The following is a 57,054-nucleotide window of genomic DNA, read 5'->3' as shown; positions in this document are numbered from 1 at the left end:
TAGTTATGAGTGATGCACCTGATCGACAATCAGGCTTCCACTATAAAATTCACTTCCTTTCATTTGCCTTTCAATCCCGACAGGCAGGGCCTCCCCTGTCTCCCATGCACCACAAAGCGGCGCCACGGCCACGCAAATGGCCCGCCGGCGCTATGATGCAGGTCTGACACTGAACTTTTTTGATGTGATTGGCAAGATTTATGCGCGTTTTGTTAGTTGAAGACCACACTGAGCTCTCCCGCTGGCTGTCCAAGGCCCTGCGCGACGCCCATTTGACGGTCGAATGCGCCGACAACGGCGCCGACGCCGACGCCCTGCTGCACACCCAGGACTACGCGCTGGTGATCCTGGACCTGACGTTGCCGCGCATGGACGGGCTGGAGGTGCTCAAGCGCCTGCGCGCCCGTCCCGCGCCGCGCGGCCAGACCCCGGTGCTGATCCTGACCGCCCGCGGCGGCCTCGATGAGCGGGTGCAGGGCCTGAACCTGGGCGCCGACGACTACCTGGCCAAGCCGTTCGAACTGGCCGAGCTGGAAGCGCGCGTGCGCGCCCTGTTGCGCCGCAGCGTGGGCAACGAGGCGCTGGTGCACCAGTGCGGCGCGCTCAGTTTCGACACCGTTACCCGCACCTTCAGCTACGGCGGCGCCGTGCTGGCCCTGACCCCGCGCGAACACGCCGTGCTCGAAGCGCTCATTTCCCGTTCCGGCCGCGCCGTCTCCAAGGAAAAGCTGTTCGACGAAGTGTTTGCCCTGGACGACGACGCCAACCTGGACGCGATCGAACTGTACATCCACCGCGTGCGCAAGAAGCTCGACAACGGCGCGCCCGACGCCGCCGTCATCACCACCCTGCGCGGCATCGGCTACCTGCTGCAACCGCGCAGCGCCATCGGCGGCTAAATGGCGGCGCTGGCCTCCCGCCTGGCCGCCCGGCTGCGCAAGCGGGGGCCGGGCGCGCCGCTGGGCAGCCTGCGCGGCCAGCTGCTGCGCTGGCTGCTGGTGCCGCTGATCGTGCTGGTGATGCTGAACGCCATCTCCGTCTACCGCAACGCGCTCGACGCGGCCGACATGGCCTACGACCGCTCGCTGCTGGCCTCCACCCGGGCGCTGGCCGAACGGGTCTCCGTCGTCGACGGCAAGGTGGTGGCCGACGTGCCCTATGTGGCGCTCGACAGCTTCGAGACCGACACTCTGGGCCGCATCTACTACAAGGTCACCGGCATCCACGGCGAGACCGTGTCCGGCTACGACGACCTGCCGCCGGTGCCGGCCAACGTGCCGCGCTCGCAGGCCTATCCGGCGCTGGTGCGCTTCTACCATGCCAACTACAACGGCCAGCCGCTGCGTATCGCCGCCCTGCTGCAACCGGTGTACGACGACTCCATGCGCGGCATCGCCCTGATCCAGGTGGGCGAAACGCTGGACGCGCGGCGCGGCCTGTCGAACCAGATCCTGTTCGACACCCTGCTGTGGCAGGCCGGCCTGCTGCTGGCGCTGGCCCTGCTGGTGTGGTTCGCCGTGCGGCTGGTGCTGCAGCCGCTGATGCGCCTGAAACTGGAAGTGGAAACGCGCAGCCTGAACGACCTGTCCGACGTCGATCCGGCGCTGGTGCACAAGGAGGTGCGGCCGCTGGTGGCGGCCATGAACACCTCGATGGCGCGGCTGCAAAGCCTGATCGCCAGCCAGCGCCGCTTCATCGCCGACGCCTCGCACCAGCTGCGCACCCCGCTCACGGTGCTCAAGACCCAGGCCGAACTGGCGCTGCGCGAATGCGACCGTCCGCAGGCCGACCCGCGGCAGATGCAGGCGGCCCTGCGCGACATCGTGCACAGCATCGCCGCCACCACCGACTCCACCGTCAACCTGGCCAACCGGCTGCTGACGCTGGCGCGCATCGAGCATGGCGGCCAGGGCGGCGACCATGCGGCGCTGGCCCCGGTGGCGCTGCGCGACGTGGCGCGCCAGGTGGGGCTGGAACTGGCGATGGCGGCCGTGGCCAAGCAGATCGACCTGTCGCTGGAGGGCGACGGCGCGGCCATGGTGCGGGGCCAGCCGCTGCTGCTGCATGAACTGGTGGCCAACCTGGTGGACAACGCGCTGCGCTACACGCCGGCCGGCGGTACGGTGCTGCTGCGGGTGCGCGACACGGCCCATGGCGCCACGCTGGAGGTGGAAGACAGCGGCCCCGGCATCGCCGCCGCCGAGCGCGAAAAAGTGTTCGCCCCGTTCTACCGCGCCGCCGCCACCATGGAGCGCAACCCGGGCGGCGCCGGCCTGGGCCTGGCCATCGTGCGCGACATCGCCGTGCTGCATGGCGCTACGCTGACGCTGGCCGATGCCGGCGGGCCGCAGGGCTTGCTGGTGCGGGTGGCGTTTCCGCTGCATTGATAGCCGGCCGTATCCGAGTCCGTCGGCGGCTGGCGCTTTGCCGGCGCCGGTTTGATGTAGGCGCGGATGGCCTCGACGATGATAGGTTCCAGCGCGCTGACACGCCGACGCCGCAGCCATACTATCCCGGCACGACCAACGCCAGCCCCACCCTGACCAAAGATGCGCCGGGCGCTGCGACGATGATGGCCGTTATCAGTTCCGGCCCCTAGCGATGGCGAAGGAACTCTTCCATAGTGAGTCCGATATCCTTGGCTATTTGCCGAAGCAGGACGGGCGAGACATCTTGGCCTTGGTGAAACGGCACAGTAGTGCATCGTCCATTGATGTCACGGAATTGCTTATGCGATCCGCGCTGACGTACCTCGGCAAAACCTAATTTGATGAGGATGGCAATAATCTCACTGGGCTTCAAAACGGGAATATTTCCCATTTTTTAAGCAACGTCGACCTGCTGGACGCCGACAAACTCGGACTCAAGAATCGGCTCGCCATCTTCCAGCAGCATGGAGATGACTTCCTTGAGGTTGCGATTGAGTTCGTCCAGCGTCATGCCCTGTGCGTGCGCCCCGGGGAAACCCGGCACAAACCCGACAAAAAGCTTGGTATCGGGACAACGCTCTATGACGGCGGAATAAGTTCTCATGATACGCTCCGGTTCGCGCCTGTTGCCATACTTCCCAGCATGCTGTGCTCAGCCTATTTTAGCAGCGTTCCAACCATCCTCCTGGCCTTCGCGCAAGGACCGCCCGCCCTGCCAACGCGGCCAGCGTCGCCGCCAACCGCCCGCCTCACCCCCGCTCGTCGAGCTTGAACACGCTGACCACGGCCGCCAGGTTGGCCGCCTGCTCCTGCAGCGAGGCGGCGGCCGCGGCCGCCTGCTCCACCAGCGCCGCGTTCTGCTGGGTGGTGCTGTCGATTGCCGTCACGGCCAGGTTGACCTGGGCGATGCCGTCGCGCTGCTCGTGGCTGGCCGCCACGATCTCGCTCATGATGCTCGTCACCTGCTCGACGGAGGCGACGATCTTGCTCATCGTGGCGCCCGCCTCGTCCACCAGCGTGCTGCCGGCGTCGACCTTGTTGACGGAGTCGCCGATCAGCTCCTTGATCTCCTTGGCCGCCGCCGCGCTGCGCTGGGCCAGGTTGCGCACTTCCGACGCCACCACGGCAAAGCCGCGGCCCTGCTCACCGGCCCGGGCCGCTTCCACGGCCGCGTTCAGGGCCAGGATGTTGGTCTGGAAGGCGATGCCGTCGATCACGCCAATGATGTCGACGATCTTGCGCGAACTGTCCTTGATCGAGGCCATCGTGTCGACCACCCGTCCCACCACCTCGCCGCCCTGGGTGGCGTAGCCGGAGGCCGACTGCACCAGTTCGTTGGCGTGGCGGGCGCTGTCGGCGTTCTGCGACACGGTGGCCGTCAGCTCTTCCATCGCCGACGCCGTCTGCTCCAGGCTGGACGCTTGCCCTTCCGTGCGGGCCGACAAGTCGAGGTTGCCGCTGGCGATTTCCGCCGAGGCGGTGGCGATGGTGTCGGTGCTGTTGCGCACTTCCCGTATGGTGCGGTTGAGGGAGGACACGAAACGGTTGAAGGCGTCGGCCAGCATGCCGATCTCGTCGCCCGTCTCCACCGTCATGCGGCGCGACAGGTCGCCGTTGCCGTCGGCGATCTGGCCCAGCATCTGCGCGGCCCGCGCCACGGGTGCGGCCATGGCGCGGCTTACCAGCCAGATCACGAACAGGCCGATGCCGCCGCCCACCAGGCCGCCCACCAGGGCCGCCAGCAGCACGGAACGGGTCACCTGGCCCAGCACTTCGCGCTCCGGCACTTCCGCGATCACGTACATATTCAGTTCCGGCACGAACGACGAGGCGACGATGCGCTTGCCTTCCGGCGCGCTGTAGTTGACGGTGGTGAAACGCTGGCCGCCCAGCAGCTTGCCGCTCAGCTCTTCGCTAAAGCCGGGCAAGTCCTTCAGGAAGTGCTTGCCGTCCACCAGCTTGGCGTCGCGGTGCACCAGCAGGCTGCCGTTGGCCCGCACCAGGAACACATAACCCGACTCGCCCACCTTGTAGCTGCGGATGGTGTCGGCCAGCTTGTCGATGGACAGGCCCAGGCCGGCCACGCCATCCTTGCCGCTGCCCCCGTCGAAACGGTAATTGATGAACAACATGTAGGTATTGGCGCTCACGTCCTTGTCGATGTCGAGCGTGTACGGCTTGCCGCCGGACAGGAAACTGTAGAACCACTGGTCGGAGGCCGCTTCCTTGTGCAGCGTGCGGTCCAGCCCGGTTGGTGTGTAATACTTGCCGGTGGCGCCGGACACCCAGAACACGGTGGCCGCCTTCATCTTGGCCTGGATGCGCTGGGCATAAGCCTTCCACGCATCGGCGCCCGTGTCCGGCAAGCCCTGGTTTTCCCAGTCCAGCAGGAAGCTGTTGTTGGCGACGGCCTGCGAAGCGGCCAGCGGTTCGGCGATCTGGCGCAGGATGTCGTTGCGGATCTCGCCCACCACGGCCGGCAGTTCCTGTCCCACCACGCGCTCGCGGATGGTGTTGCCCGTCATGACCACGCTCAGCGTGGCCGACAGCACCAGGAACAACAGCAGGCAAAGGGCCATGCTCGACATCAGCTTTTGCTGGATCGACAGGCGGCGTAAGAATTCAGACATACGATCTCCCCGGAATTATTTGATGGCCGCTTGACATCAGCCGCTAGCCTGCACGTTCCCGCCGGTCGCCGCGTGCACAAGCAACACGCGGGCCATTGTGAATTGAGCGTAATCGATTTTTAATCTTTGACGCAACAAGATATATGCACAAGAAACTACCGGTTGCCGCCCCGCCTGGCCGCCCATCCAGCCGGCGCTTGGCGCCCCGTGGCAAGCGTCGCTCAGGATAACGCGGAACCAATAGTCGCTATCACTGTAACGCTATGGGCGGCGTTGCGCCACCGCCGCATATATTGTTACGCGGCGCTGTGGTTTTCCCGGCAATCCGTGTCGCCCCCAAAAAATGGGGACGTACCCCATTTTCCGAGAAACCGTGTTACGTCCCCGGTTTCTCAAATAATGGGGTACGTCCCCATTTTTTCCGGCTTCCTGAAGATCCAAAAAAGAAAGGCCAGCGCCCGTTGCCGGGGGCTGGCCTCGTTGCCGCGCAAGCGGGCTGGGCGGTTAGCTCAGGTTTTCCAGGCGGATCTTGGTCACGCTGCCGAATACGCTGGCCAGCCCTTCCATCTTGGCGATGGCCGCTTCCACGTTCTTTTCCTGGGTCTGGTGGGTCAGGAAGATGATGTCGGTGCGGATCTCGCCTTCCGCCGGTTCCTTCTGCAGCATGGCGTCGATCGAGATGGTGGCGTCGGCCAGGATGCGCGTCAGGTCGGCCAGCACGCCGGGCTGGTCGGCCACGTTCATGCGCAGGTAGTAGCTGGTGGTGATCTCGGCCATCGGCAGGATCTCGATGTCCGTCATCTCGTTGGGCTGGAACGCCAGGTGCGGCACGCGGTGCTCCGGGTCCGCCGTGGCCAGGCGGGTGATGTCGACCAGGTCGGCGATGACGGCCGAAGCGGTCGGCTCGGCGCCGGCGCCCTTGCCGTAGTACAGCGTGGCACCGACGGCGTCGCCCTGCACCAGCACGGCGTTCATGGCCCCTTCCACGTTGGCGATCAGGCGCTTGGACGGGATCAGGGTCGGGTGCACGCGCAGTTCCACCCCTTCCGTGCCGTTGACCTTGGCGCGCTTGGCGATGCCCAGCAGCTTGATGCGGTAGCCCAGTTGTTCGGCGTAGCGGATGTCGATGGCGTTGAGCTTGGAAATGCCTTCCACGTAGGCCTTGTCGAACTGCACCGGGATGCCGAACGCGATCGCGGCCAGGATGGTAGCCTTGTGCGCCGCGTCCACCCCTTCGATGTCGAAAGTGGGGTCCGCTTCCGCATAACCGAGTTCCTGCGCCTGCTTGAGCACGGTGGCGAAGTCCAGGCCCTTGTCGCGCATCTCGGACAGGATGAAGTTGGTGGTGCCGTTGATGATGCCGGCCAGCCAGTCGATGCGGTTGGCCGTCAAGCCTTCGCGCAGCGCCTTGATGATGGGGATGCCGCCGGCCACGGCCGCCTCGAACGCCACCATCACGCCTTTTTCCTGGGCCGCGGCGAAGATTTCATTGCCGTGCACGGCCAGCAGGGCCTTGTTGGCCGTGACCACGTGCTTGCCGTTGGCGATCGCTTGCAGCACCAGCGTCTTGGCCAGGTCGTAGCCGCCGATCAGCTCGACGACGATTTCGATCTCGGGATCGTTGACGATGTCGAACGGGTCGGCCACGACCTTGACCTGGCCGCCCGTGCGCTCCTTGGCCCGTTCCAGGTTGCGGGCCGAGACGGCCACCACTTCGATGCCGCGGCCGGCGCGGCGGCGGATTTCTTCCTGGTTGCGGCGCAACACGTTGAACGTACCGGCGCCGACGTTGCCGATGCCTAACAGACCTACTTTGATGGGATTCATAACAACACTCGTTTCATTGCGGTGATGTCGGACACCGCACTGGCGGCGCCCGGTGGATAGGGGGCGAAAACGGCTCAATAGCCCAGGCTGTGGCGCTTGCGGTAACCTTCCATGAAGCGCGCGATGCGGCCGAACGCTTCCGTCATGTCGTCCGAATTGGGCAGGAACACGACGCGGAAGTGGTCATGGTTGATCCAGTTAAAACCGCTGCCCTGGACGATGAGCACCTTGGTTTCGGCCAGCAGCTCGTAGGCGAACTGCTGGTCGTCGACGATCGGGTAGACCTTGGGATCGAGCCGCGGGAACATGTAGAGCGCCGCCTTCGGCTTGACGCAGGTGATGCCGGGGATGTCCGTCAGCAACTGGTAAGCGAGGTCGCGTTGCTTGAGCAGGCGTCCGCCCGGCCCCACCAGGTCTTGTATGCTCTGGTAGCCGCCGAGCGCAGTCTGGATCGCAAACTGGCCCGGTGCGTTGGCGCACAAACGCATCGAGGCCAGCATGTTGAGGCCCTCGATGTAATCTTTGGCATGGGCCTTCTCGCCCGACACCACCATCCAGCCGGAACGGTAGCCGCAGGAGCGGTAGTTCTTCGACAGGCCGTTGAAGGTCACGCACAGCACGTCGTCGGCCAGCGAGGCGATCGATACGTGCTGGGCTTCGTCGTACAGCACCTTGTCGTAGATTTCGTCGGCGTAGATGATGAGCTGGTTCTGGCGCGCGATCTCGATGATCTCGCGCAGCAGTTCGACCGGGTACAGGGCCCCCGTCGGGTTATTCGGGTTGATGATGACGATGGCGCGCGTGTTGGACGTGATCTTGCTGCGGATGTCGGCCAGGTCCGGATACCAGTCCTGCTGTTCGTCGCAGATGTAATGCACGGGCGTGCCGCCGGACAGGCTGACGGCGGCCGTCCACAGCGGGTAGTCGGGCGCCGGCACCAGCACTTCGTCGCCCGTGTTGAGCAGGGCGTTCATGGCCATCACGATCAGTTCCGAGGCGCCGTTGCCCAGGTAGATGTCGTCGATGGTGACGCCACGGATGTTCTTGCCCTGGGTGTAGTGCATGATGGCCTTGCGCGGCGCGAACATGCCCTTGGAATCGGTGTAGCCGGCCGCGTTGGGCAGGTTGACCATCATGTCGTGGACGATCTCGTCGGGCGGATCGAAGCCGAACACGGCCAAGTTGCCAATATTCAACTTCGTGATCTTGTGTCCTTCTTCCTCCATTTGCCGGGCCTTTTCCGGCACCGGGCCGCGGATCTCATAGCAGACTTCCGCAAGTTTGTTCGATTTATGAATCGGTCGCAAAATAAAATCCTGTCTTGGTGGAGCAAAACGACGCGGCCTGCCAATTTCGGCCCTGGCCCATGCTGCAATGCGAAAAGACCCATTCTGCCGAAAGCCTCCCATTTAATCAACCTTTGCGGGGGGCAGGCCCGGGAAAAACGCTACAATGACGCTTCTTTTGCCGACCAACGACCGCAAGAACACGTCTTTTTCGCCTATGAAGCTCCATCCCAGCAGTACCCAGCAGTACCAGACCGTCACCGGCTACGACGACACCGGCGTCGAAATCAACGCCCGGCGCTACAACTTCAGCCTGATCGTGCTGCCCGAGACGGCGCCCCGCGCCTGGGGCGCGCCCGCCTTCGAGGAGTTGACGGAAGCCCATTTCAACGAGATCCTGGAACACGGCCCCGACGTCGTGATCCTGGGCACGGGCGCGCGCCAGCGCTTCATCCACCCCAAGCTGACGGCCGCGCTGACCATGCGCCGCATCGGCGTGGAGTGCATGGACAACCAGGCAGCTTGCCGCACTTACAACATTTTGATGGGCGAAGGCCGCAAGGTCACGCTGGCCCTGGTATTGGATGCGAATCCGGGCACGGGTGAGCCGGCCTGATGAACAACGACCTGTACAACTCCAAAAAACTGCTGTGGTCACTCGCCCTCGTCTTCACCCTGGTATGGCTGTATGTGCTGGGCTGGCGCACCCTGGTGCCGCCCGACGAGGGCCGCTACGCGGAAATGGCGCGCGAAATGCTCGCCTCCGGCGACTGGATCACCACCCGCCTGAACGGCATCAAGTACTTTGAAAAGCCGCCCCTGCAGACGTGGATGAACGCCCTGTCGTTCGCCGCCTTCGGCGTGGGCGAATGGCAGGCGCGCCTGTGGACGGGCCTGTGCGGCCTGCTGGGCGTGTTGCTGACGGGCTACACGGGCCACAAGGTGTTCGGCCCCCGGGTCGGCTTCTACGCCGCGCTGGCGCTCGGCTCCAGCCTGTTCTGGGTGGCGTCGGGCCAGATCGATTCGCTCGACATGGGCCTGTCGGGCATGATGACCATCGCCCTGTGCGCCCTGCTGCTGGCCCAGCGCGACGCCGCCACGCCGGCCGGGCAGCGCAACTGGATGCTGCTGTGCTGGGCCGGCATGGCGCTGGCCGTGCTGGCCAAGGGCTTGATCGGCCTGGTGCTGCCCGGCGCCGTGCTGGTGCTCTACACGCTGGCCGCGCGCGACTGGGCCATCTGGACCCGCCTGCACCTGGGCAAGGGCCTGCTGCTGTTCTTCGCCGTGGCCACGCCGTGGTTCGTGCTGGTGGCCCTGAAGAATCCGGAACAGCCCCACTTCTTCTTCATCCACGAGCATTTCGAGCGCTTCCTGCTCAAGACCCACCACCGCGAAGGGGCCTGGTATTACTTCTTCGTCATGCTCATCCCCGGCATCCTGCCGTGGCTGGGCGTGCTGCCGCAAAGCCTGCTGGGCGCGCTGCGCCGTGAACGGGGCGCCTTCCAGCCGCGCCTGATGCTGCTGGTGTGGGCCGTGTTCATCTTCTTCTTCTTCAGCTATTCGAGCTCCAAGCTGCCCGGCTACATCCTGCCCATCTTCCCCGCCCTGGCGCTGCTGATCGCCGCCTACCTGGAAAACGCGGCGCGCGCCAACCGCGTGTTCGCGGCCGTGCTGCTGTTGCTGGTGGGCGTGGCCGGCATCGCCGCCGTGCCCCAGATCGTCCACGTCGCCGTGCACAACCGGGCCGAAGTGAAGATGCTGGAAGCGTACCAGCCGTGGGTGCTGGCGGCGGCCATCATCGCCGCGGCCGGCGGCGCGCTGGCCCTGCTGCACGCCCGCCACCTGCGGCGCGACGCCAGCGTGCTGACGCTGGCCATCGCCGGCTTCCTGGCCACCCAGCTGGTGCTGGCCGGCTTTGAACCGTACGGCAAGCTGCGGGCCGGCAAGGCGCTGACCCACCGCATCGCGGCCGAACTGGGACCGGACACCAAGGTCTATTCCGTCTCCACCTATGAACAGTCGATGACTTTCTACCTGGGCCGCACCGTGACCCTGGTCGACTACTGGGACGAATTCACCTTCGGCCTGGAACAGCAGCCCGAGCTGTCCATCCCCAAGGTCGAGGACTGGATCGCCGTCTGGCGGCGCGATGCGGCGGCCGGCGTCAAGGCCATCGCCATCATCGACGTGAAAGACTACCAGCAACTGCAAGCGCGCGGCGTGCCCATGCGCGTCGTGGCCGAAGATACCCGACGCATGGCCGTCGCCAACCTGTAATCCGCCAACCTGTCCAATTTAATGAATATTGCAACCTTCAGTTTTATCGTCACCGGCGTGCTGCTCAACGCCCTGGCCCAGCTGCTGCTCAAAGCGGGCACCAAGTCCGTCGGCGCCATCCACCTCACCATGGACAACTGGTTTGCCATCGGCCTCAAGGTGGCCACCCAGCTGCCCATCATCGGCGGCCTGACCTGCTATGTGCTGTCGGTGGTGCTGTGGATTATCGCCCTGTCGCGGGTGGACGTGTCGATCGCCTACCCCATGCTCTCACTCGGTTATGTGGTGACGGCCGTGGGCGCCTGGTACTTCTTCGGCGAAGCCGTGTCGCTGCAGCGGATGGCGGCCATCGTCGTGATCCTGATCGGCGTGGCCCTGCTGGCGCGCAGCTAAACCTTATTTTTAAGTATCGATTTTGCCGTCGGGCCAACAAAATGGCCTGGCCATTCGAGAAAGATTTAAAATATGCGCTGCCCCGGGGACGGTGCGCCACGAGCGCCCGTCCAACCGCTAGAACAAGATGAAGAGAGTGACCACCGATATGAGCGCTGCCCTGCCCTTCCTGCCGTTTTCCAAACCCACCATCGATGAAGCCACCATCGCCGCCGTCGGCGAGGTGCTGCGCTCGGGCTGGATCACCAGCGGCCCCAAAGTCCAGGCCTTCGAGGCGAAGATGTCCGAATACTTCGGCGGCCGCCCCGTGCGCACCTTCAATTCCGGCACCTGCACCATGGAGATCGCGCTGCGCATCGCCGGCATCGGCCCCGGCGACGAAGTGATCACGACCCCGATTTCGTGGGTGGCCACGGCCAACGTCATCATCGAAGTGGGCGCCACGCCCGTGTTCGCCGACATCGATCCCGTCACCCGCAACATCGACCTCGACCAGCTGGAAGCGGCCATCACGCCCCGCACCCGCGCCATCATCCCGGTCTACCTGTCCGGCCTGCCCGTCGACATGGACCGCCTGTACGCCATCGCCGCCAAGCACAACTTGCGCGTGGTGGAGGACGCGGCGCAAGCGTTCGGCTCGGAGTGGAAGGGCAAGCGCATCGGCTCGTTCGGCGACTTCGTCTCGTTCAGCTTCCAGGCCAACAAGAACATCACCACCGGCGAAGGCGGCTGCCTGGTCCTCAACAACGAGGCAGAGGCCCGCCTGGCCGAGAAATACCGCCTGCAGGGCGTCACCCGCAGCGGCGTGGACGGCATCGACGTCGATGTGTTGGGCGGCAAATACAATATGAGCGACATCATGGCCGCCATCGGCCTGGGCCAGTTCGCCAACATCGACGCCATCACGGCCCACCGCCGCGCGCTGGCGCGCCACTATTTCGACTGCTTCGGCGCCGATTTCGAAGCGCAGTCCGGCGCCCAGCTGCCGCTGCAAGCCTTCGACAGCAGCAACTACCACCTGTTCCAGATCATCCTGCCCGACCAGGGCCCGGACACGCGCGCCAACTTCATGCGCCAGATGGCCGAGCACAACGTCGGCACCGGCTACCACTACGCGCCCATCCACCTGTTCACCCTGTACCGCGAACGGGGCTTCAAGGAAGGCATGTTCCCCGTGTCGGAAAAGATCGGCCGCCTGACGGTGACGCTGCCCATGTTCTACGCCATGACCAAGGCCGACGTCGAGCGCGCCGTGGCCGCCGTCAAAGCCATCCTGATCAAATAACCGCAATGACCGCAACGATTGCATCACCCATGAAACCAGAAATATCCGTCGTCATCCCGATCTACAACGAACAGGCCGGCCTGCAGGCCCTGTTCGACCGCCTTTATCCCGCGCTCGACGCGCTGCAAAGCAGCTATGAAATCGTGTTCGTCAACGACGGCAGCCGCGACAACTCGGTCTCCATCCTGGCCGAGCAGTTCCGCGCCCGCCCCGACGTCACGCGCGTGGTGCTGTTCAACGGTAACTACGGCCAGCACATGGCCATCCTGGCCGGCTTCGAGGCGGCCCGCGGCGAGATCATGATCACGCTCGACGCCGACCTGCAGAACCCGCCCGAGGAAATCAAGCACCTGGTGGCCAAGATGCGCGAAGGCTACGACTACGTGGGCTCGATCCGCCGCAAGCGCCAGGATTCGGCCTGGCGCACCTACGCCTCCAAGGCCATGAACCAGCTGCGCGAGCGCATCACCAACATCAAGATCACGGACCAGGGCAATATGCTGCGCGCCTACGGCCGCAACGTGATCGACCTGGTCAACCAGTGCGGCGAAGTGAATACCTTCGTGCCGGCCCTGGCCTACCGCTTCGCCCGCAAGCCGACGGAAATCCTGGTCGAGCACGAGGAACGGGCCGCCGGCGAATCGAAGTACTCGCTCTACAGCCTGATCCGCCTCAATTTCGACCTGGTGACGGGCTTCTCGCTGGTGCCGCTGCAAATGTTCTCCATGCTGGGCATGGCGCTGTCGATCGGCTCGGGCCTGCTGGTGTTCATCCTGCTGGTGCGCCGCCTGTTCCTGGGGGCCGAGGCCGAAGGTCTGTTCACCCTGTTCGCGATCGCCTTCTTCTTCATGGGCGTGATCCTGTTCGGCATCGGACTGCTGGGCGAATACGTGGGCCGCATCTTCCAGCAAGTGCGGGCCCGCCCGCGCTACGTGGTGCAAACCATCCTGCAGCAGACCCATGGCCATGAAGCGCTGGACACGGACGAGCTGGAAAAACGCTCGGTGGCGCGATGAGCGGCGCCCTGTCCGCGCGCCGTCCGCGCGCCGTCGTCTTCGCCTACCACAACGTGGGCGTGCGCTGCCTGAAAGTGCTGCTGGCCGGCGGCGTGGACGTGGCCCTGGTGGTCACCCATGAGGACAGCGAGCACGAGAACATCTGGTTCGACTCCGTCATCTCGGTCTGCCAGGCCGAAGGCATCCCCTACATCACGCCGGCCGACGCCAGATCGCCCGAGCTGCTGGCCCAGGTGCAGGCGGCCACACCGGACCTGATGTTCAGCTTCTACTACCGCCACATGCTGCCGGCCGAGCTGCTGGCCGTGGCGCCGGCCTACAATATGCACGGTTCGCTGCTGCCCCAGTTCCGCGGCCGCGCCCCCGTCAACTGGGCCGTGCTGCATGGCGCCGACGTGACCGGCGCCACCCTGCACGAAATGACGGTCAAGCCCGACGCGGGCGCCATCGTGGCCCAGATGGAGGTGCCCATCCTGCCCGACGACACGGCCTTCGAAGTGTTCGGCAAGGTCACCGTGGCGGCCGAACAGGCCCTGTGGCGCGTGCTGCCTGCGCTGCTGGCCGGCACGGCGCCGCGCCTGCCCAACGACCTGACCCAGGGCGGCTACTTCGGCGGGCGCAAGCCCGAGGACGGCCGCATCGACTGGCGCCAGCCGGCCCAGGTGGTCTACAACCTGCACCGGGCCGTGGCGCCGCCCTACCCCGGCGCCTTCACCGACCTCGGCGGGGTGCGCTATGTGGTGCAGCGGGCACGCCTGCATAAGCAAAACAGTAATCAGAACGACAACATTGCCGCAGCAAGTTTGCGTCCGGGCTTGGCAGTAGTGGATAATTGCATCTTTGGCGTGTGCGGCGATGGCCGTATGCTGACGATTTCCGCCTTGACGGCCGACGGTGCTCCCATCACGGCCGGGCAGTTGCACTCCCGCCTGGCCGCTTCCGCCAGCGGACAATGAACATTACCTAGAGAAGATCACATGAAAAAAGTCCTCATCCTCGGCGTCAACGGCTTCATCGGCCACCACCTGTCGAAGCGCATCCTGGAAACGACCGACTGGCACGTCTACGGCATGGACATGAGCACTGACCGCATCACCGACGTGCTCGAGAACGAAGCGTACAAATCGCGCATGCACTTCTTCGAAGGCGACATCACCATCAACAAGGAATGGGTCGAGTACCACGTCAAGAAGTGCGACGTGATCCTGCCGCTGGTGGCCATCGCCACCCCGTCGACCTACGTCAAGCAGCCGCTGCGCGTGTTCGAGCTGGACTTCGAGGCCAACCTGCCCATCGTCCGTTCGGCCGCCAAGTACGGCAAGCACCTGGTGTTCCCGTCGACCTCGGAAGTGTATGGCATGTGCCACGACGAGGAATTCGATCCCGAGAACTCGGAACTGATCTGCGGCCCGATCAACAAGCCGCGCTGGATCTACTCCAACGCCAAGCAGCTGATGGACCGCGTGATCTGGGGCTACGGCATGGAAGGCCTGAACTTCACCCTGTTCCGTCCGTTCAACTGGATCGGCGCCGGCCTGGACTCGATCCACACGCCAAAAGAAGGTTCGTCACGCGTGGTGACCCAGTTCTTCGGCCACATCGTCCGTGGCGAGAACATCTCGCTGGTGGACGGCGGCGCCCAGAAGCGCGCCTTCACCGACATCGACGACGGCATCGACGCCCTGATGAAGATCATCGCCAACAAGGACGGCGCCGCCTCCGGCAAGATCTACAACATCGGCAACCCGGTCAACAACTATTCGATCCGCGAGCTGGCCGGCATGATGCTGAAACTGGCCGAGGAATACCCGGAATACGCCACCGGCGCCAAGCAGGTCAAGATCGTGGAAACCACGTCCGGCGCCTACTACGGCGCGGGCTACCAGGACGTGCAGAACCGCGTGCCGAAAATCACCAACACCTGCGAAGAGCTGGGCTGGAAACCGACCACCACCATGGCCGACGCCCTGCGCAAGATCTTCGACGCCTACCGCAGCCAGGTAGCCGAAGCCCAGGCCCTGATGGATTGATGATTTGACCGACACCTTGCCCAACCAGCGACGGCCGCTGCTCACGCTCAAGATCGACGTCGACACCTATCGCGGCACCCGCGAGGGTGTGCCCAACCTGGCGCGCATGCTGCAGGCGCACCAGGCCCACGCCACCTTCCTGTTCTCGCTGGGGCCCGACCACACGGGCTGGGCCCTGCGGCGGGCGCTGCGGCCCGGCTTCTTCAGCAAGGTGTCGCGTACCTCCGTGGTCGAGCACTACGGCTTCAAGACCCTGATGTACGGCACCCTGCTGCCGGGACCGGACATCGGCAAGCAGTGCGCGGCCGAGCTGCGCGCCGTGCGCGACGCCGGCTTCGAATGCGGCATCCACACCTGGGACCACGTGCTGTGGCAGGACAACGTGGCCAAGCGCCACGCCGCCTGGACCGTGACCATGATGCGCAAGGCCGCCGCCCGCTATCACAGCGTGTTCGGCGCGCCGCCCCACACCCATGGCGCGGCCGGCTGGCAGATGAACGGCGCCGCCTTCATCGAGCATGACGCGGCCGGCTACCGCTACGCCTCGGACGGCCGCTGCGTGCTCAACGACAATGGCACGCTGGCCAATCCCGCCGACGGCCCGCACCGGCTGGCCGTGGACGGCAAGGTACTGGACTGCATCCAGCTGCCCACCACCCTGCCCACGCTGGACGAGCTGCTGGGGCGCGAGATCGATGGCACCGTCATCACCACGGCCAACATCGCCACCTTCCTGCTCAAGCTGACGGCGGGCGCCACGCGCGACCATGTCTACACGCTGCACGCCGAGCTTGAAGGACAAAAACTCGCCCCCATCTTCGAGCAGTTATTGGCCGGATGGCGCGCCCAGGGTTACCAGCTGGCGTCCATGGCCGACCACTACGGGCAGCTCAAGGATGACATGCTGGATGACGTGCTGCCCGTGTGCCCCATGACGTGGGGCGAATTACCGGGACGCTCGGGCCAGCTGATGGTGCAAGGTGCCGCCCGCTAGCTCGTGTCCCCCTTGCTGAAGTTCACCGTTCAGGAGAGAACCTGTGGCTGATCGCCAAACCGTAGCACCCGTAGCCGATTTTTCCGCCCCCATGACGGGCGGCCTGACGTTCCAGCTGGCCGGCCGTCCGGCCCGCTACACGGTGCTGTATTTCTACCCGAAGGACAATACGCCGGGCTGCACCACCGAGAGCATGGCCTTCCGCGACCTGTACGCCCAGTTCCAGGCGGCCGGCACCGAAATCTACGGCATCAGCCGCGATTCGCTGCGCTCGCACGAAGGCTTCAAGACCAAGCTGGGCCTGCCGTTCGAACTGATTTCCGACCCCGATGAGGCCGTGTGCCAGCAATTTGGCGTGATGAAACTGAAGCAGATGTACGGCAAGACCGTGCGCGGCATCGAACGCAGCACGTTTGTCATTGACGCTCAAGGGCAAATGGTGAAAGAATGGAGAGGCGTGAAGGTAGCAGGTCACGTCGATGAAGTGCTGGAATTTGTGGCGCGTCAGGCTTAATGCGCGTTGCAAACGCCCAGTTTGCTCAACCGTAGCAGAACCATGCGCATCTGGCCATTTTGAGTCATCACTGTACCAACTCTCACCCTACATGGTGGCCAGCCGGCCACCACGCGGTATCTTATCCGGGCCGTCTGTGTGCCCGTCGGCAGCCTTGTAACCCTGTATCCCCCGCATCCACCCCATTCGGCTCCCCTGCTCGCGCCGGGCTGGCCCATGGGCGGATTCCTCCAGAATTTATTTGATCGAGATCCTGATGCCTCTGCCAAAAATCCCCAGTAAGCCAGCGACTTTACTGCTGGCAAAAGATTATCCCAAGGCCAGCGGCCCTCGTCCTGTGCCGGCCGTCGTGGCCGAAGTAGCGCCGGCCGTTGCCGCGCCCAAGAAAGCGGCGCCGGCCAAGGCCAAGGTCGCCGCCAAGCCGGTGGCCAGCAAGCCGGTGACGGCAGCCAAGCCGGTGGCGGCCAAGCCCGTCGCGGCAGCCAAGCCGGTCGCCGCGGCCAAGCCGGTTGCCGGCAAAGCCAAGGCCGCCATCCTGCAGGCCGCGCCGCTGCACGTGCCGGCCGGCGAAGCGTCGCCCACGCCGTCCAAGGTCAAGGCCGCACCGGCGGCGCGCGCTAAGGTGGTGCCGCTGACGGCCGAAGCGCCCCATCCGGCCAAGCACAAGCCGGTGGAAGTACCGCTCAAGTCCTCCACCAGCCGCCATGCCGACCAGACCGGCCAGACCAAGCTGTTCGTGCTCGACACCAACGTGCTGATGCACGATCCGTCGTCGCTGTTCCGCTTCGAGGAGCACGACGTCTACCTGCCGATGATGACGCTGGAAGAACTGGACAACCACAAGAAGGGCATGACGGAAGTGGCGCGCAACGCCCGCCAGGTGTCGCGCACGCTGGACGCGCTGGTGTCGAACACGGACGACGACGCGATCGAAAAAGGCATTCCCCTGTCCAAGCTGGGCAACAAGGACGCCAAGGGCCGGCTGTACTTCCAGACCCGCCTGCAAAGCGCGGACCTGCCGGCCGGCCTGCCGGTGGGCAAGGCCGACAACCAGATCCTGGCCGTGGTCCGTTCGCTGGAAGCGGAACAGGAAGGCCGTCCCGTGGTGCTGGTGTCGAAAGACATCAACATGCGCATCAAGGCGCGCGCCCTGGGCTTGCCGGCCGAAGACTACTTCAACGACCACGTGCTGGAAGACACCGACCTGCTGTACTCGGGCATCGTCCAGCTGCCGGACGACTTCTGGAACAAGCATGGCAAGGACATGGAGTCCTGGCAGGAGAACAAGAACGGCCAGAGCGCCACGTTCTACCGCGTGACGGGGCCGTTCGTGCCGTCCATGCTGGTCAACCAGTTCATCTTCCTGGAACCCAAGAATGGCGAAGCGCCGTTCTACGGCCAGGTCAAGCAGATCAACGGCAAGACGGCCGTGCTGCAGACGCTGCGCGATTTCAGCCACAACAAGAACAATGTGTGGGGCGTGACGGCCCGCAACCGCGAGCAGAACTTCGCGCTGAACCTGCTGATGAACCCGGAGTGCGACTTCGTCACCCTGCTGGGCCAGGCCGGTACCGGCAAGACCCTGCTGGCGCTGGCGGCCGGCCTGGCGCAAGTGCTGGAGACGAAACTCTACAACGAGATCATCGTGACCCGCGTCACGGTGCCCGTGGGCGAGGACATCGGCTTCCTGCCCGGCACGGAAGAGGAAAAGATGTCGCCATGGATGGGCGCCTTCGACGACAACCTGGAAGTGCTCAACAAGTCCGATTCGGACGGCGGCGAGTGGGGCCGGGCCGCGACCCAGGACCTGATCCGTTCGCGCATCAAGATCAAGTCGCTCAACTTCATGCGGGGCCGCACCTTCGTCAACAAGTTCCTCATCATCGACGAAGCGCAGAACCTCACGCCCAAGCAGATCAAGACCCTGGTCACGCGCGCCGGTCCCGGCACCAAGATCCTGTGCCTGGGTAACATCGCCCAGATCGACACGCCATACCTGACGGAAGGCTCAAGCGGCCTCACCTACGTAGTGGACCGCTTCAAGGGCTGGGCCCACAGTGGCCACGTGACGCTGGCGCGCGGCGAACGTTCGCGCCTGGCCGACCACGCGAGCGAAGTGCTGTAAGCCTGACTTCCCTTCCCCAACGCCCCGCCCGCAGCAATGCCGGCGGGGCGTTTTTTTTGTAGCTCACGGATGAGCGGGAAACTGCCCCGAACGAGGCTTGAGGTAGCGGCTTTCGTTTTTGTCCCCGCTGTCTAATTCGGTCGAAACAATGCGAGTCCGCGCTAATGGCGTCCAGAATTTCCGGACCGCCAAATTCTGTAGACTGCAATCGACTCCGCAAAGCAACTCGGAGACCGAGTTAGACTTTTCTTCCTTTGGGCTTAGACCGGTGTGGTGAGGCCACGGCAACTTATAGCCTGCGTAGTCTTTCGTCAGACTGCGTCCTGCAATTTTTCCGCACCGAACGGAGTGCCAAGTTCAGGAATTCCGTTACGGGATGGTTGGCAGCTCGCATTGTTTGATACACCGATTTTCTCCATTTAAAAGAGTCTATAAATTGAATAGCCGAATCAAAAGCTGGATCGTTCTAGACTTTCAGGTCAAAAGCAGCGACCGGAATAGACTCCGGCCAAAATTTTATGGATAGTTTTAGACTGGCGCTTGGAAATTTGAGGCTGATTTAGCCGCAACCGGCGCGAACTCGACCGAATTAGACCACAGGGCAAATCCCGCACACCGACACCTGGCGTGCCCCCTCAGCCGTTTGCGGTAATCCGCGAAGTACCATTTCTATTTGAGTATGCAAGTATCTTCTCGCGCGGGGAGCGGCGCGGCGCGTCAGTCGAGCAGCCAGCGCCACAACAAATCAAGGGCCCTCGATCACCGTCGGGCGCACCGTGCTGAAATACTGTCCTTGATATTGCCAACCGCAAGCGGTCAAAAATTCCGGGACATGTATCGTTGAACTGAGGCTGAAGGTACGGTACAGCTTTTGGTTCAGTTCGTAGTGTTCATTGGCATCCAGAGCCGCATGCGCACGTCCCTTCTCCAGGTGGAAAACCGCCTCGCTGATCGTGGTGGGCAGGCAGATGGCTAGCCCCAGGCAAACGGCTAGCCAGTGCGCCATCGGACGGGGCTGGCCAAACAGCGTGTCCGCCGCCCGCCGCGCCAGCACGAACAAAGGCCCCATCGAAGCGCGCATCACCAGATCCGCCGAGTCGCCATGCAAAAAGGGCAAAACAACCAGGGTGGCGCAGGCAACTGCACAGTAGGCATCGCGACCAATCCGGCCGCGCAGCAAAAGCACGAAAGAACTCAGTTCCACCAGCAGGAAAATCGCATAAAACATGACATCGGCAGCCGACCGGGTCGCGATGCATTGCAGGCAGATTGCGGCCGGCGTAGCGTCGGTGGCAAGGTATGAGGCGATGAGAAGGGCAAATGCCGCGCCGCCGACGATTGCGACGACACTACGCCTATCCCGGAGTAAGCGCCATCGGGGCAGTACGCGCAACAATAAGGTGGGCAGTAGTCCCAGCATGCCAAACGGCGACCACAACGCCAACAGGCCATAGGACAGTATGCCGCGGCGCAGACTACCTTCGCTGCGGTCCAGCAACAGAGTGGCGGCCACGAGGTAGGTGGCGATGCTCTGGTGCGGTACCCACGCAAGATTGCCCAGGCCGGATGTGAATTGCAACGGCTGCCGGAAATCCAATGCCCAGTTTTCAAAATGGATGCCCAGCCAGGGCGCCTGCTGCAGATGCGCGCTTGCCCGTATTACAGATTCGGCCAGCGCATCGGCGCCGCCCAACAGGAGCAACAGCAGCATCATGCCGGCGGCAGCCGCCGATCGGCCCCGCCCATAGCCGACAACCACGCACTGAAAGACCAGAACATATCCCGCCCAAAACCAGATGCTCGTGGACACGGCAACCGGAAACCCGGCAATCAGCTTGGCCGGAAGCGCCGGCACCAGATAAGCGGCCAGGTAGAAACGCAGGTAGCCCGTTGTGCCATGGAGGTCGACCTGCACAGGCCAAGGCTGACTGGCAAGCTCATTAATGAGAGCCCAATGCTTGATCCAGTCCCATGCCGAGTGGCCGCTCGGTATGCCGATGACGAAAACCAGCAACAACGACATGGTGGCCGCGAGCGCTGCATGCGCGCCGCCCCATTGGCACGGATGACGACTGACCTCCGCATAGCATGCGCAAGCGATAACGCTTGCCAGCGGGATTCCTATCCAGGGCCGAACAAAGGTCAGCAGGAAGATAAGGCAGGGCAACGCCAGATAGGCGAGCGCGAGCGCGAACGTCCCCTGGAACTGATGCGCGACGGGGAAATCATGAGACGGTTCCAACGCCGGCAAACGGTGCGTACGCGAAAAGTTCCACTTCATCATCGTGCTTGAAGTTACTTGAGCACGGCATTGCCGGATGGCGCGGTGAACAACAACAACTTGCGCGCCCCGAAATTGGACAACAAAATCAGTATGGCGGCCAACAATTTGGACTGCAGATACGTGATCTGGAGACTGGTCGCAATAAAGTGGATCAGCAAGGCGTTCAAGCCCACGCCCACTACCCCGATCGCCGCGAAGATCAGAAACTCCTGGCCCCGATGGCTGAGCCGGCGGTACTCGAATACCCAGGCAATGGAGAGCAGATAATTGACCAACAGGCCGGCCAGATAGGCCAGCGTGGCGGCGACCAGATAGTGCAGCACCGCCATGCGGAGCAACAGGTAGAACAACCCGAAATCGACCATGAACGCGGTCCCTCCCACCAGCAGATAGCGCAGAAACTGCGCCACCAGCTGGCGGCCCCGGTCGCCGCTACAGTGTGTCCACATACCGTCCCCGCAGCAATGCACAGCGATACAGATAGAAGTCTTTCTGATTGCGCGCATCGGTGGCATGCTGTATCACACCATCGGAAAACCGTTCGCTCAGCACGACAAAGTCCAGCAGCGGATCGCCGCAAACATGGACCAGCCCGGCAAAACTGGCCTTGGGCAAGCGGCTGATCCTGTCGTGGCGCAGCTGCGGATCGAGGCCGGCAACCGAGTCGGGCGCACCCAGCGCCTGCAGCCGCTCCAGCCTGCGATAACCTTCGATCGCCGTGCCCCGGTTGAAGACCAGCCCGACCAGTTGCGTGTAGGCGGCATAGCTGGCACGTTCCAGCACGAACCAGGTGGTCTGTACGTCGTCCTCCCAGTACACGATGGCCGACGGCGCAATCAGCGGTAGAAACCGGGCGCGGATGTCAGCCACCGTGGCCTGATCGCGGTAATTGTTATCCCATGGCCTGTGATCCACGGCAAGCAGCGCGCACAGCATGGCGGCGACCAGCATCCCGAACGCGCTCAAGTGGACCAGCCTGCTACGCAGCCATCCATTGCCCGACAACACGCAAAACAACACCAGCGCCATCATCGCGCCGCCCCCCTTCTTCAGCATGGCCAAGCCCAGCAGATACGGGTACTGGTCCGGCAAGAACGGGGTGGGCGCGGACCACATCCAATTGCTCACCGTATGTTGCAACGTAGTCCACCAGGCGACGAGCGCGGCCAGGCACATGGTCGCCGCGATGACCGGCAGCAGGCGCGGGGGCAGTGCCACCGGCTTGGCTTGGCGCCGCAGATGCCACAGTGCCACGCCGGCCAGCACGGCGACGAGCGCACCTGCGCTATCGCGTATCAGGTAAGCCAGGAGCAAGGCCAGCAGGACCAGCCGGAACGGGCCGCCACGCGGCCAGCAATAGGCGCACAGTGAGGGCAGCACACAAAGGGCGGCAAGCTGGACCAGCCCCAGCGCGCGCCAGGGTTGCAACTGCATGACCAGCACATTGCGGTAGAGGCCACCGCCCAACCAGGTTGCCGTCAATCCCAGCACCCCTGTCGCGACGATGCAGTACAACATGCGGCGCCATCGGCGCTCGGCCACCAGCGTGCCGGTCAGTGCCACGCTGAAGGCCAGCACAGTCCTGCTGCCCCATTCCGCGCCACGCCAGGCGTCCCAGGCCACCAGGTAGGCGGCGTCCACGACCCGCGCGTACCACGCCGCATCCATTTGCCGCATGATGTTGTTGAACGGCGGCACGCTCAACCAGACCCCGGTAACGACAACGCCGATGCCGGCCGCCAGCAACAGCGCGCCGTGTTTAGGATGGGCGCATCCGGCATAGCACAACAAAGCGGCCGCGCACGCCAGGCCTATCAAGGGATGCAATGCACAGGCCGCCAAGACGGCCAGCGCGGCCACCAGCAATCGTCCGCGCAAGATGCTGGCCAGGGCCAGCATGGACAGCGCTTCCGCAAATGGCCGCGGCGTCAGGAATGGTTCGGCCAGCGAGAAGAGATCGGGTACAGGACCGTAGTCCGACGGCAGGGAAAACAGCACCACCATTCCCAACCAGAAACTGCGGCCCGAGAAAAGACAACGCAGCAGCAAAGCGGCCGCTGCGATCCATGCCACCTCCGCACAAAGCAGCAATGCCACGGTGCCGCCATACAGCCCCAAAGCCGTCACGGCCGCCGCATAGACGGGCGTAAACAGGGTGTACGAAGCCTGCGAGCCATACAAGAAAAACAGGTCGCGTCCAAACACCTCCGGGTGCAACCAGTGCAACGCTTGCGCCGCGTACAGCGTGTTGTCATGCCAGATGCCATCCCACGGGTGGCGCCACAACCATATTGTCAGCAGCAACGTCAGGACCAGGGGCGGGTAACGCTGCGGCCAGCTTGCCGGCTGCGGCACCGGACGCGACGGATCCGGCGCGGCGGCGACCGCGGCGCCACCTGCATGCGGCGACGGCATCGACGCTGGCATCAATGCTTCTCCTCCAGATAGTCATCGTCGATATTGACCGACCAGATATTGTCCTTGGAGGCGACGCCCTGCGCGATGTTGTCGACGGCCAGCTTTGCCGTCAACATGGAGTGGTCTTGATTGTTATACCGGTGCATGCCATTGCGGCCGACCAGGAACAGATTGCTGACCCCGTCGGTAAAGTTGCGGATGGTGTCGAACTCGCCATAGGTGCCGAAGTAGGCCGGATAAGCCTTGTGCACGCGCTCGACCACGCCGTCGAGCACGTCGTCGGCGTCGATCAGGCCGATCTTGGCCAGTTCGCCGGCGCCGAACCGTATCAGCTCGGCATCGGCCATTTGCCACAGGTCGTCGCCTTCGTTGCAGAAATACTCCAGCCCCAGCCAGACGGTGCCCGGGTCGCGCACCAGGTGCGGACTCCAGTTGTTAAAGATCTGCAGCCGGCCGATGCGCACGTCGCGCTCCTGTATGTAAATCCAGTTATCGGGCGGGGCGCCGTTGGCCTGTTCGCCGCTGCCTTGCGGCGTCATCTTGCGCACCAGCAGGCCGACGGTGAGAAAGTCGCGGTACATCAGCCCGTCGGCCACGCGCCGCACCTCCGGTGGCGCGGGCGGCTCCATGCCCGCGATCAGCTGGCGCACCGGCATGCTGGAGATGACGTAGTCGCAGGGGTAGCGAAAGGCCAGGCCGCTGCCATGGTCGACACCGCTCACGGCAACCACCCGGCCCTCATGCCACTCGATGCCGGTCACGGCATGGCCGAAGCGCAGCTCGCCGCCGCCCTGCGTGACACGGCGCGCCACTTCCTCCCACATCTGCCCCGGCCCCAGCGCCGGATAGAGGAATTGCTCGATCAGGCTGGTTTGCGTGCCGCGCTGCGCCACCGACGCGCCGGCCGGACGCAGCAGCTTTTTCACCGCATGCCACAGCGCCTTGCGCACCGACAGCCCCTTGATGCGCTGCGCCCCCCATTCCGGACTGATGGCTTCGCAAGGCACGCCCCACACCTTGGCCGTGTAATCCTTGAAGAACGTCTCATACAGCTCCACGCCGAAGCGGTTGACGATGAAGTCTTCCAGGTTGCGCTCTGGCTTGCGCGGAAACAGCGAGATGTGGGCATAGGTACAGGCGATCTTGCACAGCCGCAGCGGCCCCAGGTTGCGCACGGTGGCGAAGTTGAGCTTGATGGGATAGTCGAAATAGCGGCGCAGGAAGAAGATGCGCGACACCCGGCCCCGCACCAGCAGCCTTTGCTCCGGCGCCGCGGCCGCGGCCGGCGCCACCCGCACCGTGGTGCGGCGGTTCTGGTAGGCCAGGTCCAGCGCGGCCGCTGGCGCGGCGTCGATCGGCAGTATCTCCTGCCACCAGCGCATGACCCAGTCCGACTTGGAAAAGAAGCGGTGCCCGCCCAGATCCATGCGATTGCCATTATGGGTGACGGTACGCGAGATGCCGCCCACCGCGCCGCTGCCCTCCAGGATGATGGGCTGGATGCCGGTACGCTTTTGCAATTCCAACGCGGCGGTCAGTCCTGCGGGACCGGCGCCGATGATAACGGCATATCTTTGGACCAAGGTTTGCTCCTTCCATGTCAGGAAACGGTACAACCTGTCCAGCCGCCCCGGCCTTGCCTCGGAACGATGGATTTTCTTGCAACACTACAACAGCCCGATACAGAAAGCAATGCAGGCCAAGGCCGCCGCGCACGGCCAGCTGTCACGCGCGCGGCCTGCAGCGGCGCGCGCTGCGGCCTGCCGCCATGCCCGAACTAGCCTACCATGACGCCGCCGGCCATGGCCAATTTGTGCCGTTTCAACCACAACGGCAGTGCTTGCGGCGTCGCGTCATGAAATGACGAGCCCAAGTACGAAATAGCTTGAAGCCGGTCCATTAGCGTGTAAAACTTAATCTTGCAGCGCAACGTCAACACTGGCCGCCCACTTCCCACAGGACAAGCCGTTATGGACATCCCCATTCTGATACATATGGACAAGGAGAGTGTGTACGGCGTGACGGTGCCCGACCTGCCCGGCGTCCGTACGTCCGGGGCCACCATCGACAAGGCCATGAGCAACGCCACCAAGGCCATCTACGGTCACGTGGGCCAGCTGGTGGAACAGGGCAAGCCGTTCGAAATCAAACCGTCGCCGGTGGAAACGCTGTCGCGCGAGCCCGACTACGCCGGCGGCATCTGGGCCCTGGTCAGCTTCGACCTGGCCCGGCTCGACGATCCCCCCGACGACGATTGATCTCCCCCGGCTGGCGCGCGCGTCAGCGATCCAGTTCGGGATAGTGGCGGAAGATGCCATCCTCATTGAACGGCAGCCGGCGCGCCGAGCGCAGGTAGGCGGCGATGCGCGGCTGCGCCGCCACCGCCTCGCGCAGGGCCAGCAAACGCGGCCAGGCCGCCTGCTGGCGCGCCATCGCGTTGGGGAACGCATAGCGCAAGCCCTCCACCAGCTGGAACAGCGACAGATCCACATAGGACAGGCGCACGCCCACGGCATGGTTGCCGCGCCCCCGATTGCGTGCCAGCACCCCCTCAAAATAGTCCAGGTACTTGGGCAGGCGCTGCGCCGTGAAGTCGGCCGCGCGGCGGCGGGCGGCCGGTTTCTGCTGTTCGTAATACAGGTTGGTCGACAGCGGATGGTGGCAGTCGTGCACTTCGTTGACGATGTCGGCAATGGTCAGCTGCAGCTGGTTGGCCCACAGCCGCCCCTGCAGCGCGCGCGGCGCCAGGCCGTGGCTGGCCCCCAGGAACAGCAGGATGTTGGCGGTCTGCCCGATCAGCAGGGTGCCGGCCCGCAGCACGGGCGGCGCGAAGGCCGGATGGGTCTGGGCCGCCCCGTCCAGGCTGGACAGCATGGCCGGCATGCCCTGTGGCCGGCGCGCCACATCCACATAGGGTACGCCGGCCTGTTCCAGCGCCAGCCGCACGAATTCACCGCGGCCCTGGATGCCGGGCCAGTAATACAGCTGGTAGGGTGGGGGGAGCTGGTCCATCAGGCCATGTTAGCATTTTCCAATCTCGCACGGAGAGCGCCCGGCCCGGCCGGCGCGCTGCCGGCGCGGGTCGCCACGGGTATAATGCTCCGGCCCCATCGCCATCCGATTGCCACCTCGTCCGAGTCCCGCCATGCCGCCTGTGCCCCCGCTAGATATTTCCGTCGTCCTGATGATCGCCGCCGCCGGCTTCTTTGCCGGCGTGCAGAACGCGCTGGCCGGGGGCGGTTCCTTCATCACCTTCCCCGCCCTGCTGCTGGCCGGCCTGAACCCGCTGGCGGCCAACATGACGTCCACCATCGCCATGTTCCCCAGCCAGACCACATCGGCCGTAGCGGGCCGCAAGCTGGCCGGCGACGTGGGACCGCTCACCTTCGGCCAGATGTGCGCCATCAGCGTGGTGGGCGGGATCGGCGGCGCGCTGCTGCTGCTCAACACGCCCGTCTCGTTCTTCGCCCGCCTGGTGCCGTGGCTGGTGCTGTTTGCCACCACCATGTTCGCCTGGGGCAGCTTCCGGCGCCAGCCGCTGCACGCGGCCGGCGCCATGCCCAAGTGGACGCTGGTGCTGGTGCAAAGCGCCATCGCCGTCTACGGCGGCTATTTCGGCGGCGGCATCGGCTTCCTGATGCTGGCCGCGCTGACCATCGCCGGCCAGCAGGTGCGCACCGCCACCGCCACCAAGAATGTGCTGGCCATGGCCATGAACGCGGCCGCCACCGTGATCTTCGCCACCTCGCACCAGATCAGCTGGCCGGCCGCGTTCGCCCTGTGCGCGGGCGGCATCGCCGGCGGCCTGTGCGGCGCCTGGCTGATCCACCGCCTGCCCGAGCGCGTCATGCGCACCTTCGTGGTGCTGGTGGGCGCCACCTTGACGGTGTGGATGTTCGTCCGCTGAGCGCGTCCGCCCTTAGCGCGCCCCGCCCGCCGGCGTTGCCAGCCCCTGCAGGATGGAACAGTCGGGCCGCTGGTCGCCGTGGCAGGCCTGGGCCAGGCCCGCCAGCGTGGCGCGCATGGCGGCCAGCTCGGCGATACGCCGGTCCAGCTCGGCCACGTGGGCCAGCGCCACGGCCTTGACGTCGGCGCTGGCGCGCTCCTGATCGCGCCACAGCGACAGCAGCGAGCGGATTTGCTCCAGGGAGAATCCCAGCCCGCGCGCCTGGCGGATGAAACGCAGCGCGTGCAGATCGCGCCCATCGTAGCGCCGGTAACCGGCCTCGCTGCGCGTGGCTGGTGCCACCAAGTCTATGCTTTCGTAATACCGTATCATTTTGGCCGACACGCCCGTCTGCGCCGCCGCCTGCCCGATGTTCATGCTCACTGTCCTCCCCGCGTGGAACCACCATTGTAGTGCCGGCGCCGCTTTGGGGCACGGGCCTGCGCCCGGCGCAGCCGCCGCCGCCCGCCATTTCCGGCACGGTCGTGCTTTATGTGCCCCATGTGTGGCATGGGCGTTGGCATCAGCGTTATCGATACAACACATTTGATCCCGGCGTCTGGACGCTGCCCTCATCTGCCGGTAGACTGAACTTATTGTTACAAGACCAGCAATAAACACTGGGCTGGAGAGCTTGTGAGTGAACACATCCTGATTACCCCCCGGTTGCCGAAAGACCCGTCTGACGCCTCCATGGTGAACCGGATGCGACTGGTGCTGGCCATGACCTGCCTGCTCACCCTGCTCGTCGACCCGGCCGGCGTGGGGCGCATGAACGACTTCACCGTCTTCGTGTTCGCCGGCTATCTGCTGCACAGCCTGGTTCTCAACATCTTCGCCTCGCCCCGGCTGCGGGTGCAGGTGGCCTATTGGCTCGATGTGGGCTGGTTCTACCTGATGGTGCTCGTCACGGGCGGCAGCAACAGTTTCTTTTTCCTGTTCTTCTTCTTCGCCATCCTGACCGCCTCGTTCACCTTCGGCTTCGAGTCGGGCGCCCGCATCACGCTGGTCTCGACCGCCCTGTTCGCCACCACGGCCATCACGGCCCACTCCGACGCGGCCTTGGCGCGCGTGCTGCTGCGCGCCACCTTCCTGCTGGCGCTGGGCTACATGATCGCCCACTGGGGCGGCCTGGTGGTGTCGCAAAAGCGCCGGCTGGCCCTGCTGCATGAAGTGACCCAGCAGTCCAACCCCCGCTTCGGGGTCGACCAGACCATCGCCTCGGTGCTGGAAAAAGTGCGCCAGTTCTACGGCGCCAGCCGCTGCATCCTGTTGATGCGCGAAAACGGGGCCGAGCACTGGTCGCTGCGGGCGGCCAGCGGGGTCGAGGCGGGGCGGGCCATCCAGCCCACCCGCCTGAGCGCCGAAGCGGCGGCGCCGCTGCTGGCCTTCAGCACCGGGCGCATGGTGCTCCATACGCGCCCGCTGGACGCCCTGCTGCGCCGGCGCGAGCTGTCGCGCGAATACCTGGCCGTGCGCCAGCGCTGGGAACGCATCGCGCCCGACACGGGCAGCGAGCTGGCCGAACTGCTCGAGGCAGGTGCCCTGGTCACCGTGCCGGTGCCCCTGCGCACCGGCGAAGGGCGGCTGATCGTCGTCACCGGACGCCCCGAATTCAGCAAGCAGGATGCGCAATTTTTGCTGCACATCGTCAGCCAGGTGTTCCCCGTGATCGAAAACATCGAACTGCTCGACCGCATCGCCTCGGACGCCTCGCAGCGCGAGCGCGAGCGCATCGCGCGCGACCTGCACGACACGACGGTCCAGCCGTACATCGGCCTCAGCCACGGCATCAGCGCCATCCGCAAGCGGGCCGCGCCCGACAATCCCCTGCTGCCGGAACTGGACAACCTGCAAGCGATGACCACCCACGTGATCGGCGACCTGCGCCGCTACGCCAGCAGCTTCCGGGCCGGGCGCAAGGGCTTGAGCGAACCGGAGCTGCTGCTGGCCCTGCGGCGCCACGCCAGCCAGGTCAAGCAGTTCTACGGCATCGACATCGCCATCCACAGCGAGGGCCTGTTGCAGGGCAACGACCGGCTGGCGGCCGAAGTGTTCCAAATCGTCAGCGAAGGCATCAGCAACATCTGCAAGCACACCACCGCGCGCAGCGGAGTCGTCACGCTGGCCTGCGGCGCGCGCGAGATCTGCATCAGCATCGAAAACAGCAGCCCGGAACAGGCCGTCACGGCGTTCCGCCCGCACTCGATCACGGAACGGGCGCTGGCCCTGGGCGGCCAGGCCCAGGTGCTGACGGGGCCCGAGCACAGCACCGTGGTACAGATCGTCATCCCCATTTAAAATTCAGCGAAAGGCTTACCGTGTCAACAGATCCCCCCATCCGCGTCCTGCTCGTGGACGACCACCAGACCATGCTCTGGGGCTTGCGCAAGCTGATCGAAAGCGAGGGCAGCACCATGCAAGTGGTCGGCTGCGCGGCCGACTGCGACGGCGCCCTGGCCCAGGCCCGCGCCCTGACGCCGGACGTGATCGTGCTCGACCTGGACCTGGACGGCACCAGCTCGCTGGGCATCCTGGCCGACCTGGTCAAGGGCAGCGGCGCGCGCGTGCTGGTGCTGAGCGGCACGCGTGAAGCGTCCCAGCTGGACGCGGCCGTGCTGCACGGTGCGCGCGGCGTGGTCGGCAAGGACGCCGCGGCCGATATCGTGCTGCAGGCCATCCGCAAGCTGCACCAGGGCGAACTGTGGCTCGAGCAGAGCATGCTGGGCCGCATCTTCGATGACATGCGCAATCCGCCCAAGCGGCGCAAGACGGACCCCGGCGCCGACAAGATCGCCACGCTGACGGCCAAGGAACGCCAGATCTGTGACTTGATCGCGGCCGGCGGCGGCGGCAACAAGGCGCTGGCCCAGACCCTGTTCATTTCCGACCACACGCTGCGCAACCACCTGACGTCGATCTACCACAAGCTGGGCGTGACCAACCGCCTGGACCTGTATGTGTTCATGACCAGCCACCGCGCCGAACCGCAAGAACGCTAAGCGCCGTCCTACCGTCCGGGCCCAAAACCTGCCCGCGCCCTGCCTTGCCCTGTCTGCCCGGTTTGCCCTTGCCGGTCCCTGCCTGGTCCTGCTTGCCCCCTGCTTGCCCCTGCCGGCCTTGCCGCCATGCCCGGCGCCGCCACGCCCCCGTCCCGGCTCGCGCCACACCGCGCCATCCATCATTCCAATCCATCAAGTTCCGTTACCCATGACAAATGTCCTGTGCCTGCCCGCACAAAAAGGGCGCTTTGTCCCGCGAAAAAAAGGACAGTTGTCTGATGTAGCTCAACACGTGTTTCTTTATAGTGACCTCATCAGTACGGTTTCCATGCCGGCTGACACTAGCAAGGCTGAACCAACCTATCGACTTGGGAGCGCTGTATGCGTGAAACCGATCCTGCGCCCACCCCCTGGCAACGTTTTATCAGGGGAGAAAGCGGAGCGACGTTTTACGAGGCGGTGCTGGTGGCCTCGCTGATCGCCGTTGTGTGCGTCATCGTACTGTTGGCGCTAGGCAAAAATTTCTGAGGCGTCGCACCAACGCTTCGGAAGCCGGACTTTTTGGTGCAGCGGTCCTATCCATCTAAAGGGAGTATCCATCATGAACTCGATTCAAAAATTTCTGCGCGAAGAAGACGGTGTCACGGCCATTGAATACGGCCTGATCGCGGCCCTGATCGCGGTGGTCATCATCGCCGCCGTCACCGTCGTCGGCACCCAGTTGAAGGCCACCTTCACCACCATCGGCACCAAGCTGACCGCTGCCAACAGCTGATGTGCCCCTGCACCTGGCGCCGGCGGCCGCGTGCCGCCCGCGCCAGGCGCAGGCCAGGTGCCGGCCGCGCACCGCACCGCGCACCTGGCCCCCAGGCCATAGAACCGCGAGAGGAGGGTTGATCGTGAAAAACCGGCTGCTACGTTTTCTGCGGGACCGCCATGCCGTCACATCACTCGAGTATGCCTTGCTGGCCGCCCTGATCGCCGTCGTCATCGTCGGCACCGTGACGACGGCCGGCTCAGCGCTGGTACAACTGTATGACCACGTCAAGGACCAGGTGGTCCTCGCCATGCAATGAACACCTTGTCCCTGCCCCCCACCGCCACGCCGCGGGCCATGCTGCGCGCCGCGCTGTACGAGCACCGCTGGCTGCTGCGGATCGTGCTGCTGCACGCGCTGGTGGCCAGCGTACTGTATTTCCGCTTCCCGGCCGACAACGACATCCTGCTGCTGGCCGAAGGTTTCCTGTTTTCCCTGCTGATCGGCCCCCTGTTCGCCCTGTGCGCCTATGCGATGTACGTCATGGTATTTGTGCGCCCGCGCGAACTGGTGCGCTACCTGCGCCAACACGTGGGCGCCTACCTGACCCGGCGCCGCCTGCTGCAGGCGCTGCCGGCACTGCTGCTGATGCCCTTGTTCGCATCGAGCTTCACCATCGCCAAGGCCGCCGTGCCGCTGCTGCACCCCTATGACTGGGACCGCCGCCTGGCCGCCGCCGACCAACTGCTGCATGGCGGCGTGCAGCCCTGGATCTGGCTGCAGGCGCTGGTCGGCTATCCGCTGGTGACGGCCATCCTGAACCTGGCCTACCACCTGTGGTTCTTCATCATGTTCGCCACCATGTACTGGCTGATGCTGAGTATCGAGCGGGGCCGGCTGCGCATGCAGTTCATGCTCAGCTTCGTGCTGTCGTGGACCGTGTTGGGCAATGTGATGGCCGTGCTGCTGTCGTCAGCCGGTCCGTGCTTCTATCACCTGGTCACGCCCGGCCCCGACCCATATGGCCCGCTGATGCAGTACCTGCACCAGGCCGACCGCCACATTCCCGTGCTGGCCTTGCACGTACAGGATCTGCTGTGGCAAGGCTACCACCAGCATGCGGGCGTCTCCGGCCTGACCATCTCGGCCATGCCCAGCATGCACGTGGCCAGTTCCGTATTGCTGGCGCTGGCGGGCTGGCGCGTGCGCCCGGCGGCCGGCATCGCGTTCACCGTGTTTGCCGTGCTGATCCTGATCGGCTCGGTGCATCTGGGCTGGCACTACGCCATCGACGGTTACGCCGGCGCCGCCGGCGCCATCCTGATCTGGCTGGCCGTGGGCCGCCTGCTGGACGCGGACGCCGGCCAGACCGCGGCCGCGCTGCCGGCCATGGTACGGAGCGCGCCATGAACCTCGATCCGCGCATGGTGCCGCCGGCCGCCGCGCTGGCCGGACTGCTGACAGCGGCCGTCTGGCACGACGTGCGCACGCGCCGCATTCCCAACCGCCTGGTGCTAGGCGGGGCCGTGGCCGGGCTGGCGTTCCAGACCCTGCTGCCGGCCGGCGCCGGCCTGTTCGCCACCCCGTGCGGCGGGCTGGGCCTGCTCCAGGGCTTGGCCGGGCTGGGCCTGGGCCTGGCCCTGCTGCTGCCCATGTACATGCTGGGCGCCATGGGCGCCGGCGACGTCAAGCTGATGGCCATGAGCGGCGCCTTCCTCGGGCCGCGCGATGTGCTGGGCGCGGCCCTGCTGACCATGGTGGCCGGCGGCGTGCTGGCGCTGGCCGTGGCGCTGGGCAGCGGCCGGCTGGTCCAGGTGCTGTCCAACCTGCGCCTGTTGCTGCTGCACGCGCTGCTGCGCGCCGGCACGGGCGGCACGGCGCGACTGGACGCGCCGCCGGTGCCGACCGGCAAACTGGCCTATGCCATCGCCATCGCGGCCGGCACCGCGCTGCAACTGTTGCTGGTGCAACTGCCATCCTGGAGGAATCTGCTATGAATTCCCGTACCCTGAACACCGTGCTGCGTTCCGGCCCCGTCAACGTGGCGCTGGGCATGTTGCTGGCCTGGGCCTGGGCCGGTTTCTGCTACGCCCACCTGCAAGGCTTCCTGCGCAGCGGCGACTGGAGCTATCTGCTGTTTTGCGCCTCCGAATCGCTGGTGGCCGTGCTGTTCCTGATCCGCTCGGAACCGGTGCGCGTGTCGCACAGCGCGCTCGACTGGACGCTGGCCATCGCCGCCACCTTCGTGCCCTTCCTGTTCGCGCCCGGCGGCGAGGCCGTGCTGCCGGCGGCGCGCCTGATCATCGTGGCCGGCGTGCTGCTGCAGATCGGCGGCCTGCTGTCGCTCAACCGCAGCTTCGGGCTGGTGGCGGCCCACCGCACCATCAAGACCACCGGCCTGTACGGCGTGGTGCGCCATCCGCTGTATGCCAGCTACCTGCTGTGCTACGGCGGCTACATCCTCAACAATTCGAGCGCGTCCAACGTGGCCGTCAGCCTGCTGGCCGGCGCCCTGATGCTGGCGCGCCTGCTGCGCGAGGAGCGCTTCCTGGCGCGCGACCTGGGCTACCTGGCCTACATGCGGCAAGTGAAGTACCGCGTGATCCCGTTCCTGTTCTGATCTCCACCGAGGATGCATGATGTTGGCCACCGCCCTCCCCGCCGCCAGCGATACCGTCGCCGACCCCTTGCGCGCGCCCGCCCCGCGCACGGTGGAAGAAACCGGCCTGCCCCAGCTGTTCCTGGTCGACCTGCTGTGCAAGATCCTGGCCCAGCACGGCCAGATGCACTTGAGCGAACTGGCCGCCAGCACCAAGCTGGCCGTCAGCGTGCTCGACGCGCTGCTGGTGCCGATGCGGGCCGAGAAGCTGTGCGAAGTAGCGCGCCGCGGCGGCAGCGGCACGGACGCCGACCTGTGCTTCAACTTGACGGATGCCGGGCGCGCGCGGGCCCAGGAGGCATCCCAGCGCGACGCCTACGCCGGTCCGGCGCCGGTGACCTATGCCGACTACGTGGCCCAGGTGCGGCGCAACAGCGTGACCCACAAGCCGCTGGGCCGGGCCCACATGCAGCACGTGTATGACGGCGTGGTGGTGCGCCCGGCCCTGCTCGACCAGCTGGGGGCGGCCTTCAATTCCGGTCGCGCCATCTTCATGCACGGCCCGGCCGGCAGCGGCAAGAGCTATCTGGCCGAGCGCCTGCACGGCCTGCTCGAAGGCGAAGTGCCGATCCCGCACGCAATGCTGATCGACGGCGCCGTGGTGCCCATCTACGACCCCGTGGTGCATCCGGCCGTGGCCGACGACGCGCCGGCCGGCAGCCAGTTCGACCGCCGCTACACGCGCGACCAGCGCTGGGTGCGCTGCCAGCGCCCGGCCGTGCTGACGGGCGGCGAACTGACCATCGAAATGCTGGACCTGCGCTTCGACCATGGCGCCCGCCTGTACCAGGCGCCGCCGCACCTGAAGGCCAACGGCGGCATCCTCGTGATCGACGACCTGGGCCGCCAGCGCTGCTCGGCGGTGGAACTGATGAACCGCTGGATCGTGCCGCTGGACCGCCAGATCGACTTCCTGACGCTGCAGAACGGCTACAAGTTCGCCGTGCCGTTCGACATGATCGTCGTGTTCTCGTCCAACCTGCAGCCCGAGGAGCTGGCCGACGGCGCCTTCCTGCGCCGGCTCGGCTACAAGATCCACGTGGGACCGCTGCCGGTGCCGCTGTACCAGACCGTGTTCCGCCAGGTGTGCGAACGGCTGGGCATAGGCTACGACGAGGCCATGTTCGACTACCTGCTGCGCGCCCACCACGAGCGCGAGGCACGGCCGCTGATGGCCTGCTATCCGAACGACCTGCTGGGCCAGCTGTGCGACCTGGCCCACTATGAAGGCCGCGCACCACGGCTGGACCAGGCGGCGCTGGACTGGGCCTGGCAAAACTATTTCGGCACGCCCGGCGACGCCGGCGACAGCGCTAACCTAGGGGATCAAAAATGAGAAATACACGCGCCATTATCATGATGCTGGTCGCCATCGTCCTCGCCTTCGGCGCGGTGCTGGTGGCGGCCCAATGGATCAACAAGCAGTCCTCCACCAATACCCAGAAGGTGGCCGTGGCCCTGGTCGACATTCCGCTCGGCTCGCGCATCAACGCCGAGATGGTGCGGCTGGTGGACTGGCCGGCCAATGCCATGCCGCCGGGCGCCTTCAACGACCCCAAGCTGCTCGACTTGCGCGTCACCCGCACCAGCATCCAGCGCGGCGAACCGCTGATGGAGGCCAAGCTGGCCCCGCCCGGCACCCAGGGCGGACTGTCGGCCGTGGTGGCCGAGGGCAAGCGGGCCATGACGGTGCGCGTGAACGACGTGGTGGGCGTGGCCGGCTTCGCCCTGCCCGGCAACTTCGTCGACATCCTCGTCAACACCCAGGAAGAGGGGATGCGCAACAACACGGTCAAGGATCCCAGTATTTCCAAGATCGTGCTCGAACGCATCCTGGTGCTGGCCATCGCCCAGGAAGCAGGGCGCGACGACACCAAGCCCAAGGTGGTCAACGCCGTCACGCTGGAAGTGACGCCGGAGCAGGCCGAGAAGCTGGACCTGGCGCGCAGCGTCGGTTCGCTGTCGCTGGTGCTGCGTAACCAGATCGACCCCAAGCCGGTGCAGACGGCCGGCGCCACCAAGACTTCCCTGCTGGGCAAGCCGGCGCCGGCGCCGGAACCCAAGCCGGTGGCCGTGGCCCCGCCACGCGAGCCGGCGCCCAAGCGCGTGGCCGCCGTGCGCCCGCCATCGGGCAACCAGGTGGAAATCATCAAGGGGCTGGACCGCAGCACCCAGCAATTTTAAGGCTAGCCTAGGAGCTTCAGCATGAATACTATCCGCTGCAACAAGACCCGCGCCGCCCTGCAACTGAGCCTGGCCCTGGCCGGCCTGCTGACCACCTGGTCCTATGCCGCCGCAGAGGGGGACAAGCCGGCCAAGGTGGCCAAGGGCGCCAAGAGCGCCAAGGCCGACGCCGTCGTGCCGCCGGCCCACGTGGGCACAGTCGAAATGGCGCCCCAGGTGCACCTGGCGGCCGGCAAGTCGACGCTGATGCGCCTGCCCTACCCGGCCAGCCGGCTGGCCGTGGGCGACGCCCGCATCGCCGACGTGATCCTGCTCAAGCCCGATGAAGTCTATATGCTGGGCAAGAGCGCCGGCTCGACCAACCTGATCCTGTGGAGCAAGCAGGGCGACGCCACCGTGGTCGACCTGTCCGTGGGTGTGGACACGACGGCCCTGCAGGCGCGCTACAGCCAGCTGCTGGCCGGCGAGAAGGACTTGCATATCACGGCCGCGGCCGACACCCTGATCCTGTCGGGCACGGTGTCGGACGTGGTCAAGGCCGACCAGGCCATGGCGCTGGCCACGGCCTACGTGCAGGGCGGCGCGCGGGCGGGCGCGGGCGCGCAGGGTGCCGGCGGCGCCGGCGGCGGTGGCGGCGGTGGCGAGGGCGCCTCGCCCAAGGTGGTCAACCTGCTCAAGATCGCCGCGCCCCAGCAGGTGATGCTGGAAGTGAAGGTGGCCGAAATATCCAAGACCCTGGTCGACCAGCTCGGCGCCAGCCTGGGCATCAGCCGCACTGTGGGCGGTTGGACCTATACCATGCTGTCGAACCTGCTCAGCAGCAATCCCGGCAAGCTGGACGCCTTCAACAACCGCAACGGCAACTTCGCCAGCCTGGACGCGCAAAAGCGCGACGGCCTGATCAAGGTACTGGCCGAACCGACCATCATGGCCATCAGCGGCCAGGAGGCCAGCTTTCTGGCCGGCGGCAAGATCTTCATCCCTGTGGCGCAAAGCAACAATGGCGGCACCCAGACCATTTCGCTGGAAGAGAAGGAATTCGGGGTGGCCGTCAAGTTCACCCCCACCGTGCTCGACGGCGGACGCATCAACCTCAAGGTGGCGCCCGAAGTGTCGGACTTGAACAAGGAAGGGGTGGGCATCACGGCCACCGGCGTCAACACGACCGCCATCCTGCCCTCGTTTACCACGCGCCGCGCCACCACCACGGTGCAGCTGTTCGACGGCCAGAGCTTCGCCATCGGCGGCCTGATCAAGAACAACGTCACCACCAGCATCAAGGCCTTCCCCGGCCTCGGTGAAATTCCCGTGCTCGGCGCCCTGTTCCGCAGCAGCGACTTCCAGACCGACCGCACGGAACTGGTGTTCATTGTCACGCCCCACCTGGTGCAACCGCTGCCGGCCGACTACAAGCTGCCCACGGACGGCTACATCCAGCCTTCGCGCGGCGAATTCTTCCTGCAGGGCAAACTCGAAGGCAAGCCGCCGTCCCAGTCCGGCCCGGCGCCCCAGCCAGCGGCGCCGACGGCCGGCGGCTTTGACGTCAAATAGGAGAACCACCATGAAAAACACCTTCTGCGCCGCAAGCGCCGCCCTGCTGCTGGGCGCCTGCGCCACCACGCCCTACCTGGACAGCCAGTTCGGCCAGGCCAACCGCATGATGCAGGCCCAGCAGACCATCAATCCGCAAGGCTTGCCCGGCAACCCCAGCGCCGGCGTGGACGGCAAGGTGGTCAAGAGCGCCTACGACCAGTACCAGAAGAGCTACCGGGCGCCGGAACCGCAGCCGGCGGCCTTCTCCATCGGCCTCAGTTCGGGCGGCAAGTAGGCGCACCAGGAGCAGGCATCATGCGCATCCCCTACCTGAACAGCCAGCGCGGCACGGTGGCCATCATCGCCGCCATCGCGCTGCCGATCCTGATCGGCTTCGCCGGCCTGGCGCTGGACGGCGGCCGCCTGTACCTGCACAAGACGGAATTGCAGAACGCGGCCGACGCCTGCGCGCTGGCCGCCTCGCGCGAACTGACCTGCGACCCGGCCGCCGGTCCCTGCAACGCCAGCTATCTGCTCAACGCGGAGAATGCCGGCTTGACCGTGGGCAGGCTGAACCGCATCGATTTCCAGGCCAATACCGTCGGCGCCGGCCAGCTGAGCGCAGCCGACATCACGTTCAGCACCAGCTTCGCGCCCAATTCCAGCTATCTGTCGCGCGCCAACGGGGCCAATCCGGCGTCGAAATACGTGATGTGCTCGCCCCACCAGAGCGGCATCCTGCCATGGTTCATGCAAGTGCTGGGCATCGGCACGCAAAGCGTGGACGCCTACGCGGTGGCCACGCTGGCGTCGGCGCAGGCCAACTGCGCCATCCCGATCGGCATGTGCAAGCTGCCCAGCGCGCCGGCCAGCGATCCGTTCGCCGGCCTGGTCGTGGGCCAGTGGGTCAGCAGCCAGCTGAGCCAGGCGGCCACCGGCAGCTTCGACTGGATCGACTTCACGCCGCCGGGCGGCGGCGCCAGCGAACTGGCGGGCTTGATCAAGGGCACGGGCGCCTGCAGCGTGCCGCCGCCGCCCACCCAGGTGGGCGAGCAGGGCAACCTCACCAGCCTCGACCACGCGTGGAACACGCGCTTCGGCCTCTACCACGGCAGCGACAACAAGACCAACGCGGCGCCCGATTACACGGGGCTGGCCTACACGCCTTTGAGCTGGCCCAGCAAGTTCAACGCCTACGGCGGCAGCGGACCGATCGCCAATTTCCAGAGCGCGCGCAACCAGCACCTGCTCTGGCAGGGCAACGGCGCGAACAACAGCAACGGCACCAACGTCAGCATGGGCGGCCTGCAGCTGTCGAACCAGGCCGACCTGACCACCTACGGCGCCGACCGCCGCCTGGTGACGGCGCCGCTGGTCGATTGCACCTCCTGGGCCGCGTCCAGTCCGCAGACGGTGCCCATCCTGGGCTACGCCTGCGTGCTGATGCTGCACCCCATCCCCGGCAGCGACGGCAACACCTGGCTCGAATACCGCGGCAAGTCGACCGACCCGTCCAGCCCCTGCGCCACCTCCGGCGTCGTCGGCGGTCCGGGCGCCATTGGGCCGCTGGTACCGGCGCTGGTGCAATAGGAGATCAGGCATGCGAATCCTGCGCAAACAACGTGGCGTAGCCAGTGTGGAACTGGGCATTCTGCTGGTGCCGCTGGTACTGCTGACCTTTGGCACCAGCGAGTACGGCCGCGCCGTCTACCAGTACAACACGCTGGTCAAATCGAGCCGCGACGCGGCACGCTTCCTGTCCGGCCAGGGGCCGGGCGATCCCGCCGACCTGGCCACGGCCAAGTGCCTGGCCGTGTATGGCAACACGGACTGCAGCGGCGGCACCTTGCTGCCCGGCCTGACCACCGCCATGGTCACCGTGTGCGACAGCAGCTATTGCCCGTCCACGCACCAGAACCAGCCCACCGGCAGCGGCGTGCTCAACCTGGTCACGGTGACCATCAGCGGCTATCAGTTCACGTCGCTGGTGCCGTTCGTCGCGCCCAGCGTCACGTTCAACGACATCAGCACCACGATGCGGCAAATCCTATGAAAACGCCGCGCGTCCGCCCCGCCCACACGCCGCCCGCCATCGGCTATCGCGCCCGCCAGCGCGGCGCCACGGCCGTGGAATTCGCCATCGTGGCCACCGTGTTCCTGATGCTGATGATAGGCATGATGGAGATGGGCCGCATGCTGTTTTACTGGAACACGGCCGTCGAGGCGACCCGCCTGGGCGCGCGCGTGGCGGCCGTGTGCGACGTGGGCGACGCCGACGTCAAGACCAAGATGCACGCCATGCTCGACGTGCTGCCCACCAGCGCCATCGCCGTCACCTACACGCCCGGCGGCTGCACGGTCGACACTTGCCGCTACGTGACCGTCTCGATCAACAGCGGCGTGTCGATCGCCACCTATATTCCGGGCGTGCCGCTGGCGCTGACGCTGCCGGCCATGTCGACCACGCTGCCGCGCGAAAGCATGCTCAGCACCGTCGGCGGCAGCGCCAACCCCATGTGCCAGTAAACGCCCCACCGCTTATTCATTTACAGGAGTCATCGTGAAAATCACCGTCGTTTCCAGAACCGAGAAGCAACTGCTGGAACTGTCGCGCCTGCTCCGCGAGCGCAACGGGGCCGACGAAATCGACGCCATCCTGGGCAAGATGCAACGCCTGCAGGAACCGGTCGACAGCAACCTGCTGCTGCTGGACCAACCCACGCTGGACGAGGCCGACCTGGACCAGCTCGAACGCCTGAGCACCGGCTATCCCACGCTGGCCGTGATCGTCATCTGCCAGCAGCAGGACCCGGAATTTCTCATGCAAGCCATGCGCAGCGGCGTGCGCGAAGTGCTGGCCAGCCCGGCCGACCCGGAACAGCTGCTGCCGGCCGTGCGCCGCATCGAGGAAAAGCTGCAGAACCGGGTGCGCCCGCTGGGCAAGGTACTGGCCTTCATTTCCTGCAAGGGCGGCAGCGGCGCCACCTTCATCGCCACCAACCTCGGCTACGCGCTGGCCACCCAGGAAAACAAGAAGGTGGCCCTGTTCGACCTCAACCTGCAGTTCGGCGACGCCTCGCTGTTCGTGTCGGACCACAAGCCGCCGGCCACGCTGGCCCAGGTGGCGCAGCAGATCCACCGGCTCGACCCATCGTTCCTGGCCGCCAGCATGGTGCAGGTGTCACCCAACTATGGCGTGCTGGCCGCGCCGGAAGACCCGGCCCACGCCAACGACGTCAAGCCCGAGCACATCAGCCAGCTGCTGCAGCTGGCCCGCCAGCACTATGACTATGTGCTGCTCGACATCGGGCGCAGCCTGGACGCCGTGTCCGTGCGGGCGCTGGACCAGGCCGACATGATCTTCCCCATCCTGCAGCTGACCTTGCCCTACATCCGCGACGGCAAGCGCCTGCTGAGCGTGTTCCGCTCGCTCGACTACCGCAAGGACAAGATCCACCTGATCGTCAACCGCTACGCGCCGGGCGGCGAGATCCGCCTGAGCGACTGCGAGGACGCCTTCGGCACCCGCATGTTCAAGACCGTGCCCAACCACTATGAAGCGGCGGCCGCCTCCGTCAACCAGGGCGTGCCCATCTTGCAGCTGGCCAAGGCCAGCCCCGTGTCCAAGGCCTTGCAGGAGCTGGCCCGCACCCTGGCCGGCGAGCCGGGCGAGGAAACCCGCGGCTGGCTGTCCAAAATATTGAAACGGGCCTAAGGCCCGCGTTCCACCAGGAGAATCACCATGTCCACCCAGCCCCCCTCGATCCGGGAACGTCTCAACAACGGCGGCACGGCCCTCGGACCCGCGCCCTATGTGTTGCCCGGCGCCAGCTCGATCGACACCCGCAGCTACCAGGACCTCAAGCACCGCATCCACCAGGCCCTGCTCGACCGGGTCGACCTGGAGGGCATGCAGCGCCTGTCGCAGAACGAGATCCGCGACGAGCTGCGCATCCTGGTCGAGCGCCTGCTCGACGAGGGCACCATGGTCATCAACGATGCCGAGCGCAAGAGCCTGACGCGCGACATCCAGTACGAGGTGCTCGGCTTCGGCCCGCTCGAGCCGCTGCTGGCCGACCCCAGCGTGTCCGACATCCTGGTCAACACCCACAAGCAAGTGTATGTGGAGCGCCACGGCCGGCTCGAGCTGACCGACGTCACCTTCACCGACGACGCCCACCTGATGAAGATCATCGACAAGATCGTGGCCCGGGTCGGGCGGCGCATCGACGAGTCCAGCCCCATGGTGGACGCCCGCCTGCCCGACGGCTCGCGGGTGAACGCCATCATTCCGCCGCTGGCGATCGACGGGCCCATCATGTCGATCCGGCGCTTTTCCGCCACCCCGCTGCGGCTGGCCGACCTGGTCGAGTACAAGAGCCTGACGGGCAGCATGGGCACCTTGCTGCAGGGCCTGGGCAAGGCCAAGGTCAACATCCTGATCTCGGGCGGCACCGGTTCGGGCAAGACCACGCTGCTCAACGTGATCTCCGGCTTCATCGCGCACAGCGAGCGCATCGTGACGGTGGAAGACGCGGCCGAGCTGCAACTGCAACAACCGCACATCGTGCGGCTCGAGACGCGCCCGCCCAACATCGAAGGCAAGGGCGAAGTGTCGCAGCGGGCCCTGGTGCGCAACGCGCTGCGCATGCGGCCCGACCGCATCATCCTGGGCGAGGTGCGCGGCGGCGAGGCGCTCGACATGCTGCAGGCCATGAACACGGGCCACGAAGGGTCGATGGCCACCATCCACGCCAACACCCCGCGCGACGCCCTGACCCGGCTCGAGAACATGATCAACATGGCCGCCTCCAACCTGCCGTCCAAGGCCATGCGCCAGCAGATCAGCTCGGCCATCGGGGTGGTGGTGCAGGTGGCGCGCCTGACGGACGGCAAGCGCAAGATCACCTCCATTTCCGAAGTGACGGGGATGGAGGGCGACATGATCACCATGCAGGAAATCTTCGCCTTCCGCCAGACGGGGCTGGACCCCATCGGCACCGTGCTGGGCAGCTTCAAGGCCAGCGGCGTGCGGCCCCGCTTCTGCGAACGGTTGCGCCACTTCGGCGTGGCCCTGGACGACACCATGTTCGACCCCAACCGTGAACTGAGCTGAACGCCATGGACACCCTCTACTACATCTTCGGCATCCTGATCTTCGTGGCCGTGGTGCTCGGCATCGAAGCGCTGTACCTGGCCTGGAACGGCACCAGGGGGCCGGAGGCGGAACGGGTGGCGCGCCGCCTGCGCACCATGTCGGCCGGCGCCCACCTGGGCCAGCAAAGCAATTCCATGATCAAGCAGCGCCTATTGAGCGAGTCGCCGGCCCTGCAGCGCTTGCTGCTGGAATTGCCCCGTATCCGCCAGGTGGACCGCTTGCTCGAGCAAAGCGGCCTGTCCTGGAGCGTGGCCGAGATGATGGGGGTGCAGCTGCTGTGCTTCCTGGCGGTGCTGGTCGGCGCCCTGTGGCTGGGGCTGCCGTGGCTGCTGGCGCTGCCGCTGGCGGCCGGCGCCGCCTGCCTGCCCCTGATGTACGCGCTGCGCGCCAAGGAACAGCGCCTGGCCCGCATCGACGAGCAACTGCCCGACGCGCTGGACCTGATCGGGCGCGCCGTGCGGGCCGGCCACGCCTTCCCCACGGCGCTGGCCATGGTGGGCGACGAGATGCGCGAACCGCTGGCCGGCGAATTCGCCGCCGCCTTCGACGAGGTCAACTTCGGCATCTCGATGCAGGACGCGCTGCTCAACCTGGCCACCCGCGTGCCCAGCACCGACTTGCGCTACTTCGTGATCGCCGTCACCATCCAGCGCGAGACGGGCGGCAACCTGGCCGAGCTGCTCGACAACATCAGCGCCATCATCCGGGCCCGCATGAAGCTGATGGGCCAGATCCGCGTGCTGTCGGCCGAGGGCAAGATGTCGGCCTGGGTGCTCGGTCTGCTGCCGTTCGCGGCGGCGGGCATGATCCACCTGACCAGCCCGCAGTTCCTGGCCGTGCTGTACACCGACCCGGGCGGCCGCAAAATGCTGGTCGGGGCCATCTCGCTGATGCTGGTCGGCCTGTACGTCATGCGCCGCATCATCCGCATCCGCGTCTGAGGAGAACCGATATGTCCATACTCCAACTGGGGACGTTGCTGCTGCTGTTTCTGGCCGTGTTCGGCGCGGCCATGGTGGTGCTGGCACGCTTTTCCGCCAACCCGGTCCAGCAGCGCCTGGACCAGCTGGGCGGCACCGGCCAGCCCGACGGCGCCGCCCGCGGCGCCCCCAGCCAGGGGCCATGGCTGACCCGCCTGATCCGGCTGACGGGGCCGCTGGCCAAGCTGTCCGTGCCCGAGGGCGAGTGGGAAAAGTCGCCCCTGCGCACCCGCTTCATGACGGCCGGGCTGCGCAGCCCGAACGCGCCCACGCTGTTCTTCGGCGCCAAGACGGGGCTGGCCGTGGCCCTGCCCTTTGTCACCTACATCGTGCTGAACGTGACCCGCGGCCACTATACTGGCAACGTGCTGCTGATGTGGCTGCTGGTGGCGGCGGCGTCCGGCTATTACCTGCCCAACCTGCTGCTAAACCAGCGCATCAAGACGCGCCAGCGCGAAATCTTCAACGGTTTCCCCGACGCGCTGGACCTGATGACGGTGTGCGTGGAGGCCGGCCTGGGCATGGACGCGGCGCTGGGCCGGGTGGCGCACGAGATCGGCCTGAAGAGCCCGCTGCTGGCCGACGAACTGAATCTGGTCACGCTGGAACTGCGGGCCGGCAACACCAAGGAGCGGGCCTTGCGCAACTTGGCGCTGCGCACCGGGGTCGAGGATGTGGACGCGCTGGTGGCCATGCTGATCCAGGCTGAACGGTTCGGCACCAGCGTGGCCGACTCGCTGCGGGTGCAATCGGAACAGCTGCGCACCAAGCGCCGCCAGCGGGCCGAGGAAATGGCCGCCAAGATCGCCCTGAAACTGCTGTTCCCCCTGATTTTCTTCATTTTCCCCTCATTGCTGGTGGTGTTGATGGGGCCCGCGTTCATCCAGATTTACCGTGTGCTGTTGCCCACCATGGGCGGCTCAAACTAATCGAAGGAGCACATCATGTCCAACTTGAAACCCATCGTCATCGCGGTCGCCGGCGCGGCCATGCTGGCCGCCTGCAGCAGTCCCGCCGTGCGCCAGCCGTTGCAGGTGCAGGGCGTGCAGCGGGTCAACCAAAGCACGGAACAGAGCGCGGCCAGCTGGTACCGGCTGGGCAAATACCACCAGCAGCGGGGGCAGCTGAGCCTGGCGCTGGGCGCCTACGCCCAGTCGCTGGCGCTGGACGGGGGCCAGCTCGACGCCCGCAACGCCGTGGCCGCCATCGACGCCCAGCAGGGCCGGCTGGCCGACGCGCGCGACGCCCTCCAGCGCCTGGCCGACGATTATCCCGGCGAAGCGCAGCCCCTGAACAACCTCGGTTATGTGTACTACCTGATGGGCGACTATCCATCCGCCATCGCTACCTTGACGCGCGCGGTGGCGCTCGATCCGAACGGGCGCGCCTACTACAACCTGGTGCAGGCCCAGACCGCGGCCCGCGACGGCACACCGGCCGGTGCCCTGCTGGCCGGCGCGGCCCAGGCCCCGGTGCCGGCCGGCGCCATGGCCCAGACCACCGCGCCAGCCGCGACGGAGGCATCGCCTTCGCGCATGGAGCTGGTGGAACTGGCGCCCAATGTGCTGGAACTCAAGCTGCGCCCCAGCCAGGCCATCGCCGCCGTGCCGGCCCTGCCGGCCGCCGCGCCGCTGGTCGTGCCGCCGGTGCGCATCGCGCCAGCGGCGACACCAGTAGCGCTTGCCGCGGCACCGACACCGGCAGTAGCGGCCAAGCCAGTGGCCGTTGCCCCGGCTCCTGCACTCACACCACAAGCGGTTGCGATTGCGCCCGCCCCGGCCGTAACGGCCCGGCCGGCTACCGCCATCCCGCCCGCGGCTCCTGAACCGCCGCCGCATCCGGTAGCAATTGCTGCTGCGCCGGCCCCGGCAGCAGCGGCCAAGCCAGTTTCCGTCGTCCCGGCCGCCGCTCCTGCACCAGCGCCCCAACCGGTGGCAATCGCTGCTGCGCCGGCCCTGGCGGCAACGGCCGAGCCAGTGACCGTCGCCCCGGACCCCGCTCCTGCACCAGCGCCGCAACCGGTGCTAGTCGCCGCTGCGCCGGCCCTGACGGCAACGGCCGAGCCAGTGACCGTCGCCCCGGTCCCCGCTCCTGCACCAGCGCCGCAACCGGTGGCAGTCGCCGCTGCGCCGGCCCTGGCGGCAACAGCCGAGCCGGTGACCGTCGCCCCGGACCCCGCTCCTGTACCTGCGCCGCAACCGGTAGCAGTCGCCGCTGCGCCGGCCCCGGCAGCGGCGGCCAAGCCTGCTACTTACGCCGCAGCGCCCGCGCCGGCCGTCGTTGCCAAGCCGGCCGCCATGGCACCCGTGCTGGCACTGGCGCCGGCCGCCGTCCCGGCCACCACCACGCCGCGCCTGGAAATCAGCAACGGCAACGGTGTCACGGGCCTGGCCAAGCGCTATCGTTCCGTGCTGGGCAAGCTGGGCATCCTGGCTTCGCGCATCAGCAACGCGCGCCCGTTCCACCAGCAGGCCAGCGTGATCCAGTACCGCCCCGGTTTCGCGGCCCAGGCTGCCAGCCTGCAAAGCGCCCTGCCCGGCCGCACGTACCTCCAGCAGTCGGCCTCGCTGAACCATGCCGATGTGCGTCTGCTGCTGGGCAAGGATGCGCCGTCGCAACTGGCCCAGGCCGAACAACTGCAGGATGGCGCGCGCTTCGCAGCCGTCGATACGACGCGCTGACCGGAACGGCACACATTTTTAAAACAACTAGAGGTGGCTCATGCTCATCACACTGAAACGTACTCCTGCCGGACTGCTGCTGGCCTGCCTGCTGGCCCTGCTGCTGGCCGCCTGCGGCGGCTCGAACGGCGGCCCCGGCGGCGGCTGCACCAACCTGGACCCGTCGCGCGACCCCAACCTGCCGTCCTGCGGCTCGACCAGCGGCAACGGCAGCACGACAGGCGCGGCCACGCTGGCCCTGACGCTCACCGACGGCACCGGCGCGGCCACCAACAGCATCACGCCTGAACGCAGCGGCACCCTGCAGGCCAAGATCAAGGACAGCAAGGGCGTGGCCCAGGCCAACGTGGCCGTGACCTTTGTCACCACCGACAAGACGGCCGTGCTGACGCCCGCCTCCGGCACGGCGCTGACCGACAGCAACGGCGTGGCCAGCATCGGCGTGGGGGCCGGCAGCGTGGCCGGCGCCTACACGGCCACGGCCAGCGCCACGGTCGGTAGCGTTGCCACCGGCTCGGTCAGCTATGCCGTCACGTTCAAGACGCTCAGCCTGAACAGCCTGACGTTCGCGCCGGCCACGCTCTCGGCCGGCGGCAACGCCAGCATCAGCGTGACCGTGCTCAGCGACGGCGTGCCGTACACGCCGCCGCTGCCCGTCACCTTCAGTTCGCCCTGCGTGACGGCCGGCAAGGCCAGCATCGGCAGTCCCGTACTGACCCAGGCCGGGGTGGCTGTGGCCAGCTACACGGACAAGGGTTGCGGCGTGGCCGACGTGGTGACGGCCTCCGTCACGCTGGGCAGCGCCACGGCCACCAAGACCGGTACCCTGACGGTGCTGCCCGCCTCGGCCGGCTCGATCAAGTTCGTCAGCGCGCAGAGCACCAATATCGCGCTCAAGGGCACGGGCGGCTTTGGCCGGCAGGAATCGTCGACCGTGACGTTCCAGGTGTTCGATACGACCGGCGCGCCCGTGTCCGGCAAGCTGATCGACTTCATGTTCGCCGACTCCGGCACCAGCGACACGGTCGGTGGTCTGACCCTCAGTCCGGCATCGGCGACGTCGGCGGCCGATGGTACGGTAACCACGCTGGTGACTGCAGGGACCATTCCCACTTCGGTCCGGGTAGTCGCTTCCGTACATGGCGCTTCGCCGATGATTACCACGCTGTCCAATATCCTGGTCATTTCCACGGGCGTACCGGACCAGGCGCACTTCTCGCTGTCCTCGTCGATCGGCAATTGCGAAGGCCGCGATTTCGATCAGCACTGCTCCTTTATCACCGTCAGCATGGGCGACCATTTCGGCAATCCCGTGCCCGACGGCACGGCAGTCAACTTCAGCGCCGAAGGTGGCACCATAGGCGCGTCCTGTGTGACCGGCGCGCTGCCGCCGCCGGGCAGCACGCCCGTCGGCCAGACCACCAACTCCGCCGTTGGCCCCGGTTCCGGCAGCTGCACCGTGGAATTCCGCTCCGGCAGCCCCCGGCCCGCCAACGGCCGTGTCACCGTCCTCGCCTATGCGCTCGGCGAAGAAAACCTGCTCGACAACAACGGCAACATTGTTTATGACAGCGGTGATACATTCGTCGACAAGAGTCCCGACATTTTCCGTGACGATAACGAAAACTTTATTTGGACGGCCGGTGAACCCTGCATAGGCCCCAACAGCAACGGCGCTTGCAGCACGCCAGGCGACGGCATCTACAATGGCGTATTGCGCATACCACAGACGCCGAGCGCGCAAACGCTGCGCATCAGCGGCCAGCTGGTCGAGCAGTTCTCCGGCAGTGCCGCCGTGATCACCTTCCCGGCCACGGCCAGCTGCGGTAGCAACCTGGCCGCCAATGTCGCGGTGAAGGTGGCTGACGTGGTCGGCAATCTGATGCCAGCGGGCACCGAACTGGTCTTCAGCGCCACTTTCGGCATGACCGATAAGCCGCCCGTCGTCACGCCGGCCTCCCTCAAGGTCCCCAACCTCGTGCTGGCCGTGGGACAACCGGTGGTGGTGCCGACCTACAACGTGAGCGTCAGCTGCCCAAGCGCCACGGCCTCCGGCGTATTTAACATCTCGGTGACCACGCCTAACGGCATCACCACCATCGGCAGTCTCAACATCGCTCCTGTTCCCTGAGACGGCGGTCGCGTGAACATGGCCGGTCCGGCGCAAGCCAGACCGGCCTTTTTTTTCGCCGTCGGGCTGGCGCTGCGCTATCGCTGGGGGCCGCGGCCCCAACTGTCCATGCCTGTTTTCCGTCGCCGGTCCCGCCAACGGTGCAAGAGGATTGCCCCGCGCCCCGTTTTGGAGTAACTTGAGCTTTATCAAAGATTAAGGAACGCGCATGGGTCTACAGTCCAACTGCAGACCGCCGTTGCCGCCACGGGAAGCCAGGTTTTGCAGCGCGCCTGATTTTCCGCAAAGCAATGCCATGCCGTATCCCGCGCGTATTTCAACCCATTGGAGCAGAGCATGGAAACCGTGGCCCTGGAAATCGAAGGCATGACCTGCGGCGGCTGCGCCGCCAGTATCGAAAAAATGTTATACGGTGTGGCGGGCGTGCAGACGGCCGCCGTGACGCTGGACGGCGCCCGCGCCGAGATCACGTTCGATCCGGGCCAGACCAGCGCCGCCGCGCTGACGGCCGTGGTGACGGACGCCGGCTACGGCGCCCACGTGGCCAGCCTTGCCACGGCCGACCAGCGGCCCGTGGCCGAACCGGCCGGCGGCGCATGAACGGATGGGCGGGGTGCGCGCCGCGCCCCCCGCCCGGCCGCAACCAGGGAGGGATGTCATGACTGAACGCACCGTGTTGGAATCGATCGGCCAGCGCCACGTGCTGACCGTCAAGCCGGACGCCAGCAGCCTGGACGCTGCCTGCGCCATGACCAAGGCCCATTGCGGCAGCATCCTCATCATCGACGACAGCGGCGCCATGGTGGGCATCCTGACCGAGCGCGACCTGATGACCAAGATCGTGGCCCAGCGCCGCGACGCCGCCGCTACGCCCGTGTCGGCCATCATGACCCACAACCCGCACTTCATCGCGCCCCAGACCACGGTGTCGGACGCGGTGCTGATCATGAAGCGGCATAACTTCCGCCACCTGCCCGTGATCTCCGCCACCTCGCAGCTGCTGGGCGTGTTTTCCATCCGCGACGCCATGCCGCGCGAACTGATGGAAGCGGAAACCATGGCCGACCTGATCGACCAGCAATTTACCAACGTGCTTAGTTGACCCCGGCCCGCGCGGCCATCTGGAGGAGCTCTTGCGACCTACCGACATCGTCAGCCCCGACTACTTCCACAAGGTGGTCGATTGCCAGTGGGCCTGTCCGGCCCACACCCCCGTTCCCGAATATATCCGCCTGATCGCCGCCGGCCGCTACTCGGACGCCTACCTCGTCAACTGGGAATCGAACGTCTTCCCCGGCGTGCTGGGGCGTACCTGCGACCGCCCGTGCGAGCCGGCCTGCCGCCGCAGCCGCGTGGAGGATGAGGCCGGCAAGCAGCCGGTGGCCATCTGCCGCCTGAAACGGGTGGCGGCCGACTACAAGGACGACATCCGCGACCGCCTGCCCCAGCCGGCGCCGCGCAACGGCCGCCGCGTGGCCTGCGTGGGCGCGGGCCCGGCCTCGCTGACGGTGGCGCGCGACCTGGCCGTGCAGGGTTACCAGGTGACGGTGTACGACTCCGAGGCCAAGGCCGGCGGCTTTATCCGCAGCCAGATCCCCAAGTTCCGCCTGCCCGAGGAAGTGATCGACGAGGAAACGGGCTACATCCTGGACCTGGGCGTGGAACTGCGCGGCGGCCAGCGCATCGCCAGCCTGCAGTCGCTGCTGGCCCAGGGCTACGACGCCGTGTTCGTCGGCTGCGGCGCCCCGCGCGGGCGCGACCTGCCGCTGCCGGGGCGGGCCGAGGCGGCGCCCAACATCCACATCGGCATCGACTGGCTGTCGTCCGTCTCGTTCGGCCACGTGCAGGGCATAGGCCGGCGCGTGATCGTGCTGGGCGGCGGCAACACGGCCATGGACTGCTGCCGCTCGGCCAAGCGCCTGGGCGGCGAACAGGTGAGCGTGATCGTCCGTTCCGGCTTCGACGAAATGAAGGCCAGCCCGTGGGAAAAGGAAGACGCCCAGCACGAGGGCGTGACCATCCTCAACTACCTGGCGCCCAAGGCCTTCGTGCTCGATAACGGCAAGCTGTGCGGCATGCAGTTCGAAGCGATGGCGGCCAGCACCGACAGCGCCGGCCGGCGCACGCTCAAGCCCACGGGCGAGCCGGAACGCTTCGTCCCCTGCGACGACGTGCTGGTGGCCGTGGGCCAGGAAAACGCCTTCCCGTGGATAGAGCGCGACATCGGCCTGGCCTTCGACGAGCATGGCATGCCGGTGGTCGATCCCGTCACCTTCCAGTCCAGCGCGGCGCGCGTGTTCTTCGGCGGCGACGCCGCCTTCGGGCCCAAGAACATCATCACGGCCGTGGCCCACGGCCACGCGGCGGCCGTCTCCATCGACAAGTTCTGCAACGGCGAGGACTTGCGCCAGCGCCCGCCGCCCATGGTCCATTTGCTGAGCCAGAAGATGGGCATCCACGAGTGGAGCTTCGACAATGCCGTCACGCCCGACCACCGCTTCAAGGTGCCGCTGCGCGACGTGAGCGCGGCACTGAAGAACATCCGGGTCGAGGTGGAACTGGGCTACGACCAGCAGCTGGCCCTGAAGGAAGCGCGGCGCTGCCTGAACTGTGACGTGCAGACCGTGTTCTCGGACAGCCTGTGCATCGAGTGCGACGCCTGCGTCGACATCTGCCCCATGGACTGCATCAGCTTCGTCGAGAACGGCGAGGAAGGCGAACTGCGCGAGCGGCTCAAGGCGCCGGCCCTGAACCTGGCGCAATCGCTGTTCGTGTCCGGTAACCTGAAGACGGGCCGCATCATGGTCAAGGACGAAGACGTGTGCCTGCACTGCAGCCTGTGCGCCGAACGCTGCCCCACGGGCGCCTGGGACATGCAGAAATTCTTCTTCTCGCCCGGCCGCGCCGGCCCGGCCTGCCGCCCGCAACCCACCGCGCCGCTGCGCCAGATCGGTTAGGAGCCACTTAGGAGCAACCATGCCGCCTGCACTGCAAGCCGTCAACGATTTCGTCGTCAAGTTCGCCAACGTCAACGGCTCCGGCTCCGCCTCGGCCAACGAACTGTTCGCGCGCGCCATCCTGCGCATGGGCGTGCCCGTCAGCCCCCGCAACATCTTCCCGTCCAACATACAGGGCATGCCGACCTGGTACGAGGTGCGCGTGAGCGAGGCCGGCTATCTGGGCCGGCGCGGCGGATGTGACCTGATGGTGGCCATGAACCCGCAGACGTGGGCCGCCGACCTCAAGGAAATCACGCCCGGCGGCTACCTGTTCTACGACGACACGCGCCCCATCCCGCCCACCGAGTTCCGCGCCGACGTGCACGCCATCGGCATGCCGCTCACCATGATCTGCAACGAAGCCTACACGGACGTGCGGCTGCGCCAGCTGTTCAAGAACATCGTCTACGTGGGCGCCCTGTCGGCCCTGCTGGGCATAGAGCCGGCCGTGCTGGAGCAGCTGTTCTCCGAGCAGTACAAGGGCAAGGAAAAGCTGTACGACTCCAACGTCAAGGCCCTGCACCTGGGGCGCGACTACGCACTGGCCCACATCGACTGCGGCGCCGTGGGCCTGAAGGTGCAGCGGGCCGACAATGTGGGCGAGCGCATTTTCATGGACGGCAACAGCGCCGCCGCGCTGGGCTGCGTGTATGGCGGCGCCACCGTGTGCGCCTGGTATCCGATCACGCCCTCGTCCTCGCTGGCCGAAGCGTTCCAGAAGTACTGCCACAAGTTCCGCGAAGACCCGGACACGGGTCGCCACAACTACGCCATCATCCAGGCCGAGGACGAACTGGCCTCGATCGGCATGGTGATCGGCGCCGGCTGGAACGGCGCGCGCGCCTTCACGGCCACTTCCGGCCCCGGCATCTCGCTGATGACGGAGTTCATCGGCCTGGCCTACTTCGCCGAGATCCCCGCCACCATCATCAACGTGCAGCGCGGCGGACCGTCCACCGGCATGCCCACGCGCACCCAGCAGGCCGACATCCTGTCCTGCGCCTACGCCTCCAACGGCGACACCAAACACGTGCTGCTGTTCCCGGAAGACCCCAAGGAATGCTTCGACTTCGCCGCCACGGCGCTGGACCTGGCCGACCGGCTGCAAACGCCCGTATTCATGATGACGGACCTCGACATCGGCATGAACACGCGCCTGTGCGCGCCACTGGAGTGGGACGACGCGCGCCGCATGGACCGCGGCAAAGTGATGCACTTCAATGAACTGGAAAGCGGCCGCGATTTCGGCCGTTACCTGGACGTGGACGACGACGGCATCCCCTACCGCACCCTGCCCGGCACCCATCCGAAACGGGGTGCCTATTTCACGCGCGGCACCACCAAGGACAGCTACGCCCGCTACAGCGAAGAAGGCGCGGTCTACGTGGCCAACATGGAACGGCTGCACAAGAAGTTCGAGACGGCCAAGACGCTGGTGCCGGCCCCCATCGAGCGCCGCGCGGCCCAGCCCACGCGCTACGGCGTGCTGTACTTCGGCTCCACCAGCCCGGCCATGACGGAGGCGCTCGACATGCTCACGCACGACGCCCAGCACGTGGACGCGCTGCGCATCCGCGCCTACCCGTTCAGCGCCGCCGTGATGGACTTCATCGCCGCCCACGAACACGTGTTCGTCGTCGAGCAGAACGCCGACGCCCAGCTGCGCGGCATGCTCATCCTCGAAGGCAACCTGAACGCGGCCAAGCTGCTGCCCGTGCTGCACTACGACGGCACGCCGATCACGGCGCGCTTCATTGCCGACGCCATCGGCGCCCGGCTCGACTCCCGCAAGGTCACCCCCATCAAGAAGGTGGCGCAATGAGCTATCTGGCCAAACCCAAGCTGCACCACCCGGAACTGAAGGCCAACCGGCTGGGCTACACGCGGCGCGACTACGAAGGCGCCATGTCCACTCTGTGCGCCGGCTGCGGGCATGACTCCATCTCGGCGGCCATCATCCAGGCCTGCTACAACCTGGCCATCGAACCGCACCGGGTGGCCAAGCTGTCGGGCATAGGCTGCTCGTCCAAGTCGCCCACCTATTTCCTGGGCGGCTCGCACGGCTTCAACACGGTGCACGGGCGCATGCCGTCCGTACTGACGGGTGCCAACCTGGCCAACCGCGATTTGATCTACCTGGGCGTCTCGGGCGACGGCGACTCGGCCTCCATCGGCCTGGGGCAGTTCGTGCACAGCATGCGGCGCGCCGTCAACATGGTCTACATCGTCATGAACAACGGCGTGTACGGGCTGACCAAGGGCCAGTTCTCGGCCACGGCCGACCAGGGCTCGCGCTCCAAGCGGGGCGTGGTCAACAGCGACTCGCCGGTGGACTTGGCGGCGCTGGCGCTGCAACTGGGCGTGAGCTATGTGGCGCGCGGCTTTTCCGGCAACAAGGAACAGCTGGTGCCCATGATAGAAGGCGCCTTCATGCACCAGGGCGCGGCGTTCATCGACGTCATTTCGCCCTGCGTGGCCTTCAACAACCACCCCGGCTCGACCAAGAGCTACGACTACGTGCGCGAGCACAACGAGGCCGTCAACCGGGTCGACTTCGTGCCCCATGCGGAAGAACTGACGGGCCAGTTCACGCCCGGCACGGTGCAGGAAGTGCTGCAGCACGACGGCAGCGTGCTGCGCCTGCGCACGCTGCAGGCCGAATTCGACGTGCACGACCGCATCGCCGCCATCAACTACCTGTACCAGCGCCAGGCCGAAGGCGAAGTGGTGACAGGCCTGCTGCACATCGATCCCTCGCCGGAGGATATGCACAGCCACCTGAACACGTCGCTGCGGCCGCTCAATACGCTGGATGAGGCCGTGCTGTGCCCGGGATCGCAAGCGCTGGCCCGCATCAACGCGGCGCTGCGCTAACTTCCTAGCGGAGTCAATGCCAACAATCCGACACAGGCTCGTCCATAAAGCCGACGTTGGCCGAGCCGTTGTTCATTGAGAGCGTCTTGTAAATTTCGATGTTGGTCTGCGCTTGGCCTCTGCCAGCTCTTGCAAGCGTTCTAAGCCGCAGCCTGGGCGGTCACGTTGCAATTCACCAGTAGATAATAGGTATCGTTCCCTTCGATGCGTTCCAGCGTCCACCCCTGCGCGGCATAGAACCGGTCCGCCCTCGTACCGGAACCGGTACTCAACCGAACGATCTCGTGGCCTTGTTCGAAGAGCCAATCAACAGCCATATTCAGCAATTGCCTGGCGAGCCCTCGTCCTTCATATTCCGGCGACATGAACAGGGCCCAGATTGACGCATTGGTCTTGTTTGCATAGCAAAATCCCGCAATAACCCCATCGATTTCCGCGACCCAACCTCGTCCGAGCAAGTCCAGATAATCTTCATACATTTTTTGGGTAATCCGGCTCGGATCGGAAAGAACGTTTTCGCGCACAGCCAGCCGAATCTTCGACATGGCGGGAATGTCTTGCGCGGTCGCGCGGCGAAAATTGGCCGATCGGGTATGGGACATGTTCGAACTCTAATAATTTTCGCTTGATGCTTTATATGGCTGCTGAGACCAGCGTCAGCAGGCCAAAGCCAGGGGCCACAGAATAGCATCTTGCTGAGATTAAAAATACGTGAATGATCACATTATCAATCTCTGTTCTATCTCAATGTTGCGCAGAGCGTCCTGCTTACACTGAATCAATATTGCTGATCCGGCCCAGGTTTCCCGGCCACGAACTATCGTTTCGCATTCGCATTAACGCGCCCTGAACAACAGGGCTACGGCCATCTTTTGCCTGCACAACTTCGTTTCGCATCTCGCCGTCTGAAAACGACCATAAGGGAGCGCGGTATGAATTCATTCAAGCGGTACGCACTGAAATTCATCGCAACTGGAGTGTGCTGGGTAAGCGGCATTTCCCTCGCATTGGCTACCACGATCACTTACGATTTCGACGCCTTCACGGACGGCGCCAGCCTGACCAGCCAGTACAGCGGAATCAGCTTCACCAACGCGACCGTACTGAAGGCCGGGTACAGCCTGAACGAATTTTCCTTCCCGCCGCACTCTGGCGATGGCGCCGTCTTCGACGATGGCGGCCCCATGCGCATCTCGTTCAATACCCTGGCCCATAGCGTATCGGGATATTTCACCTACCTGGACGGACTGACACTCTGGGCATATGACCGCAACGACAATCTGCTGGCGACCGCCACTTCCGCCTACCTCACGAATCTGGCGGATGGCACGGGCGATGCGGGCAGCATCCCGAACGAACTGCTCACCGTCAGCAGTCCGGGAGACCAGATTGCCCGGGTGGTGATCGGCGCCTCGAATGGCGGAAGCTCACTGGTGCTGGATGACCTGACGACCATCACCTCCACCACGGCACTGCCGGTGCCAGGCACGTTCGCGCTTGTGCTGACCGGGCTGGCCCTGGCTTGGCGACGCCACGCCAGGCCACGCCGCCGCTGAAGGCATTTCCTCCCCCGGGCGTATGCCCATCGACTGAACCAGACATTGCGCCGCCTGTCAGCTACAGGCGTGTGAAGGAGCGAGTATGCGAGCAATCCATACAGCGATGGTGTTGGCGACATTTATCGGGACTTTGCTGGCGGGTCGGGCATCGGCAGGAAGTCTCGGCATTCCTGAAATGAGCCCGGCCAGCATCAAGGCCGGCGCACCCGCCACCGTCAAGATCACCGTCACGATTAGCGACCCGAATTACATTACGGGCAGCGCCAACGTGCAACGGCTCAATGCGGATGGCAGCATACAAGCCGTTGTCGGCTTGCTGCACGACGATGGCATGCAGGGCGACGCAACGGCGAACGACCAGGTCTACACATTGGATATCCCGCTAAACGAGACCAGCGCCGGCAACGCCAGTTTTCAGGTATCGGCGGCCTACAAACGCGAACTGAAACGCACCATGTCCGCGCCCATCGTGCTCTCGGTGATGCCTGCAGCGGCCGTTCCGGCGCTCAAGGCGCCCAGTTTCAGCCCGGGCAGCACGCCGGCAGGGACTGCAGCCTCAGGCCTGGTCAGTGTCCAGGTCGAATCTGACGCGGCGCCTTCATCCATCGTCCTGCAAAAACTGAGCGCCGATAACGTCGTGCTGGCGACCTTGGGCACCCTGCATGATGACGGTGCCGATGGCGACGCAAGCGCCGCCGACAAGATCTATACTCTGCGCACCACCGTGCTCGAAAACGCCCCCGGCACAATACGCTACCGGGTGGCCGCCACTTTTCCCGGTTACGAGCAGACCGTTTTCTCGGAAATGCTCAATGTCGCCATCACCGGCACGGCTACCAGCGTTGAGCTCACTTCGCCACCCAACGGAGCCTACCTGAACACACCGGTCATCACCGTCGCCGGCAAAGTTGGCGATCCGGCCGCGCAAGTCACGCTCAATGGCATCGCCACCGTCCTTAGCGGCACCACCTTCAATGCGTCGGTACCGCTGAATGAAGGGCCGAACACCATCACGGCGGTGGCCACCAACGGCGGTGGCAGCACGACTACCAGCAGCATCCTGGTCACGCTCGATACGACGGC

General features: G+C 65.7%; 54 protein-coding genes. 42 read left to right on the top strand and 12 right to left on the bottom strand.

Annotated elements, in window-relative coordinates:
• Window positions 1-200: 200 nt before the first annotated feature.
• Window positions 201-899 carry a response regulator gene (locus AC3WOS_RS13320; RefSeq protein ID WP_492716442.1) on the top strand — a complete coding sequence of 233 codons (699 nt, stop codon included), beginning with the start codon at window positions 201-203 and terminating at the stop codon, window positions 897-899.
• Window positions 900-2,387 carry a sensor histidine kinase gene (locus AC3WOS_RS13315; RefSeq protein ID WP_492716441.1) on the top strand — a complete coding sequence of 496 codons (1,488 nt, stop codon included), beginning with the start codon at window positions 900-902 and terminating at the stop codon, window positions 2,385-2,387. It abuts the gene before it with no gap.
• A gap of 208 nt (window positions 2,388-2,595) precedes the next feature.
• Here the strand turns inward: AC3WOS_RS13315 and AC3WOS_RS13310 are convergent, their stop codons facing one another.
• The 5 genes from AC3WOS_RS13310 to AC3WOS_RS13290 all read right to left on the bottom strand — a co-directional run bounded on the left by AC3WOS_RS13310 (window position 2,596) and on the right by AC3WOS_RS13290 (window position 8,193).
• Window positions 2,596-2,820, bottom strand: a complete 225-nt coding sequence (locus AC3WOS_RS13310; protein ID WP_492716440.1) for a type II toxin-antitoxin system HicA family toxin — start codon at window positions 2,818-2,820, stop codon at window positions 2,596-2,598.
• Window positions 2,821-2,823: 3 nt separating this feature from the next.
• Window positions 2,824-3,033 (bottom strand): type II toxin-antitoxin system HicB family antitoxin, encoded by a 210-nt coding sequence (locus tag AC3WOS_RS13305; protein ID WP_492716439.1) that lies wholly within the window; start codon window positions 3,031-3,033, stop codon window positions 2,824-2,826.
• Between the two features lie 145 nt (window positions 3,034-3,178).
• Window positions 3,179-5,059, bottom strand: coding sequence for a methyl-accepting chemotaxis protein (locus tag AC3WOS_RS13300; RefSeq protein WP_492716438.1), 1,881 nt, complete (start codon window positions 5,057-5,059; stop codon window positions 3,179-3,181).
• A gap of 504 nt (window positions 5,060-5,563) precedes the next feature.
• A complete protein-coding gene (locus tag AC3WOS_RS13295) occupies window positions 5,564-6,886 on the bottom strand; it encodes a homoserine dehydrogenase (RefSeq protein ID WP_492716437.1) in 1,323 nt (440 codons plus the stop codon).
• A gap of 74 nt (window positions 6,887-6,960) precedes the next feature.
• Window positions 6,961-8,193, bottom strand: coding sequence for a pyridoxal phosphate-dependent aminotransferase (locus AC3WOS_RS13290; protein ID WP_492716436.1), 1,233 nt, complete (start codon window positions 8,191-8,193; stop codon window positions 6,961-6,963).
• Between the two features lie 196 nt (window positions 8,194-8,389).
• Between AC3WOS_RS13290 and AC3WOS_RS13285 the strand changes: the two genes are divergently transcribed.
• The 10 genes from AC3WOS_RS13285 to AC3WOS_RS13240 all read left to right on the top strand — a co-directional run bounded on the left by AC3WOS_RS13285 (window position 8,390) and on the right by AC3WOS_RS13240 (window position 18,806).
• A complete protein-coding gene (locus tag AC3WOS_RS13285; protein WP_492716530.1) occupies window positions 8,390-8,788 on the top strand; it encodes an Mth938-like domain-containing protein in 399 nt (132 codons plus the stop codon).
• Window positions 8,788-10,449, top strand: a complete 1,662-nt coding sequence (locus tag AC3WOS_RS13280) for a glycosyltransferase family 39 protein (protein WP_492716435.1) — start codon at window positions 8,788-8,790, stop codon at window positions 10,447-10,449. Before AC3WOS_RS13285 ends, AC3WOS_RS13280 begins: the two co-directional genes overlap by 1 nt.
• 21 nt (window positions 10,450-10,470) lie before the next feature.
• Entirely contained in the window at window positions 10,471-10,842 is a 372-nt protein-coding gene (locus AC3WOS_RS13275; RefSeq protein WP_492716434.1) for a DMT family transporter, read from the top strand.
• 148 nt (window positions 10,843-10,990) lie between these two features.
• Complete coding sequence (locus AC3WOS_RS13270; RefSeq protein ID WP_492716529.1) at window positions 10,991-12,127, top strand: DegT/DnrJ/EryC1/StrS family aminotransferase; 1,137 nt, start codon at window positions 10,991-10,993, stop codon at window positions 12,125-12,127.
• A gap of 29 nt (window positions 12,128-12,156) precedes the next feature.
• Window positions 12,157-13,143: a glycosyltransferase gene (locus AC3WOS_RS13265; protein WP_492716433.1), complete on the top strand. Its 987-nt coding sequence runs from the start codon at window positions 12,157-12,159 to the stop codon at window positions 13,141-13,143.
• Window positions 13,140-14,099, top strand: a complete 960-nt coding sequence (locus tag AC3WOS_RS13260) for a formyltransferase (protein ID WP_492716432.1) — start codon at window positions 13,140-13,142, stop codon at window positions 14,097-14,099. The genes AC3WOS_RS13265 and AC3WOS_RS13260 overlap by 4 nt, the downstream gene beginning before the upstream one ends.
• Before the next feature lie 21 nt (window positions 14,100-14,120).
• On the top strand, window positions 14,121-15,173 hold the full coding sequence (locus tag AC3WOS_RS13255) for a bifunctional UDP-4-keto-pentose/UDP-xylose synthase (protein WP_492716431.1): 1,053 nt from the start codon (window positions 14,121-14,123) through the stop codon (window positions 15,171-15,173).
• 4 nt (window positions 15,174-15,177) lie between these two features.
• The gene (locus AC3WOS_RS13250) at window positions 15,178-16,167 is read left to right on the top strand and encodes a polysaccharide deacetylase family protein (RefSeq protein ID WP_492716430.1); all 990 of its coding nucleotides are present in this window, start codon (window positions 15,178-15,180) and stop codon (window positions 16,165-16,167) included.
• 43 nt (window positions 16,168-16,210) lie between these two features.
• On the top strand, window positions 16,211-16,681 hold the full coding sequence (locus AC3WOS_RS13245) for a peroxiredoxin (protein WP_492716429.1): 471 nt from the start codon (window positions 16,211-16,213) through the stop codon (window positions 16,679-16,681).
• Window positions 16,682-16,937: 256 nt separating this feature from the next.
• Window positions 16,938-18,806, top strand: a complete 1,869-nt coding sequence (locus AC3WOS_RS13240) for a PhoH family protein (protein WP_492716428.1) — start codon at window positions 16,938-16,940, stop codon at window positions 18,804-18,806.
• Window positions 18,807-19,551: 745 nt separating this feature from the next.
• Here AC3WOS_RS13240 and AC3WOS_RS13235 read toward each other — a convergent pair.
• The 4 genes from AC3WOS_RS13235 to AC3WOS_RS13220 are packed head-to-tail and all read right to left on the bottom strand — an operon-like array spanning window position 19,552 to window position 25,091.
• Complete coding sequence (locus tag AC3WOS_RS13235) at window positions 19,552-21,090, bottom strand: hypothetical protein (protein WP_492716427.1); 1,539 nt, start codon at window positions 21,088-21,090, stop codon at window positions 19,552-19,554.
• Between the two features lie 11 nt (window positions 21,091-21,101).
• Window positions 21,102-21,500, bottom strand: a complete 399-nt coding sequence (locus AC3WOS_RS13230; RefSeq protein WP_492716426.1) for a GtrA family protein — start codon at window positions 21,498-21,500, stop codon at window positions 21,102-21,104.
• Window positions 21,501-21,522: 22 nt separating this feature from the next.
• Window positions 21,523-23,517, bottom strand: a complete 1,995-nt coding sequence (locus AC3WOS_RS13225) for a hypothetical protein (protein WP_492716425.1) — start codon at window positions 23,515-23,517, stop codon at window positions 21,523-21,525.
• Entirely contained in the window at window positions 23,517-25,091 is a 1,575-nt protein-coding gene (locus tag AC3WOS_RS13220; RefSeq protein WP_492716424.1) for an NAD(P)/FAD-dependent oxidoreductase, read from the bottom strand. Before AC3WOS_RS13220 ends, AC3WOS_RS13225 begins: the two co-directional genes overlap by 1 nt.
• A 387-nt stretch (window positions 25,092-25,478) precedes the next feature.
• On the opposite strand from AC3WOS_RS13220, the gene AC3WOS_RS13215 reads away from it, so the two are divergent.
• Window positions 25,479-25,766, top strand: a complete 288-nt coding sequence (locus AC3WOS_RS13215; protein WP_492716422.1) for a type II toxin-antitoxin system HicB family antitoxin — start codon at window positions 25,479-25,481, stop codon at window positions 25,764-25,766.
• A gap of 22 nt (window positions 25,767-25,788) precedes the next feature.
• Here the strand turns inward: AC3WOS_RS13215 and AC3WOS_RS13210 are convergent, their stop codons facing one another.
• A complete protein-coding gene (locus AC3WOS_RS13210) occupies window positions 25,789-26,520 on the bottom strand; it encodes a glutathione S-transferase (RefSeq protein ID WP_492716421.1) in 732 nt (243 codons plus the stop codon).
• 133 nt (window positions 26,521-26,653) lie between these two features.
• On the opposite strand from AC3WOS_RS13210, the gene AC3WOS_RS13205 reads away from it, so the two are divergent.
• Window positions 26,654-27,415, top strand: a complete 762-nt coding sequence (locus AC3WOS_RS13205; RefSeq protein ID WP_492716420.1) for a sulfite exporter TauE/SafE family protein — start codon at window positions 26,654-26,656, stop codon at window positions 27,413-27,415.
• A 12-nt stretch (window positions 27,416-27,427) separates the two neighbouring features.
• On the opposite strand, the gene cueR is transcribed toward AC3WOS_RS13205, so the two are convergent.
• Window positions 27,428-27,832 (bottom strand): Cu(I)-responsive transcriptional regulator, encoded by a 405-nt coding sequence (gene cueR / locus AC3WOS_RS13200; RefSeq protein ID WP_492716419.1) that lies wholly within the window; start codon window positions 27,830-27,832, stop codon window positions 27,428-27,430.
• Window positions 27,833-28,090: 258 nt separating this feature from the next.
• Between cueR and AC3WOS_RS13195 the strand changes: the two genes are divergently transcribed.
• The 26 genes from AC3WOS_RS13195 (at window position 28,091) to AC3WOS_RS13070 (ending at window position 54,412) form a co-directional block, all read left to right on the top strand.
• Entirely contained in the window at window positions 28,091-29,755 is a 1,665-nt protein-coding gene (locus tag AC3WOS_RS13195) for a GAF domain-containing sensor histidine kinase (RefSeq protein WP_492716418.1), read from the top strand.
• Window positions 29,756-29,775: 20 nt separating this feature from the next.
• A complete protein-coding gene (locus tag AC3WOS_RS13190) occupies window positions 29,776-30,456 on the top strand; it encodes a response regulator (protein ID WP_492716417.1) in 681 nt (226 codons plus the stop codon).
• A gap of 381 nt (window positions 30,457-30,837) precedes the next feature.
• Window positions 30,838-30,984: a Flp family type IVb pilin gene (locus AC3WOS_RS13185; RefSeq protein ID WP_492716416.1), complete on the top strand. Its 147-nt coding sequence runs from the start codon at window positions 30,838-30,840 to the stop codon at window positions 30,982-30,984.
• A gap of 73 nt (window positions 30,985-31,057) precedes the next feature.
• A complete protein-coding gene (locus tag AC3WOS_RS13180) occupies window positions 31,058-31,231 on the top strand; it encodes a Flp family type IVb pilin (protein ID WP_492716415.1) in 174 nt (57 codons plus the stop codon).
• A gap of 124 nt (window positions 31,232-31,355) precedes the next feature.
• Window positions 31,356-31,532, top strand: coding sequence for a Flp family type IVb pilin (locus AC3WOS_RS13175; protein WP_492716414.1), 177 nt, complete (start codon window positions 31,356-31,358; stop codon window positions 31,530-31,532).
• On the top strand, window positions 31,529-32,623 hold the full coding sequence (locus AC3WOS_RS13170; protein WP_492716413.1) for a phosphatase PAP2 family protein: 1,095 nt from the start codon (window positions 31,529-31,531) through the stop codon (window positions 32,621-32,623). Before AC3WOS_RS13175 ends, AC3WOS_RS13170 begins: the two co-directional genes overlap by 4 nt.
• On the top strand, window positions 32,620-33,210 hold the full coding sequence (locus AC3WOS_RS13165; protein WP_492716412.1) for an A24 family peptidase: 591 nt from the start codon (window positions 32,620-32,622) through the stop codon (window positions 33,208-33,210). The genes AC3WOS_RS13170 and AC3WOS_RS13165 overlap by 4 nt, the downstream gene beginning before the upstream one ends.
• Window positions 33,207-33,833, top strand: a complete 627-nt coding sequence (locus AC3WOS_RS13160; protein WP_492716411.1) for a methyltransferase family protein — start codon at window positions 33,207-33,209, stop codon at window positions 33,831-33,833. Before AC3WOS_RS13165 ends, AC3WOS_RS13160 begins: the two co-directional genes overlap by 4 nt.
• A gap of 16 nt (window positions 33,834-33,849) precedes the next feature.
• The gene (locus AC3WOS_RS13155) at window positions 33,850-35,208 is read left to right on the top strand and encodes a DUF8689 domain-containing protein (protein WP_492716410.1); all 1,359 of its coding nucleotides are present in this window, start codon (window positions 33,850-33,852) and stop codon (window positions 35,206-35,208) included.
• Window positions 35,205-36,056, top strand: coding sequence for a Flp pilus assembly protein CpaB (gene cpaB / locus AC3WOS_RS13150; RefSeq protein WP_492716409.1), 852 nt, complete (start codon window positions 35,205-35,207; stop codon window positions 36,054-36,056). The genes AC3WOS_RS13155 and cpaB overlap by 4 nt, the downstream gene beginning before the upstream one ends.
• A gap of 21 nt (window positions 36,057-36,077) precedes the next feature.
• Window positions 36,078-37,607 (top strand): type II and III secretion system protein family protein, encoded by a 1,530-nt coding sequence (locus tag AC3WOS_RS13145; protein WP_492716408.1) that lies wholly within the window; start codon window positions 36,078-36,080, stop codon window positions 37,605-37,607.
• 10 nt (window positions 37,608-37,617) lie between these two features.
• A complete protein-coding gene (locus AC3WOS_RS13140; RefSeq protein ID WP_492716407.1) occupies window positions 37,618-37,884 on the top strand; it encodes a hypothetical protein in 267 nt (88 codons plus the stop codon).
• A 20-nt stretch (window positions 37,885-37,904) separates the two neighbouring features.
• Window positions 37,905-39,179 (top strand): pilus assembly protein TadG-related protein, encoded by a 1,275-nt coding sequence (locus AC3WOS_RS13135; RefSeq protein WP_492716406.1) that lies wholly within the window; start codon window positions 37,905-37,907, stop codon window positions 39,177-39,179.
• A gap of 10 nt (window positions 39,180-39,189) precedes the next feature.
• The gene (locus tag AC3WOS_RS13130) at window positions 39,190-39,642 is read left to right on the top strand and encodes a TadE/TadG family type IV pilus assembly protein (RefSeq protein ID WP_492716405.1); all 453 of its coding nucleotides are present in this window, start codon (window positions 39,190-39,192) and stop codon (window positions 39,640-39,642) included.
• Window positions 39,639-40,115 (top strand): TadE/TadG family type IV pilus assembly protein, encoded by a 477-nt coding sequence (locus AC3WOS_RS13125; RefSeq protein WP_492716404.1) that lies wholly within the window; start codon window positions 39,639-39,641, stop codon window positions 40,113-40,115. The genes AC3WOS_RS13130 and AC3WOS_RS13125 overlap by 4 nt, the downstream gene beginning before the upstream one ends.
• 34 nt (window positions 40,116-40,149) lie before the next feature.
• The gene (locus tag AC3WOS_RS13120) at window positions 40,150-41,304 is read left to right on the top strand and encodes a CpaE/TadZ family protein (protein ID WP_492716403.1); all 1,155 of its coding nucleotides are present in this window, start codon (window positions 40,150-40,152) and stop codon (window positions 41,302-41,304) included.
• A 27-nt stretch (window positions 41,305-41,331) separates the two neighbouring features.
• On the top strand, window positions 41,332-42,705 hold the full coding sequence (locus AC3WOS_RS13115; RefSeq protein WP_492716402.1) for a TadA family conjugal transfer-associated ATPase: 1,374 nt from the start codon (window positions 41,332-41,334) through the stop codon (window positions 42,703-42,705).
• A 5-nt stretch (window positions 42,706-42,710) separates the two neighbouring features.
• On the top strand, window positions 42,711-43,688 hold the full coding sequence (locus AC3WOS_RS13110) for a type II secretion system F family protein (protein WP_492716401.1): 978 nt from the start codon (window positions 42,711-42,713) through the stop codon (window positions 43,686-43,688).
• A gap of 11 nt (window positions 43,689-43,699) precedes the next feature.
• Window positions 43,700-44,656 carry a type II secretion system F family protein gene (locus AC3WOS_RS13105; RefSeq protein WP_492716399.1) on the top strand — a complete coding sequence of 319 codons (957 nt, stop codon included), beginning with the start codon at window positions 43,700-43,702 and terminating at the stop codon, window positions 44,654-44,656.
• Between the two features lie 15 nt (window positions 44,657-44,671).
• Window positions 44,672-46,408 (top strand): tetratricopeptide repeat protein, encoded by a 1,737-nt coding sequence (locus tag AC3WOS_RS13100; protein ID WP_492716398.1) that lies wholly within the window; start codon window positions 44,672-44,674, stop codon window positions 46,406-46,408.
• 40 nt (window positions 46,409-46,448) lie between these two features.
• Complete coding sequence (locus AC3WOS_RS13095) at window positions 46,449-48,539, top strand: Ig-like domain-containing protein (RefSeq protein ID WP_492716397.1); 2,091 nt, start codon at window positions 46,449-46,451, stop codon at window positions 48,537-48,539.
• Between the two features lie 336 nt (window positions 48,540-48,875).
• A complete protein-coding gene (locus tag AC3WOS_RS13090) occupies window positions 48,876-49,139 on the top strand; it encodes a heavy-metal-associated domain-containing protein (RefSeq protein WP_492716396.1) in 264 nt (87 codons plus the stop codon).
• 58 nt (window positions 49,140-49,197) lie between these two features.
• The gene (locus AC3WOS_RS13085; protein ID WP_492716395.1) at window positions 49,198-49,641 is read left to right on the top strand and encodes a CBS domain-containing protein; all 444 of its coding nucleotides are present in this window, start codon (window positions 49,198-49,200) and stop codon (window positions 49,639-49,641) included.
• 31 nt (window positions 49,642-49,672) lie between these two features.
• Entirely contained in the window at window positions 49,673-51,496 is a 1,824-nt protein-coding gene (locus AC3WOS_RS13080; protein ID WP_492716394.1) for an FAD-dependent oxidoreductase, read from the top strand.
• Window positions 51,497-51,515: 19 nt separating this feature from the next.
• Window positions 51,516-53,360 carry a 2-oxoacid:acceptor oxidoreductase subunit alpha gene (locus AC3WOS_RS13075; RefSeq protein WP_492716393.1) on the top strand — a complete coding sequence of 615 codons (1,845 nt, stop codon included), beginning with the start codon at window positions 51,516-51,518 and terminating at the stop codon, window positions 53,358-53,360.
• Window positions 53,357-54,412: a 2-oxoacid:ferredoxin oxidoreductase subunit beta gene (locus AC3WOS_RS13070; RefSeq protein ID WP_492716392.1), complete on the top strand. Its 1,056-nt coding sequence runs from the start codon at window positions 53,357-53,359 to the stop codon at window positions 54,410-54,412. Before AC3WOS_RS13075 ends, AC3WOS_RS13070 begins: the two co-directional genes overlap by 4 nt.
• A 140-nt stretch (window positions 54,413-54,552) precedes the next feature.
• Here AC3WOS_RS13070 and AC3WOS_RS13065 read toward each other — a convergent pair whose 3' ends face one another.
• Window positions 54,553-55,014 (bottom strand): GNAT family N-acetyltransferase, encoded by a 462-nt coding sequence (locus tag AC3WOS_RS13065; RefSeq protein ID WP_492716391.1) that lies wholly within the window; start codon window positions 55,012-55,014, stop codon window positions 54,553-54,555.
• 330 nt (window positions 55,015-55,344) lie between these two features.
• Between AC3WOS_RS13065 and AC3WOS_RS13060 the strand changes: the two genes are divergently transcribed.
• Together AC3WOS_RS13060 and AC3WOS_RS13055 are read left to right on the top strand one after the other, a co-directional pair.
• Complete coding sequence (locus AC3WOS_RS13060; RefSeq protein ID WP_492716390.1) at window positions 55,345-55,968, top strand: hypothetical protein; 624 nt, start codon at window positions 55,345-55,347, stop codon at window positions 55,966-55,968.
• A gap of 85 nt (window positions 55,969-56,053) precedes the next feature.
• Window positions 56,054-57,054, top strand: a 1,001-nt coding sequence (locus AC3WOS_RS13055) for a choice-of-anchor X domain-containing protein (protein ID WP_492716389.1), incomplete at its 3' end; no start/stop codon positions are given.

The organism is Rugamonas sp. FW305-51 (assembly GCF_058786935.1).
Note: the sequence above shows the minus strand (reverse complement) of the source record. Positions and strands in the feature narration are given on the sequence as shown.

Excerpts from the sequence above, each read along its gene's own strand:
- AC3WOS_RS13275 (WP_492716434.1), top strand. The coding sequence starts at position 10,471 with ATGAATATTGCAACCTTCAGTTTTATCGTCACCGGCGTGCTGCTCAAC.
- AC3WOS_RS13105 (WP_492716399.1), top strand. The coding sequence starts at position 43,700 with ATGTCCATACTCCAACTGGGGACGTTGCTGCTGCTGTTTCTGGCCGTG.
- AC3WOS_RS13210 (WP_492716421.1), bottom strand. The coding sequence starts at position 26,520 with ATGGACCAGCTCCCCCCACCCTACCAGCTGTATTACTGGCCCGGCATC.
- AC3WOS_RS13310 (WP_492716440.1), bottom strand. The coding sequence starts at position 2,820 with ATGGGAAATATTCCCGTTTTGAAGCCCAGTGAGATTATTGCCATCCTC.
- AC3WOS_RS13215 (WP_492716422.1), top strand. The coding sequence starts at position 25,479 with ATGGACATCCCCATTCTGATACATATGGACAAGGAGAGTGTGTACGGC.
- AC3WOS_RS13300 (WP_492716438.1), bottom strand. The coding sequence starts at position 5,059 with ATGTCTGAATTCTTACGCCGCCTGTCGATCCAGCAAAAGCTGATGTCG.
- AC3WOS_RS13280 (WP_492716435.1), top strand. The coding sequence starts at position 8,788 with ATGAACAACGACCTGTACAACTCCAAAAAACTGCTGTGGTCACTCGCC.
- cueR (WP_492716419.1), bottom strand. The coding sequence starts at position 27,832 with ATGAACATCGGGCAGGCGGCGGCGCAGACGGGCGTGTCGGCCAAAATG.
- AC3WOS_RS13180 (WP_492716415.1), top strand. The coding sequence starts at position 31,058 with ATGAACTCGATTCAAAAATTTCTGCGCGAAGAAGACGGTGTCACGGCC.
- AC3WOS_RS13260 (WP_492716432.1), top strand. The coding sequence starts at position 13,140 with ATGAGCGGCGCCCTGTCCGCGCGCCGTCCGCGCGCCGTCGTCTTCGCC.
- AC3WOS_RS13075 (WP_492716393.1), top strand. The coding sequence starts at position 51,516 with ATGCCGCCTGCACTGCAAGCCGTCAACGATTTCGTCGTCAAGTTCGCC.
- AC3WOS_RS13165 (WP_492716412.1), top strand. The coding sequence starts at position 32,620 with ATGAACCTCGATCCGCGCATGGTGCCGCCGGCCGCCGCGCTGGCCGGA.
- AC3WOS_RS13070 (WP_492716392.1), top strand. The coding sequence starts at position 53,357 with ATGAGCTATCTGGCCAAACCCAAGCTGCACCACCCGGAACTGAAGGCC.
- AC3WOS_RS13255 (WP_492716431.1), top strand. The coding sequence starts at position 14,121 with ATGAAAAAAGTCCTCATCCTCGGCGTCAACGGCTTCATCGGCCACCAC.
- AC3WOS_RS13110 (WP_492716401.1), top strand. The coding sequence starts at position 42,711 with ATGGACACCCTCTACTACATCTTCGGCATCCTGATCTTCGTGGCCGTG.
- AC3WOS_RS13100 (WP_492716398.1), top strand. The coding sequence starts at position 44,672 with ATGTCCAACTTGAAACCCATCGTCATCGCGGTCGCCGGCGCGGCCATG.
- cpaB (WP_492716409.1), top strand. The coding sequence starts at position 35,205 with ATGAGAAATACACGCGCCATTATCATGATGCTGGTCGCCATCGTCCTC.
- AC3WOS_RS13090 (WP_492716396.1), top strand. The coding sequence starts at position 48,876 with ATGGAAACCGTGGCCCTGGAAATCGAAGGCATGACCTGCGGCGGCTGC.
- AC3WOS_RS13140 (WP_492716407.1), top strand. The coding sequence starts at position 37,618 with ATGAAAAACACCTTCTGCGCCGCAAGCGCCGCCCTGCTGCTGGGCGCC.
- AC3WOS_RS13125 (WP_492716404.1), top strand. The coding sequence starts at position 39,639 with ATGAAAACGCCGCGCGTCCGCCCCGCCCACACGCCGCCCGCCATCGGC.
- AC3WOS_RS13160 (WP_492716411.1), top strand. The coding sequence starts at position 33,207 with ATGAATTCCCGTACCCTGAACACCGTGCTGCGTTCCGGCCCCGTCAAC.
- AC3WOS_RS13235 (WP_492716427.1), bottom strand. The coding sequence starts at position 21,090 with ATGATGAAGTGGAACTTTTCGCGTACGCACCGTTTGCCGGCGTTGGAA.
- AC3WOS_RS13295 (WP_492716437.1), bottom strand. The coding sequence starts at position 6,886 with ATGAATCCCATCAAAGTAGGTCTGTTAGGCATCGGCAACGTCGGCGCC.
- AC3WOS_RS13240 (WP_492716428.1), top strand. The coding sequence starts at position 16,938 with ATGCCTCTGCCAAAAATCCCCAGTAAGCCAGCGACTTTACTGCTGGCA.
- AC3WOS_RS13205 (WP_492716420.1), top strand. The coding sequence starts at position 26,654 with ATGCCGCCTGTGCCCCCGCTAGATATTTCCGTCGTCCTGATGATCGCC.
- AC3WOS_RS13265 (WP_492716433.1), top strand. The coding sequence starts at position 12,157 with ATGAAACCAGAAATATCCGTCGTCATCCCGATCTACAACGAACAGGCC.
- AC3WOS_RS13305 (WP_492716439.1), bottom strand. The coding sequence starts at position 3,033 with ATGAGAACTTATTCCGCCGTCATAGAGCGTTGTCCCGATACCAAGCTT.
- AC3WOS_RS13115 (WP_492716402.1), top strand. The coding sequence starts at position 41,332 with ATGTCCACCCAGCCCCCCTCGATCCGGGAACGTCTCAACAACGGCGGC.
- AC3WOS_RS13135 (WP_492716406.1), top strand. The coding sequence starts at position 37,905 with ATGCGCATCCCCTACCTGAACAGCCAGCGCGGCACGGTGGCCATCATC.
- AC3WOS_RS13315 (WP_492716441.1), top strand. The coding sequence starts at position 900 with ATGGCGGCGCTGGCCTCCCGCCTGGCCGCCCGGCTGCGCAAGCGGGGG.
- AC3WOS_RS13225 (WP_492716425.1), bottom strand. The coding sequence starts at position 23,517 with ATGCCAGCGTCGATGCCGTCGCCGCATGCAGGTGGCGCCGCGGTCGCC.
- AC3WOS_RS13095 (WP_492716397.1), top strand. The coding sequence starts at position 46,449 with ATGCTCATCACACTGAAACGTACTCCTGCCGGACTGCTGCTGGCCTGC.
- AC3WOS_RS13170 (WP_492716413.1), top strand. The coding sequence starts at position 31,529 with ATGAACACCTTGTCCCTGCCCCCCACCGCCACGCCGCGGGCCATGCTG.
- AC3WOS_RS13185 (WP_492716416.1), top strand. The coding sequence starts at position 30,838 with ATGCGTGAAACCGATCCTGCGCCCACCCCCTGGCAACGTTTTATCAGG.
- AC3WOS_RS13145 (WP_492716408.1), top strand. The coding sequence starts at position 36,078 with ATGAATACTATCCGCTGCAACAAGACCCGCGCCGCCCTGCAACTGAGC.
- AC3WOS_RS13270 (WP_492716529.1), top strand. The coding sequence starts at position 10,991 with ATGAGCGCTGCCCTGCCCTTCCTGCCGTTTTCCAAACCCACCATCGAT.
- AC3WOS_RS13065 (WP_492716391.1), bottom strand. The coding sequence starts at position 55,014 with ATGTCCCATACCCGATCGGCCAATTTTCGCCGCGCGACCGCGCAAGAC.
- AC3WOS_RS13320 (WP_492716442.1), top strand. The coding sequence starts at position 201 with ATGCGCGTTTTGTTAGTTGAAGACCACACTGAGCTCTCCCGCTGGCTG.
- AC3WOS_RS13285 (WP_492716530.1), top strand. The coding sequence starts at position 8,390 with ATGAAGCTCCATCCCAGCAGTACCCAGCAGTACCAGACCGTCACCGGC.
- AC3WOS_RS13085 (WP_492716395.1), top strand. The coding sequence starts at position 49,198 with ATGACTGAACGCACCGTGTTGGAATCGATCGGCCAGCGCCACGTGCTG.
- AC3WOS_RS13060 (WP_492716390.1), top strand. The coding sequence starts at position 55,345 with ATGAATTCATTCAAGCGGTACGCACTGAAATTCATCGCAACTGGAGTG.
- AC3WOS_RS13130 (WP_492716405.1), top strand. The coding sequence starts at position 39,190 with ATGCGAATCCTGCGCAAACAACGTGGCGTAGCCAGTGTGGAACTGGGC.
- AC3WOS_RS13155 (WP_492716410.1), top strand. The coding sequence starts at position 33,850 with ATGATGTTGGCCACCGCCCTCCCCGCCGCCAGCGATACCGTCGCCGAC.